We start from the raw sequence: 57671 nt of genomic DNA on the forward strand, positions 1-57671 counted from the left end.
ATTTGTTTGCGGTGACATAGCTTTGGTTTTTGTATGATCGATATCATTAATAGCCAGATATAACTGGTAATCATGATGTTCGACTTTGCCACAATATTCAGTGCCTCTATCGGTTAGAATACGTAGCATGGGAAGCTCGTACTGTTCGAAGTACGGCAGTACTTTGTCGTTGAGTATGTCAGCCGCAGTAATTGGCGTTTTCGTGGTGTAGAGCTTAGCGAACGCTACTTTGCTGTATGTATCAACGAAGGTTTGTTGGTAGATACGCCCAACGCCTTTGAGATTACCCACGTAAAATGTATCTTGAGAGCCTAGATAACCTGGGTGAGCCGTTTCAATTTCACCACACGCTTCGTCATCATGTTTTTTCTTTTCAAGCGCAGCTACTTGAGCGTCGGTGAGAATAATACCTTCGTTAGCAACTTTATTTTCTAGTGCCTTGAGACGCTTTTTGAAGTTCTCTAGGTCATGACGTAGCCATATTGAACGAACACCGCTGCCAGAAACGAATACGCCTTGTTTTCTGAGTTCATTACTCGTTCTGTGTTGGCCATGAGCTGGATAATCGACAGCGTATTTAATGACGGCTTGTTCAGTTGCTTCATCAACTCTATTTTTTAAGTTTGGCGCTCTACGACTTTTATCAATTAACGCATCAAGTCCACCGTCTTCGACGAGTTCTTGATATCGATAAAATGTATCACGGGATACGCCCATCACTTTGCAGGCTCTTGATACGTTGCCAAGTTCTTCTGCAAGATTAAGTAAACCCGCTTTGTGTTTAATAATTGGATTGTTAGTATATAGCATGAGAGTTACCTCTTATATGTTTTGATTTAAAGATTCGACACCTTTTATCAAAACGGGTAACTCTCACTTTTTCAAGTTGATGTGTCAGATCTTGTCTGAACTAATACAGGTTATATGCTTCGGTGTCAGAAAGTCGACTCGCTTGGTCATGATCGAGTACGCCTTTACTAATTGCAATTTTTTTCAGTTTCTCAGCATCCATACCTGCACCATCATCTTTGATGGTTAGCAAAATATGGTCGCCCTCTTGAGACGCTGATAAAGTAACATTACCTGTTCTAGACTTACCTGCAGCTTCACGAACAGCGGGCATTTCAATACCATGGTCAACTGAGTTTCTAACTAAATGCACAAGCGGATCGGCAAGTGCTTCAACTAAGTTTTTATCTAGATCGGTTTCTTCACCAATAAGTTTTAAATCAATATCTTTATTTAAGCTACGTGCTAAGTCGCGTACAACGCGAGGGAAGCGACCAAATACTTTCTTAATTGGTTGCATTCGCGTTTGCATAACCGCACCTTGAATATCCGCAGTCACTACATCTAAGTTAGAGATTGCTTTACCCATCGCTTCACTGTCTGAGTTAGTCGCTAAACTAACCAAACGATTTCGTACAAGAACTAACTCACCAACCATATTCATAATTTGATCGAGTCGTTTTGTATCTACGCGAACGGTGGTTTCTGCTGCTGGTGGCGCTGATTTTTTTGGAGCTGCTGCTGGTGGTGCTTTAGCTGCTGGCTTCTCTGGCGCTATTTCAACTGGTTTTGGAGTAGGAGCTTTAGCTGGCGCAGCTTTTTTTACTGGTTCACTCACTTGTTTAGCTGGCGGTGAAACAGGTTCAGGTTGTTTTGCAGTTGGCGCACTTTCTATCGATTTAGGAGCAGTACCTTTACCATGAAGTTCATCAAGAAGCGCTTCAAATTCGTCATCACTAATTTCATCATCTGATGAATTAACTGCATTAGCCGCTGGTGTAGCTGGTTCTACAGGTGTTTTATTGGCATTATTTTGTTCAGGTTTGCTAGTAACTTCCCCAAAACTGCCAACACCATGTAACTCATCTAATAAGCTGTCAAATTCATCATCAGTAATATCACCATTAAAATCACTACTACTTGCTACTGGTTTTTCAACTGCAGGACCTTGTCCTTTACCGTGCAGCTCATCAAGTAAGCTTTCAAATTCGTCTTCAGTGATTTCATCTATTTCAGCATCGCTAACCGAAGGCGCTCCGCTAAATAGTTCATCAAATGCAAACGGATCTTCATCATCAGCTACTGGTGTATCCACCACTTCATTATGAGGTTGTTCAACCTCTATTTGTGAAGAGGCTTCATTGGCTTCGGTTTCTGTTGGAGGTAGACCTAAGATATGAAGAGTATGAAGTAATTCAGGATCTGCAGGTTCAGGCTTGTCTCTGTTTTGGATAGTCGCAAACATCTCATTAATGGTGTCTAGTGCTTGTAAAATAACATCCATTAACTCTGAGTTGACTGTTCGCACGCCTTGACGTAGTAAATCAAATACGTTTTCAGCACCGTGACAAGCATCAACAAGTTCTGTCATAGCTAAAAAGCCTGCACCACCTTTTACAGTGTGAAAACCTCTAAATATAGCGTTTAGTAACTCGGTATCTTCTGGATTATTTTCCAGCTCAACTAACTGTTCAGATAAAAGCTCTAGGATTTCTCCAGCCTCTACAAGAAAGTCTTGTAAAATATCTTCATCGACTTCAAACATGCAGTTACTCTCCTCTTAGAAGCCCAAACTTGATAAAAGATCATCAACTTCATCTTGATCAGATACAACATCATTACGCGATTTTTTATCAATAATAGGGCCTTCAGGACCTGCTAAAGTTTGTGTGGCAACTGGTTCTTTTATTTTTTGTTGTTCTACTTTATTCGCGGTGCTGTTACTGTCGTCTTGTTCAGCAAACGCAGTTAAAAGATGAAGTAAACTTTCTTCTACTTCCCTAACAAGTTCAATAACACGGCGAATAACTTGACCTGTTAAGTCTTGATAGTCTTGAGCCATTAATACATTTGTCATTAAGTTTTGAAGCTCATCAGTCTTATGGTGAGAGTTGTTCATAAACTTATCGATGCTATGGCAAAGTTGCTTAAACTCACCAAGCTCAATCTCGCGGCTCATTAAACGATCCCATGTCGGTTTGATATGAGATATTTCGTCCGCTAACTGTTGGGCTATAGGTAAACTGGCCTCCACTGCATCCATTGTTTTATTAGCCGCATTTTCTGTCATTTCTATAACATAATTAAGCCGCTTTTTAGCATCTGGAATCGCATCTGTCGTTATATCAGTTAAGCGAGTATCAAGCTCAAAACTTTTAAGGGCTTCGTGCAGTTGACGAGTCAACTTCCCAACTTCAGCAAACAATTCAGACTGCTCTTTAGATGCAGCCTCTAAAATCAACTGATTTGCTTTGTCTTGCTCATCATTTTCTAAAAAAACAACGAGCTGACGAGCTTGTTCTAACGTTATTTGAGGCGCAGCTGGTGCTGGCATAAGCCTCTCCCCCATCATTAGCCTAAGCGTTCAAATACTTTTTCTAATTTAGTTTTTAATGTTCCAGCCGTAAATGGCTTAACAATATAACCATTCACGCCAGCTTGCGCTGCAGCTATTATTTGTTCTTTTTTAGCTTCTGCCGTTACCATTAATACAGGGATATGTTTTAACTTCTCGTCTGCACGTATTGCTCTTAAAAGATCAATACCCTGCATTCCAGGCATATTCCAATCCGTAACTACAAAATCAAACACTTGATTTTGCAACATAGGCAAAGCTGTAGACCCATCATCAGCTTCTTGAACGTTAGTGAAACCTAAGTCACGTAACAGGTTTTTTATAATGCGTCTCATCGTTGAAAAATCATCAACTACAAGAATTTTCATGTTTTTATCCAAAACATCCCCCAGTGAGGTATTAACCTTTGTTTACTTACTACTAATTTATCCAGTCATTGATTTTAGCTTTAAGCTTAATCATCGCCTGACCATGTATCTGACTTACACGCGATTCACTTACATCGAGTATATGTCCTATTTCTTTTAAATTCATTTCATCGTTATAGTACAAAGAAAGCACCATTGCATCACGCTCTGGTAATGACTTAATTGCACTTAGCAAAGACTCATTAAACCTATCATTTTTAACATTATTAAAAGGTTTATCTTGTGCTAAATCTTGGCCTACGGGAGTAATAACATCCTCATCTACACCAAGGTCTTCAATGCCTAATATTTTACTCGTATTCGCATCATTTAAAATATGATGGTACTCATTGAGCGAAATTTCAAGTTTTTCAGCAACTTCTGTATCCGTTGGTTCGCGATTCAGACTACTTTCGAGCTCAGTAATTGCTTCTGCAACTTGCCTGTTTTTACGGTGAACTGAACGAGGAGCCCAATCACCACGGCGCATTTCATCAAGCATAGCACCGCGAATACGAATACCGGCAAAAGTTTCAAAGCTTGCGCCTTTTGTTGCGTCAAAGTTTTTCGAAGCTTCTATTAAACCTATCATTCCTGATTGAATTAAATCATCAAGTTGAACGCTAGGTGGTAATCGAGCAATTAGATGACATGCCACTTTTTTAACAAGTGATGCATGCTTCTCAACAATCACATTTAAATTTTGTGTTGATTGATATCCCATAGCTCTATTCACCAGTGTTGTCATAATTAACCGTTTACTAGTTTCTCAATGAAAAACTCTAAATGCCCAGATGGTTGGTTGGGTATTGGCCATTTAACTGCTTTTGTTGCCAGCGTTTTAAACGCAAGAGCGGCTGGCGAATTTGGAAAGAGCTCTACTATTACTTTTTGACGACGTGTTGCTTTGCGCATATTTTCATCATAAGGAACCGTTGCTACTAGCTCCATTGATACATCTAAAAAGCGGTCGGTAACTTTAGATAGCTTTGCAAACAATTCAGTGCCTTCACGCATACTGCGAACCATATTGGCAACAATTTTAAATTTATAAACGCCGTGCTCACGACTTAATACTTTAATAAGTGCGTAAGCGTCGGTGATTGATGTCGGCTCATCGCATACCACAACCATTACATCTTGCGCTGCACGCGAGAAGCTCAGTACCATGTCTGAAATACCAGCAGCTGTATCTACAATTAAAATATCAAATTCGGTATTCAATTCGCTAAACGCACGAATTAGCCCAGCATGCTCAGATGGTGATAATTCAACCATACTTTGCGAACCCGATGTAGCGGGTACAATTTTAATTCCTGCAGGGCCTTCAACTAAAATTTCATCAAGCTCACATTCACCAGACAACACATGTGACAAGTTACGCTCTACACGTAAACCAAGCATCACATCACAGTTTGCTAAACCCAAGTCAGCATCCAGCACTAATACTCGATTACCTTGCTGCCCAAGTGCAATAGCTGTATTTAGAGAAACATTTGTTTTCCCTACTCCACCTTTACCACCGGTTACAGCGATAACTTTTACGCCGTTGTTATTGTTTTGACTCATTTTGCGCAGGCCGCTTGCTTGATCTAATACTGTGTTAATCATACATCCCTACTGTGCTTGGCGCCACTGATTGGTGCCTTGAATGTTGTTCTTTTGTTCTTTTTAAATATAATTGCTCAGCCTTTTTAACTAGTTTCTCAGCATTTGCAACACGAATATCCTCTGGTACTCGTTGACCATTAGTAAGATACCCTATTGGAAGGCGATTTTGAATCGCAATACTAATAATCTCACCCAAACTTAATGATTCGTCTAACTTAGTGAAAATACAGCCACTTAACTGTACTTTTTTAAAGTGGCGTACAGTTTCTTGCAATACATTAATCTGTGCTGTCGCGCTAAGTACTAAGTAGCTGCGAATATCTACACGTTGGTTACGCATTAACGTGTTTAATTGCTCAGTTAAACGTAAATCTCGCTGGCTCATACCTGCTGTGTCAATTAATACTAGACGTTTATTTCGTAAATGATATAAAACTTCAGCTAATTCATTAGCATCTTTAACTTGCTTCACACCACAACCAATAATACGACCATATGTTGCAAGTTGTTCATAAGCACCAATTCTGTATGTATCAGTGGTTATTAACGCCACTTTATCGGCGCCATATTTTTGTGCGCCTAGAGCTGCAAGCTTAGCAACAGTCGTTGTTTTACCCACACCTGTTGGACCCACTAACGCATATACACCACCTTGGCGAAGTATTTCATTATTGGTTGTTTGCATTTGATCTTCGACCATAGTTAACAATGCTTTCCAACCTTGCTTACGAGACACATCATCAGGTACAAAACATGCCATTTGCTGTGCTACTTCTTTATCAATACCCATACCGACTAAACGGTCAACCATACAAGCGCGTGTTGGATCGCGACGCGCCATATCTTGTTGCATCAAGCCTGATACTTGGTGTTCTAATAATTGACGAATTGCGTTCATTTCTTCACGCATTGTTGTCATTTCTTCGCTTTCATTATTAGGTGCTTGTTGGCGAGTGGTTACTGGGCTATCTAAATCATCAAAGTCGCGGTCTAAATCAAAACCTAAGCTATCCGCTTGAGTTTGTGGACGAACTGGCGCAGCAGCTTTAGGAGCAAACATATTTTTAGTACGCTGCCCCATATCAGGTTCTTGATAGTTATCAGTAGTATCAATACCCGATTGTGAAAACATTGATGCAAGCTCAGGAGAACGAGGACGCGGTGATTGACGCTCTAATAATGCTTGTAGGCTGTCAGCAACTTTTGCTTGAGGCTCAGGCTTGGCACGCTGTGGCTCTGGTTTTACAAAATTATGCATGCTTTGTTGTGGCGCCTGAGTACGCGGCTCTGCAGGGCGTTGTGGTTGCGCTGCTACTTTAGGGGCTGCTTTGTCATAATCAACTGCCGCTACAATTTCTACACCGTTAGCCAGTTTTTTATTTGACATAATAACCGCATCAACACCTAACTCATCTTTAACTTCTTTAAGTGCTGTGCGCATATCTTTAGCAAAAAAACGTTTAATTTTCATGATTCAACCCCTGTTAAAATCTTATTGTTGGCCTACCGAGCTTACAATTTTGATCTGTCTTTCGTCTGGTACCTCTTGATAAGACATCACTCTCAATCCTGGAATGGTGTACTTAACAAAACGAGATAACACAGTGCGTAACATTCCTGACGTTAGCAATATAGAAGGTTCGCCGGCCATTTCTTGATTTTGATGCGCTTGTGTCAATGACACTTGAAGTCGCTCTGCAAGTCCTGGCTCAATACCGGCACCTTCATCGCCTGCATTTTGTAATGACTGATGCAACATCTGTTCCAACTCAGGCGCCAAGGTTATGACAGGGATTTCTGATGACATTCCCACCGCATCTTGAACAATTAATCTACGCAGTGAAATACGCACTGCAGCCGTTAATACATCAGGGTCTTGACTACGTGGGCCATACTCAACAAGGGTTTGAACAATTGAGCGCATATCGCGAATAGCCACGCCTTCATTTAATAAATTTTGTAGTACTTTTACAATAGCAGTTAATGGCAATACATCAGGTACTAGTCCTTCCACTAAGCGAGGATGGCTTTTAGCAAGCATATCAAGTAGGTTTTGAACTTCTTCATGCCCTAGTAATAACGCTGCACTGTTAGTTAATAACTGGCTAATATGAGTGGCAACTACCGTGGCTGAATCTACAACGGTATAACCTAGTGATTGTGCTTCATCTTTTTGATCTGGCTTGATCCATACTGCATCAAGGCCAAACGCAGGATCTTTTGTTTCAACCCCTTTAATTGGACCAAATACTTGTCCTGGGTTAATCGCTAGCTCGTCGCCATGCTTAAGCTCGCTTTCACCGGTTGAAACCCCCATTAGTGTTATTCTGTAAGCGTTAGGGTCAAGCTCTAAGTTGTCGCGTATATGTACCGGCGGCACTAAAAAACCAAGCTCTTGAGAAAGCTTTTTACGCACCCCCTTAATACGATTAAGTAGCTCACCACCTTGTGATTGGTCCACTAACGGAATTAATCTATAACCGACTTCTAAGCCAATTACATCAACCTGCTGAACGTCATCCCAGCCTAGTTCTTTTTGTTCTTGTTTATTAGCAACACCCGTTGCAACGCTTCCGCCATTAGCGGCCTCTTCAGCTTCTGCCGCAGCAGCTTTTAATTTACTTTGCTGTGTGTAGTAAGCTAAGTAACCCAGTAACGCACCTAAACTTAAAAAAGCAATATGCGGCATACCAGGCACTAAGCCCATGATGATCAAAATACCAGATGCAATAAAGAGTGACTTTTCGTTGCCTAGTTGTTTCTTAAATTGGTCCCCCATATTGAGCGACTCATTTTGGCGTGTTACAACAATCGCGGTACCAATTGAAAGCAGTAAAGAAGGGAGTTGAGCAACTAAGCCATCGCCAATGGTAAGTAATGTATATACTTCCATTGCATTGCCAAAACTCAAATTGTGCTGGATCATACCTACAAATAAACCACCAACAATATTGATGATTAGTATAACAATACCTGCAATCGCATCGCCTTTTACAAATTTACTCGCACCATCCATTGAGCCGTAAAAATCAGCTTCGCGAGTTACTTCCTCACGGCGGTCACGCGCTTGTTCTGCGCTGATAAAGCCTGCGTTCAAATCGGCGTCAATTGCCATTTGTTTACCCGGCATTGCATCAAGGGTGAAACGCGCAGATACCTCAGAAATACGACCAGCACCTTTAGTAATTACTACAAAGTTAATAATGATCAGGATTAAAAACACAACCAAACCAACAGCGTAGTTACCACCAATAACAACTGAGCCAAACGCTTCAATTACTTTACCGGCAGAATCACCACCATTATGGCCTTCAAGTAATACAACTCGAGTACTGGCAACGTTAAGTGCTAAGCGCATAATTGTAGCGATTAGTAATACAGAGGGGAAAATACCAAATTCAACTGGCTTCATCGTGTAAACAGTTACAAGTAAAACCACTAACGCGAGAGCAATATTAAACGAGAAAAGGATATCGAGTAAAAATGGCGGTAGTGGTAAAATCACCATTCCCAAGGCAGCAAGCACAAGCAAAGGAGTACCTACTCCTTTGGCATAGTCTTTTTTGTCTCTGTTAAGTTGTTGTAATACCGCTTTAAAACTCATAATTCTACAATTTCAAAAAATTGACACTACGTAGAATTTGCAATAACTATTCCAAGTTACTCAGTTAACGGTTTAATACTTGTAGGCATCGGGGATTGGCAGCTTTTTATTGAGCTTAGTTGGACGTTTTCCGCGCCCTTTATTAAAGCGTTTAAGCTGAAATACATACGCTAAAACTTGCGCTACTGCGGTAAATAGCTGATCGGGTATTTGCTCTCCTACTTCAGCCGTATGATAAAGCGCTCGGGTCAACATGGGGGATTCTAATATAGGTACTTCATTCCCTATTGCTACTTTTCGAATTTGCATCGCCATTTCATCAATGCCTTTAGCAAGTACTATAGGCGCACCTGCGCGCTCCGTGTCGTATTTTAATGCTACAGAGTAGTGAGTTGGGTTGGTAACAATAACATCAGCGTCAGGAACATCTTGCATCATGCGGTTTTGCGACATTTGCCTTTGTGTTTGCCTAATGCGCGCTTTTATTTGCGGGTCACCTTCAGAGTTTTTATACTCATCTTTGATTTCTTGCATTGTCATTTTAAGTTGTTTGTTATGGTTGTAACTTTGAAATGGCGCATCAATGGCGGCAATAACAATTAAAGTGCACGAAAGGCCTAAAAACATCCACCCTAAAATTTCTAAGGCATGAATAATATTACCCGGTGCACTTTCTAAACTTAAATGCAGTATTTCATCAAAATAAGTATTAATTAAAAACACAGCAAAACTTGCAACCAAACCAAATTTTAAGAGTGACTTTACAAGCTCAATAGCCGCTTGTGGACCAAACATCCGCTTAAAGCCCTTCATTGGCGACATTTTACTTGCTTTAGGTGCAGCAGCTTCCCAGCTAAAATTAAAACCACCGAGTAACGTATTACCAATAAATGCAGCCAAAACGATAATTAACACAAACATAGCCATAGGAAACATCAACGCGTCTGCAACCTCTCCCCACACGGCAAACATTTTAGTGGTATCAAAGGCTTCGTTGCGGTTTAAGCTAAGGGTTCGGCCCATTACATTGTATAAACCTTTACCAATTTCAGGACCATACATCAAAAGCGATATAGCCGAAAAAATAAGTACAAACATGGTACCTAGCTCTTTTGAGCGTGCTATTTGGCCTTTCTTTTTAGATTCTTCAAGCTTTTTGGATGTCGGTTCTTCTGTTTTTTCTTGTCCTGAGTCTTCAGACATGACTTTCTCCTAAGGTGAGCAACCAACTAAAGTACACATTAGCTCAACCATTTTTAACCATTGAAACTCAAACTGAGTAACAAAGTTACCTAGTGTCGCCCAAATAATAATAAGTCCCGCTACCAAGGTAAACGGAAAACCAATAGAGAAAATATTTAATTGCGGCGCTGCACGCGTCATAATCCCAAACGACATATTAATAACGAGCATTGCGGTAAGCGGTGCAAGTGAGAGTACCAGTGCGGTAGTAAACATCCAGCCGCCCCAGGTCACTATGTCCCAGTAATGATCTACAGACCACCATGTGCCATCAATAGGTAGCACTTGAAAGCTATGTACCACCATTTGAATCATCATTAAATGGCCGTTAAAAGCAAAAAATAACAAGGTAGCCAAAATAAGGAAAAACTGCCCAACCGCTGGGACGCTTGCGCCATTAGAGGGGTCAATAACTGAAGCAAAACCCAAACCGGTTTGCATCGCAAGTATTTGCCCTGCTAACACAAAGGTATTTAATAAAAGTATAGATGCAAAACCAATAGCAACACCAATCAGCATTTGTTGAATAACGACTAAAATCATCTCAAACGAAAATAAATTAGTGAATGTAGCGGGCGGCAGAACAGGAACAACAAGAAAAGTTACAACAACTGATAACCCCATTTTTATACGCGTAGGGACATTTTTAGCACCTAAACCAGCCATAATCATAATCATTGAGCTAATGCGTACCAGGGGCAGCAAAAAATCGCTCAACCATTGAATAACGACTGCAAAGGGGTATTCCACGTTTAACCTGCAATTTCAGGAATAAGTAATACTAGGCGAGTAAAAAAATCCATCAGTTCTTGAGTAAGCCAGTGCCCACCTACAATAAGCGCACTAATGGTAATTAATAAACGAGGTAAAAAGCTCAACGTTTGTTCATTGATTGATGTTGCCGCCTGAAATACAGCAACCACTAAACCAATAATTAAGCCTGGGACTACGATTGCAGACACCAATTTAATAACTAAAAACAGCGCGTCACTTAGAATATCAACAAAAATTTCCGGTTCCATGTTGTACTCCTATTGTTGGGTCATGTTAATGCTTTGCATACTAAGTCCCTAAACCAAAGCTTTTAGCTAGAGTCCCCATCACTAAGCTCCAACCATCAACAAGTACAAACAGCATAATTTTAAACGGTAAGGACACTATCATGGGGGAAAGCATCATCATACCCATCGCCATTAATACCGAAGCGACCACTAAATCAACAATTAAAAATGGGATAAAAAACATAAACCCAATTATAAATGCCGTTTGCAGTTCGCTGGTTACAAAGGCCGGTATTAACACTATTAATGGCGTATCTTGTGGCGAATTTAGCTGATCGTAACCAGCAATTTTAGCGAACGTTTCTAAATCTTTTAAACGCACCTGTGAAAGCATAAATGCTTTCATTGGCTCTTTAGCAAGCTCTAAAGCCTCTACTGATGTAACCTGCTCATTTAAGTAAGGCTCTATAGCTCGCTCGTTTACCTGCTGATAAATAGGCGCCATTATAAAAATACTTAAAAAAAGTGACATACCTAATAACACTTGGTTTGACGGTGTTTGCTGTAAGCCAATTGCTTGGCGCAAAATGGCGAGTACAACAATAATTCGTGTAAAAGAGGTCATCATAATTATGGCGGCCGGTATAAAACTCAGCGCCGTCATAATTGCTAAAACTTGTAACGTTACTGAGTAATCTTGCGTGCCATCAGCGTTTGTTGTAATAGTAAGGGCATCAATTCCTTCTGCACTTACATTTGGTACAAACACCATGGCAAAAATAATAAGCAGCCACTTTGTCATAGGTTTAATTCTTTTTATTTTGGTTTGATTGCGGGTTTAAAAGTTTACCAAATCGTTTAGCGAGTTCAGGCAGTTCTTTTTCACTTAATGGGGTTTCTAACTTGTGTAAATAATTAATACTGTGGGGAGTTACACCAAGCAAATGCTGAGCATTATCTATCTCAACAACCATTAAACGCTCGCGAGAACCTAAAGGTAGACTTCTAACTACTTTAAACTCATCACTATTTGCTAAATTAGGGTTAAGCTTTTTAACAAAAAATGCCAGTACAATAATCAGTACTAGCACCATTACAAGCGACAGCACCATAGAGAGTATATCCCCAGTTGGTGTTGCCACATCTGCTTTTGAAAAAACGGTAGTCGTTAAAGCAACTAATAAGCTCATCGTAATTTTTTGATCCGCTCTACTTGGCTTATCACGTCAGTTAAGCGAATACCAAATTTGTCGTTTACTACAACTACTTCACCATGAGCGATTAAAGTACCATTAACTAGCACGTCTAGCGGCTCACCCGCAACACGGTCAAGCTCAACAACAGAGCCTTGATTAAGTTGCAGTAGGTTACGAATATTGATTTTAGAGCGCCCTACTTCCATTGAAATAGTAACGGGAATATCTAAAATAGTGTCGAGTTTTCGTTTTTCATCACCACTCATTTCGTGTTTTGAATCACTTAACTCATCAAGCTCTGCAACATGTGCTTCGCCACTATCATCTGGACCTTCGGCTTCTGCTAATGCTGCTGCCCATTCATCCATTGTGTCTTGATCATCGCTCATACTTTTAACCTTTTAATCAATTACCAGTCTAAGTCTACACCGTCAGAGAGGTGTAAATCATCTTCTAGTTCTGCTAATTCTGCATCTGAGTCAATTTTCTTGCCGCCTTTGGTAAATACATGCAGCTCAGATTTAACTGAATCAGGTCGTTTAATTTTTTCACTAATTTGAAGCGCAACATTATCGCGAGAGCGACCCATTTTGGCTCTAAATGTAGGGAGTTCCTCAACAAATACGGTTATATGCTCAGGCATTTCAACCGGAATAATATCACCTGCTTTTAATTCCATAATTTGCTTTAAGGTCAAATCAACTTCAAGTAACTGAGTCGACATATCAACCTCAACATCCATTATTTCATCGCGAAGTGCTTTGCTCCAACGTAAGTCGGTATCCTCTGTATCAGATTGAACACCCGCATCTAAAAGCTCTCGGATTGGCTCAAGCATCGAATACGGAAGTGCAATATGGAAATCGCCGCCACCGCCATCAAGCTCAATATGAAAAGAGCTAATAACCACAACCTCTGTTGGACTTACAATATTCGCCATAGCTGGGTTTACTTCTGAATCGAGATATTCAAACGATACATCCATAACCGGTGCCCATGCTTCTTTATAATCTTCAAAGATTATTTTAAGGAGCATTTGTACAATTCGGCGCTCTGTTGGGGTGAACTCTCGGCCCTCTATTTTTGCATGATAACGCCCGTCACCACCAAAAAAGTTATCTACCAAAATAAACACAAGTCGTGCTTCCATGGTAATCAGGCCTGTGCCTTTTAAAGGCCTAAAACGGACCATATTTAAACTAGTTGGAACAAATAAAGTATGAATATACTCGCCAAACTTAATCATTTGCACGCCGTTAATAGACACCTCTGCGGTGCGACGCATCATGTTAAATAGGCTAATTCTCATATGACGAGCAAAGCGTTCGTTAACAATTTCCAGCGTCGGCATACGACCACGTACGATCCGATCTTGCGAAGAAAAATCGTACTGAAGCGTACTTCCCCCGCCATCTTCACCTTCGTGTATATCTTCCTCTTCAACGTCATCAACACCATGTAATAGCGCATCAATTTCGTCTTGGGATAATAAATCGCTCACGCTAACCCCTTATTGCATCACAAAGCCGGTAAACAATACCCGCTCAATTACTTTGCTGCCTTCAACATCATTTAAAGCCGCTTGGACTTTTTCAAGTGCAGAAAAACGAAGTGTTTCTTTACCCGTACTCGTACTTAACTCATCAGCAGTTGTAGTAGAAAACACACTCAATAGCGTACCTTCTATCAGTGGAATGTGTTTTTTGGCTGTTTCTTCATTTACTTCACCACGCACTAATAACTGCACTTTAATTTGTACAATTCTATCGCGACTTGAACCTGGCACATTAAATACAAATGGGCGTGGCATAGCCACATATAAAGCACTACCAATTTCAGCTGAATCAGTAGGCTCAGCTGAAGCTGCATCTGTTGATATTGCAGTCTCTTCATCTAAGCTTTCAACTGACGCACCCGAACCTGACATAAAGAAGTAACCCGCTGCACCACCTACAATAACTAGTACAGCTAATATGATTATTATTAGTTTCTTTTTACTTTTACCGGTTTCTTCGATTTCTAAACTTGCTTCTTCAGCCATCATGATTCCTTTAATCGCAAAGGTACTTGCTTGTTTTAACTATTATAATAGCAGTACTTAGGCATAGTAATCTATTGATGATGAAGTTTGTTGTCGAGAACTTTGTGCTGTGTTATTTGCTTGCTCGTCGTTTTCATCATTAACTGACTTATTATTAGCCAAATTACCTTGGGCTCCACTCTCACTTTGCTCAGCTGTTTCATCACCTGATTGCCCATAAGAAATAGTGCTTTCACCAAGCTCTAGCCCTTGTTGCGCTAACATTTCACGTAAGCGCGGCATTGATTGCTCAAGCGCTTCTTTGGCTTGCTGGTTTTGTACAACAAAGTTTATATGTGCTTGTTCTGCATCGCTACGAATACGTATTTGCATGCTTCCCATTTCTGGAGGATCGAGGCGAATTTCTGCTTCTTTATTATTAATGCTCAACATTGAGCTAACGCGCTCTTGCAGTAATTTAGCTGCATCACTTTTAACAATATTAATTGCCTGCATTACACCTGGATCAATACTTACTTGCTTAACTTGTGATGTACTTTGTAATTGTTGAGTTTGTATTATTTGGGTATCAAGTAAGCTCTGCTCGTAACTTAATGAGTCGTATTGGCTTAATGTGCTCGTTTGCTGAGTATTTAAAGCGGCTGTAATTTGCGTAAATACTTGTGTTACGCGTGCAGGAGTTTGTTCTGCCGTTATTTTTCTAAGCCCATCTTTTTGTAACTCTTCAAGTGATTTTAATAAATCATCACGCTTAGTTGGGGTTATTGCGGCTTTATTAATATCCGAGCCTTCGTTTGTAGATGCCTTTAAGCTTAACTTTTGTGGATTATATACTGTATTAGGAGTCTCTGACGCCACAAACGTTTTTGAGTCTGATTTAGCGGTATCAGCAAGTCCTATTTCAATAGAAGCTTTTAACTCATTAACTGTTTGCTTAAGCACTGACAACTGCTCGCCTTTAGGCTGCTCTGTTTTAATATATGCGTTTAATTGCGTTAATAAACTTTGTTTATCAGCTGTATTAAGTGAATTTATTTCTGCGCTAAAAGAGTGTTTTGTTACCGTGCTTTGCGCTTTTTCGTTATCAGTAATAAATTGTGCAAGCATTTGCTTAAGATTTGAAGTACTACTAGCTGCGCTATTTGTTGAATCAGCGTTCTCTAATACCTTAACTTGCGCGTTAAGTTGTGAGCGTTGCTCAGGCGTTAAACTAGCAATAACGCTATTAGCTTTAATTAAGCTCGCATCTTTCGTCATTAGAGTATCTATTGCTACACCTTTTTCACTCTCAGATGTCTGTGAACTTGCTTGTGTCGTTTGTGATTCAGTTAAAGGAGGTGGCGATACAGATGGAGCTTCTGTAAGTATTGCTGTTGGCAGCACTATATTCTTTGCACTTTTACTGACAGGTTTATCTTGAGCTAATTGATCCTTTATATCCATTGAAACTAATTCAGTGTCATCAACTATAGGGCCTAGACTGTCATCGGGCTTTTTATTTATAGAATTTAATGGGCTTTCAATAGCTTTGGCAACATCACTTTTACGATGCTTGCCTTCATTTAATGGTAAAGAGTTCAAAGGTAGTGAGCTTAAGTTATCGCTTTTTGAATCAGTTAATTTAGCCGTTTTGTAGTCTACATTAGTGGCAATTGGATTTTGCACTACACTCGCTGTATTCGCTTCTTTAGCCGATACTTCATCACTTGTATTAGCAGATAAAATTACTGAGGTGGTTTCTAACTCTGCATCTTCTGATTCTATATTTTTAGTTGCATCGAACGGCTTAGTAATCGAGGTGCTCATTGCTTGTGCTGAATTAATTTGATCAAGCATCTCAACAGATACAAAAGTAACTTCGTCTGGTGTTATTTCATCTAGCTTTACGCTCAGATTTTCATTTCCTTCTGGCTGTTTATGCTTAGGTATGGCAATCGAGTTTTCGGCATCGGGATTTTTATTGCCCTTAAGCAAAGGCCCCATAGAGTTATGCGCTTCGTTTAGCTGGCTTAAAAATTCCTCGCCTAAATTTCCTTCGCCATTAGCTAAGCTATTGTCTTTAAAAGCTAACAGTGAATCTTTTTCAGAAGAAACTAAAAACGAAATGTTATTCATCGCCATAAATCACCTAATACCATTACGGCAATATGCCACCGCATACCGCCAAAAGTTAAATACCACTAAGTAACAAAGCAATTAACGTGCCTGAATTACAAAGCTTTCCGACGTTGAAAAAACTGATTAGCTGAAAACTCATCTAACATTTTCTGCTCGTTTTTAGCCATTAACGCATTTGCTTTGAGTTTTTGATTCTCGATTAATTTGGCAACTGCTTTAGCTTTAATTTGCTGCTTAAGCCATAGCGTTTTACGTTGAGTAACAACTTGCTTAGCTGTATTTACTGTACTTGCTTGTTGGCGAATTGCCTCTTCAATTTTAGCTATAAAAGCATGGTACTGACCAAACCCTGCACTAGATAAACCCGACTTACCTTTTAGGTGTAACTGTTGAGAATATTCAAGTCTAAAGTTATTTAAACCTTGCAGCTTTTGTTGATTTGCTTGCAAATTTTGATTGGCTTGTAAGTAACTCATGCGCAAATTTTCTTCTTTATCATTTTCAATTTTGAGCAATAAATCGAGTTTATTTTTAGCCATTATGCTTGTCCTAGTAACTGAGCAAGACCTTGCAGACCATCATCGTAACTAATGACATCTCGCATACCTTGTTGTAAAAATGCATTTACTCTTGGCATCATATTTATGGCTTGGTCGAGCATTTGATCGGTCCCTTTTTGATAAGCACCTAAAGTAATCATATCTTTGTTTTGTTGATACATTGAATAAACTTGCTTAAGTACACGGGCTTGTTGCATGTGTGGTTCAGAAACGACTTGAGGCATAACACGCGAAATCGATTTTTCTATATCTATGGCGGGATAGTGCCCGCTGTCGGCTAAATCACGCGATAATACAATGTGGCCATCTAATATAGCTCGCGCTGCATCAGCAATAGGGTCTTGCATATCATCGCCTTCACTCAACACCGTAAAAAAGGCGGTAATTGAACCTTGCCCTTCACCGCCATTACCAGCACGCTCCACCAGCGCAGGTAATTTAGCAAACACCGAAGGCGGATAACCCTTTGTAGCTGGCGGCTCGCCAACAGCAAGTGCAATTTCACGTTGCGCCATTGCATAACGCGTTACCGAATCGAGTAACAATAATACGTTTAAACCCTGATCTCTAAAATACTCTGCAATAGTTACGGCGCTCTCACAGCCTTTTAAACGCATAAGTGGTGATGAATCAGCAGGCGCTGCGACAACAACTGAACGTTTGCGCCCCTCTACACCAAGTATTTCTTCAATAAATTCTTTTACTTCGCGGCCACGCTCCCCCACTAAGCCAACAACAATGACATCGGCTTCGCTACCTCGGGTCATCATACCCAGTAGTACTGATTTACCTACACCAGAGCCTGCAAACAAGCCCATACGCTGGCCTTGTCCTACTGTGATAACCGAGTTAATAGCACGCACACCTACATCCATAGGCTTAGTGATTGGTCTTCTTGAAAGCGGGTTTATAGTATTTTGCGCAAACTTTAAATGATGCTCAGCATTAATTTTACCAAGGCCATCTAGCGGTCGCCCTAAACCATCAACCACGCGCCCTAGTAAACTCATCCCTACAGGTAAACCTAAGTTATTAACTTGAGGAATTACACGCGCACCAGGAAGTACACCAGAGATATGATCATTAGGCATTAAATACAAAGTTTGATCGTTAAAACCGACTATTTCAGCGTCTACAAAGCCGTTCATAGTTTCTATTTTACATTGGCTACCAACGGGAGCACGTAAACCTCTAGCCTCAAGGGTAAGGCCAACAACACGCGTTAAAATACCTGCCACAGCAGGCGCTGGGGTTTTAATATGTTGTTGATATTGAGATAAGCGTTCGCTTAAAGGTGCACGTTGAGTTGACATAACACGCCAATAAAATAGTTAGATACCACTATTATGCAAAAAACTATCCAACGTTTCTTTGACACGTGTTTTAAGGGTCATATCGAGTGATGATTGCGCTGTTTTAACTTCACAGCCACCGCGCTCAAGAGTGGGCTCTGCCATTAATTGCCAGTTATTATCAATAATGGTTTGTTCGCCGTAACTCTCTCTTATGAGCTCTAAATCTTCGGGGTTTAAATGAATTCGTACTTTTTCTTGCTCGGCATTAAGAGAATCTATACTTTGCTTTAACGTATGTAAAATCACATCTGGCGATGTTTTTACTTCTTGATAAATAACAGCTTCCGCTAACATGCTAGCAAGTTGTACTAATTGCTTTTCAGCTTGTTCATCTACTTTATCTAGCGGTGCAGTAAGTCCCTCTAAAATAGTTTTTAAACTTGTTAACTGCTCTTCAATTAATGGTTTTACGTCATCAAGGCCTTTTGTTTTACCTTGTTCTAAGCCTTCTTTGTAGCCTGCCTCTTTGCCTTCGCCAACGCCTTTTTCAAAACCGTCTATGTAGCCTTGCTCATGACCTTGCTTAAGGCCCTCTTCGTAGGCGTCTTGCCTGATGCGTTCAAGCTCAACCATAGTAAGCGCAGGCAATTCTGGTTCTTGTGGCTCATCAATTGGCATTTCTTCAGCTAATTCTTTTTTATACAGATCACTAAGCGGTGTGCCGTAAGCCGTAGAGCGATTGCCAAAGCTGCTCTCATCTGGTGCTACATCCGGAATAGCCCAGTTTTTTAATAATTCATCTGCTTCTTCAGCCCGAAGTGTGCGTCCTTTGAGTTTGCTCATGGTTTACAGGAACTCCTCGCCACCGCCGCCGCCCAGCTGAATTTCACCTGAGTCAGATAAACGACGCGCTGTTGATAAAATCTCTTTTTGCGCCGCTTCTACTTCGCTTATACGTACCGGTGCCATAGCTTCTAAATCATCAGCAAGCATTTCGGCTGCACGCTTAGACATATTGCCCAGTATTTTGTCTTTAAGCGCATCGTCGGTGCCCTTAATTGCTTTCATTAATACGTCTTGTTGTACTTCTCGCAGGATTGCTTGAATACCACGGTCTTCAACATCCATTAAGTTTTCAAACACAAACATTAAGTCTTGAATTTGCTGCGACATCTCTTCGTCATGTTCACGAATAGAGTCCATTAACTGCCCTTCTACATTGGTATCTAGGTAGTTCATAATATCTGCAGCTGCTTTTAAGCCACCCATTTTAGCGGCTTGTGCACCTGCTTGGCCGGCAAATTGTTTTTCCATAATTTCGTTTAGCTCTTGCAGTGCTGCTGGCTGAACTTCTTCAAGGTTTGCAATACGCATTGTTAAATCTAAACGCACTTTTTCAGGGAACTGAGCAATAATCTCAGCTGACTGTTCTGGCTCTAAATACGATAATACAATGGTTTGAATTTGCGGATGCTCATTACGAATAATGTTTGCTACCTGCTTAGAGTCCATCCATTTTAATGAATCCAAGCCTTTAGCACCTGAGCCCATAACAATTTGGTCAATAAGGCTAGCGGCTTTGTCTTCACCAAGTGCTGCTGTAAGCGCTTTTTTAATAAAGTCTTCTGACTGAAAACCAATGGTACTAAAACTTTGAATTTGTTCTATAAACAAGTTGTGTACAGCGCTAATTTTAGCTTGAGATAAATCCTGTAGCCCAGCCATCGCCATACCCACTTTTTGCACCTGTTTAGGTTCTAAGTGTTTAAGGATTTGCGCGGCATCTTCTTCTGATAAACTCAAAAGTAATATAGCGGCTTTATCTACCCCATCTAGCTTATCAACATCAAAGGCTGGCGGGAGTTGTTTTTGTTCTTGATCAGTCATCTTCTGTTAACCACGCTTTCACTACTTGTGATGATAGTTCTGGTTCGTTAGCTACAAGGGCACGAATTGCTTTGAGTAAATCTTCGTCGCCATGTAAATCCGGTAACTGCAGTGTACCATCACTTGAGAAACCAACCGAAGCAGAATCAAAGTCTTTATTTAGCATATCAAGTGTATTGTCGCCAATGTCTACGCCTGAACTTAATGCATCTTCGTCGTATTCTTCTAGTGTATCGTCTGGGTAAATTAAGCGCTTAAGCATTGGTTTTACTACTGCCATTATCAATACAATGATAACTAAGGCTCCTAGTACAAGGCGGGCTATTTTCATAAACCAGTCTTGTTCCCACAGTGGCACTTCTATTGCTAAATTTGTTGCTTCACGTACAAACGGCACTGTTACTACTTCAAGTGCATCACCACGTTGCATATCAAAACCTACACCACCTTGTAGTAAGCGACGAATATTTGACAATGCCTCTACCGAGCGCGGGGCCATAGTTGTTTCGCCGTTTTCTCCCACTTTAGGGACGTAGTCAACAGCAACTGACACACTTATTCTGCGTATTACACCACTTTGCTGGCGCTTGTGAGAAATTGTTGTATCGAGTTCATAATTACGTGTTGCTTCTTTGTGGCTACGTGTTGGTGACGTAGCTGTGCCTGCGCCACCCTGCCCCGCAACCTCAGGAATGTTTGAGTTTAGCGGTGGTTGATTTGTAAGCGCACCAGGAATACCAACAGCTAAACCACCAATGTTATTTTCTTCAAATGTGGTTTCGCTTCTAACCGCTGGTAGGTCTGGGTTATAACGCTTTTGAGTTTCCTCAACTGAGCTAAAGTCCATGCTCAAATCAACTTGAGCTGTATAGTTTGCAAGCCCAACAACCGGTATTAAAATACTGTCTATTTTTTCTAGATACTCTTGTTCGCGCTTACGTTCTAAATCGTATTCTTTACGAGAGCGTGCTGCTAATGAGCTTTGCGAACCTGAATTTAATAATCGACCATTTTGGTCAGTAACTGTAACACGTGCAGGCTCTAAGCCTTGTACTGCTGAAGCAATCATATCAACAACAGAGTCTACTTCTTCACGGTCAAGTGAGCGGCCACGTTTAAGTGTTAATACAACAGTAGCGGATGGTTTTTTCTCTCTGCGGGCAAATACGTTTTCTTTAGGGATGGCTAACAATACTTTGGCGCGAGTAATGTTATTTAGCTCTTCAATGGTGCGTGCTAATTGCTGTTCACGACCATGTTTTAAACGTTCACGCTCCAAGCGTTGGCTTACACCAAAGCCCATATCTTGCATAATTATGTCAGAGCCAGATGCAGGGCCTTGCTCTAACCCTTCGCGGGTCATTAGCAATTTAATGTTTTGGTATTCGCTTTCATCAACCGATACAACATTGCCATCTAGTTGGTATTCAATTTTTTGCGCATCTAAAAAGTCTAATGTTTGAATAAGCTCTTCTGTTTGCATTTTGCCTAACGGGCGCATATCTGGCTGACGAGCCCAAATAATAATAAAAATCGCGATAGCTAAACAAATAGCCAATGCTATAACCAATGTTACTTGGCGCAATACATCAACACCATTTAAAGCACTTAAGTAGCCTGACTTTTGTTCTTGTTGATCATCACCACCACTTTGGTCAATACCGCCACCAGCAAGTGCTAGGTCTGTAGATTGGTTAGATTGCGCCACAATAATTCTCCACTACCTAATTAAACAGGCATGTTCATGATTTCTTTATAAGCTTCAACAAGTTTATTACGAACCTGTACCGTAGCCTCAAAAGCAACTGACGATTTTTGAGAAGCAATCATCGCCTCAGCAAGGGATACACTTCGATCCCCCATCTCAACTGCTGTTACTTTTTGCGCGGCATCTTGTTGTAATCCGTGCACTGAATTTATTGCATCACTTAGCATGTCGCCAAATTGTGCTGTAGAAGTAGACTGCACCTGAGTTGGCAGTTTATTAGTTTGATTATTACGGCCGGCTTCTAAAGCCATTGATTGCATTTCTTGAAATACAGCACTGTTTTGAATTTTCATAATTTATCTCTGACACGCAGTGAACTCTTATAAGTAATAAAGCACAAAGCATGCCAAATAATTAATCATTAAAATACAATAGGTTAACTTTAATTTGTGTGAGTCAGAGTTTTGACAACCCTAAGCTCGCAGCGCAAACTTAGGGTTTATAGGAGGTTATGCAGGGAGTGAAATACCTAAATCGCGCATTTGCGCTAGTTTATAACGTAAAGTGCGTGGGCTTATGCCCAACGTTTCGGCAACGTCTTTACGCTTACCTTGGCAACGTGCAAGGGTTTCTAAAATAATGCGATGCTCTTTGTCTTTAAGCTCATCTTTATAGCTACCGGTATCCGCCGCTAGTAAACCTTGCTTAGGCTCATCCTCAGCATGCGATTTTTCATCATAATATGCAGAGCTTAGCGTGCTTTTATCAACGCCTTTATCTGCGTGAGCTAATTCTGTTGGCGATACTGTTTGCGCTGGTGCCAATGATGGCTCCATAACAAAGTTATTAGATACTAAGTTTTCGATAAAAATAGCATGCTCGTTTATTGTATCGCCACTTCGCAGTATAAGTGCACGCTGTATAACATTATCAAGCTCGCGCACATTACCAGGCCACGCGTGAGCCAGTAACTTTTGCTCGGCAGCTTTATCTAAATACGCCATAGGCTCCTTGCTTTTACTTATATGGCGCTCAATTAAATGCTTAGCCAATACAATAATATCGCCAGGGCGTTGGCACAATGGACGCCACATTAGTGGAAAAACATTAAGCCTGTAATATAAATCTTCTCTAAACTGATTTTCAGACACGGCTTCTTTTAAATCACGATTACTGGTTGCCAAAATACGTACATCGAGCTGGATTGTTTTACGACCCCCTAAGCGCTCTACTTCACGCTCTTGCAGTACGCGTAAAAGTTTAGCTTGTAGCCCTAAGTCCATTTCAGTAATTTCATCAAGTAAAATAGTGCCGCCTTGTGCTTGCTCAAACTTACCCGGACATGCTTGAATCGCCCCCGTAAAAGCCCCTTTTTCGTAACCAAATAACGTGGCTTCGAGCATATTTTCAGGAATAGCCGCGCAGTTAATCGCTACAAATGGCTCATTACATCGGCTCGACTTATCATGAATATAACGCGCAAGTACTTCCTTACCTGAACCACTTGGGCCAAGTACCATTACACTTGCATCAGAGCGTGCTACTTTACTTGCAAGCTCCAATAATTGAATACTAGTTGGATCAGCAACAACGGGGCCGTCGGTTTCTTTTGCTTTTTCAGGCAAATAACGGCTCACCATATTTAACAGCACTTCAGGTGCAAATGGTTTTGCCATGTAGTCAATTGCACCTAGGCGCATGGCCTCTACCGCATCGTCAATTGTGGCATACGCCGTCATCATCAATACAGGTAAATCAGGGTGGTTTAATTTAATACTGCGTAGTAAATCCAATCCACTCATTGCGCCCATTTGCACGTCGCTTACAACAAGCGAAAATTGATCTTTTTTAAGCAGTAACATTGCTTGCTCAGCACTGCTCGCTGCAACACATTCAATACCCGACATTTCAAGGGTATCTATTAAGGCTTCACGAAGCCCTGCGTCATCTTCGACAACTAAAATAGTGTTACTCATAATGACCCCTCTAATTTAGATGTTGCCTTAATAGGCAATAACAAGCTAAAGCAGGCACCACCCTGCGTATTATTAGTCACATCAACACGGCCTTGGTGCGCACTAGCCACCGAACTCACTACAGCAAGCCCTAAACCTGTGCCCTGACTTTTTGTAGTAAAAAATGGTTCAAAAATTTTATCGCTTTGGCTTAAATCAACACCTGGGCCATTGTCGCTCACACTAATACGAACCATATCTAAATCTTTTAAATCTCTTTGTGCGCTAATTTTTACTTTTGCGCCGCCGCCAATAACTTGAATACTATTGTGCACTAGATTTTGAATAGCACTGGCCAATGCCGTTTTATTACCGACTATTTGTATATCTGGCTCTGGTAAGCTTACATCCAATTCACTTTCATTAAGTGCGACCATCGCATCAGCACCTGCTTTAACTTCAGTTAAAAGCTGCTGCATTGAAACTTGCTCAACAACTTGCTGATCGCCACTTTTAGCAAATAACAGCATGTCGTTTACTTGAGTTTCTAAATCTTTTAAACGCGACATTAACTTTGTTTGAAAATTATCACGAGATGCTTCAGGTAAGCGCTTTGACCCTAAATTAGCAGCGTACAGCATAGCGGCTGAGAGCGGTGTGCGTACTTGGTGCGCTAATGATGCAACCATTTTGCCCAGCGCGCTTAATCGCTGCATATGTGCAACACGTTTTTGTAAGCGACGGGTTTCGGTTAAATCCGTCATTAAAATAAGTTGCCCAGGCTCTGGTGCTAAAGCGGTAATATCAAGCTTTATTAGGCGCCCGTCCTTTAAAGACACTTCATGGCCATCATCTTGATGTGGCCTAAAAGAGCGCTGAATAACATTAAACCAGCGTTCGCCTTCAAGTGGCTCGCCAAGCATATCAATCGCTATTTGATTCGCTTTTGCAATCAACCCTTTGCCATCAAGTACAACCACACCTGCTGGCATGGTATCAACCAAGTGCGAAAGCCAACTTGCTTGCTTGCGCAGATCGCTTAATTCACCAATGTACTCCTCTTGAAGTAAACATGGGTTATACTGATTTGCAGAAAAAAACTGTGGTTTTAGCACGCTAGCAAGGGCCATAATCAAATCTCGAATTGATGTAGATACATGTCTAAATGCACGATTTATACCAATATTTATTTACATATTTATCATTAAGTTACATCAATAATTTGAGCGACATAAAAATGACGCACACAAAAAGGAATAATAATGAGTGAGCAAATAAAGTGCCGTTGCCCGTGGCTCGACACCACTAAACCCGACTACGTTATTTACCATGATGAAGAATGGGGCGTCCCTCTTTATGATGATACAAAGCTGTTTGAATTTATCACCCTTGAATCAGCGCAAGCCGGCTTAAGCTGGTACACAATTTTAAAAAAGCGCAGCGGTTATAAAAAAGCATTTGCTAATTTTGATGTAGATAAAGTGGCACAATTCACACAAGATGACATTGAGAGATTAATGCTTGATGAGGGTATTGTGCGCAATCGCTTAAAAATTGCGGCAACTGTTAACAACGCAAAGTGCTTTATAGAAATACAAAAAGAATTTGGAAGTTTTAGTAACTACCAATGGCAGTTTGTCGATAATAAACCGATTATAAGTAATTTAAATAACGCTGAGGACTACCCAGCAATTACAGAGGCATCAACTGCATTTGCTAAAGATTTAAAAAAACGGGGTTTTAAGTTTTTAGGCCCTACAACGGTTTACGCTCATATGCAGGCCTGCGGTATGGTTAACGATCACAGTAATGATTGTTTTAGAAAAGAAGAAATTATTAAGACTTTTAGTGAGTAAGCGATTTATAACCATAAAAGTGATTAGTTCAAAAAGAGGTTAAGAGATGCTGCGCTTTAGAGAAGTGACGCGTAAGTTGACTATGGCTTTTCATTTACCCTCGTTTTTCTCTTTGTGAAATAACGTTTTATTTAAATGATTAAAAGCTACGCTTTTCACGCGAGCAAAATCTACGTCTACAACAAAAGTAAAAACCGTGTAGGTGCGAATTTACTTCGCGCTCTTGCTAATATTTTTAAGTAAAGCGCGGTATAAAACCGCACCTACAAAACGAGGGATTATTTATCTAATGAGTTTGGCCAATTTATAACTAAACACTGACAGCTGCTTTTAAACCTTAATCTCGTGAAAGATTATACTTTTTCATTTTCTCAACGAGTGTTGTTCTGCGAACCCCTAATATCTCTGCAGCACGTGCTACAACGTAATCATAGCGCTCTAACGCTTGGGTTATTAAGCTAATTTCAAGCTCTGCTAAATAATCTTTAAGTTCAATACCATCATCAGGTAATAACCCACTACCCGTTTGGCTAAACTCAGCGTCAGGCTCACTTTCGTAATCACTAAAGCCTGTACTAAATATGTCGTTAAAGGCGTCTTTTTCCATTAACTCTTCAGGGTATTCTGGCTCGTAGGCTTCAACTTCAATGTAACGATATTTGTTAGGTAAATCAGGAATATCGACCACTTTGTCAGGGAACATAATAACCATACGCTCCACCAAATTAGCAAGCTCACGAATATTACCAGGCCAAGCATGTTCTTTTAAGCTCTCAACTGCGCGCTCTGTAAACTTAGCGGTAGAACCAGTCTGGTCGTTAACACGGCGCATTAACTCTTTTAAAAGCAGCGGAATATCATCAGCTCGTTCACTCAGCGATGGGTTTTCGATAGGGAATACATTTAAACGGTAATATAAATCTTCCCTAAAACTACCCTCTTCAATCATTGTTTCAAGATTACGATGCGTGGCCGCAATAACGCGTACATCAGCCTGAATAGCCTTTGTACCACCAACACGTTCATAGCTGCGTTCTTGCAATACTCGCAGCAACTTAACTTGCATTTGCAGTGGCATATCGCCTATTTCATCTAAAAATAGCGTCCCACCTTGAGCTAGTTCAAAGCGCCCTTTACGAGCCGATATAGCACCAGTAAACGCGCCTTTTTCGTGGCCAAAGAGTTCACTTTCGAGCAGTTCAGCCGGAATAGCACCACAGTTAACAGGTACAAACGGTCCATTAATACGCTTTGAAAGCAAGTGTACATTACGGGCAACCACTTCTTTACCTGTGCCTGACTCGCCTAAAATTAAAACATTAGCATCGGTTTTTGCCACTTGTTCAATTAAAAAGCGAACATCTTTTACGGCCTCTGTTTCACCAACAAGTCCATCAAAAATTTTATGTGGTTTACTATGCTTATGCTCATTAGGCAGCATGCGCTGATACTGCTGGCAATCGTGAAGTAACTGCGTTGTCACTTCGTGATTAAATGGCTCGCAAATAAGCCCCACTACATTAGCGATACTTAATAGTGGTTTTAGCGTTTCGCCAATTAATAAAAACGGTAATGTTGGATAGCGTTTAATTAAGCTTTCGTGGTCCAGTGATTGCAACGCTCCTAAAATAATCATGCATTCTTGCTGCTGAAATTTTTTGCATTCTTGTTCAAAGCAGTCTTCGCTTAATAGTTGGACAGCTTCACCAATAAAGCCAAGTGAAGCATTTAATCCTATTGCGCGGTTGTTATTATTATCTAAAATCAAGATCATATTTAGCGAGCCGTACTTTCACTAATTTGTATAATTAGTTAAATTGTAAGCCAGTTCAGCATGGATGCAAGTGATAGCGGCAGTTTTTTGACATAAACGCCAAAAAACAGACGGGCTAGTTAAGTCAATCATACTTAACAGTTAATCATTAAGTATGGGTTATAGTTTTAACTTAGTTATTACCTAGCTATAACTTAGCTCTAAAAATTAATTTACTCGGCTATAAAAATGCTATTGTTAGTAAATAAACTCAATTATAAATTTAAGTTGAAGTTACAAATGCCGATATATAAATAAGTGAAAATGCTTGGCATTAATATTGCTTTATTCTTGTAAAAATATAAAAGCTTTATTAAATTTTCATATCAGTTTTATATAGAGTTTTTTATATTAGCTTTCACATAATTTTATTGTTTTAAATTTTAGGATCTTCCCATGGCTCATGTCTCAGTAAAAAAATACGGTCAAGTTCGTGCCAGTAGTATTGCCGAAATGGCTCCTTACGAACAAATAAACCTTATATTCAGTAATATTATCGGTCGCTTAGCAGCAACAAAAGGGTTTATTGAGCGCAAAGAAATAGCAAAAAAAGGTGAAAATATTTCAGCCTGTGTTTTATTATTTGGTGCACTGCAAGACGCACTTAATTTAGACGTAGAGCAAGACCCTAGTATTTCTAATAATTTATTGGCGCTTTACGATTACTGCCAACGCCGTTTAACGCAAGCGAACATAAACAACGATATTGAAGCAATTGTGGAAGTATCAAGTATTGTTAAAGAAATTAAAGAAGGTTGGGATAACATCCCGCTAGATCAACGCAGCCCTGCAGTTTAATTTAAATTATGGAATCGTCAACATCTTCAGAGCCACCAACAAACTACTCTGAGCTCATAAAAACGTTGCTTAGTAAAATTGAAGTGTTAGTAAATGATAATAATGCAGACGAAGCTCAGCCTCTTTTAGGCACTTTAAATACTGAACTAAAGCAATGGTGCGAAAGTAGCGAAGGTCCAAGCGCAGAGCAATTAGAATTAATTCAGCTTCGTATAAATACTATTTTAGTTAAAGCGAATAGTGCAAAAAACGAATCATCAAAAGCTATTATTAAACATAAAAAATCAGGAAAGGCGATTAAAGCTTATAAAGCAAGTCGTTAAAATCTACTCAAATAGAAAACATAAAAAAACCGTTTTAAATAACGGTTTTTTATGTTTTCTTAGTTTAGCTATTAATTTAATATCATATTTATCTACTAAGAGTTATCTCGTACTACGCCTGGCATATTCTCTAATTGTGCTTGAACGTAACTGCTGGTGTTATTGAGGCTGGCGACAAGTAAATCCATCGCATTGTATTGAGCGTATAATCGAGAGGATAGTGATTCCATTTTACTGGCAAGGCTCACGCGCTGATCATCTATGTCATCGAGTTGATTTGTTTTACTATCAATCCGGTTTTGGATAATACCATCGGAGTCTGTATAAAAGCTTAACTTTTCGTCAAACGATTGTGCAAAGCCATCATCGTCGTCACCTACAAAAAACTGCTGCACTAAATTTACATCTGCATCTATTTGCTCATCTAGTGTTTCTGTATTTAGGGTTAAAACACCGTAGCGATCTGTTTCAACACCTAATTGCGAAAGCGATAGTGAGTTGCCATTACCTAAATCAACGGGATTTGTTATTTCGCTACGAAGCTTCGACATAACACCACGAAGTAGTGAGTCACCAGCCATAACGCCTGCGCCACCTTCGCCGGAAGCACCCAAGTTATTACTCAACTCTAATAGTTCGTTGTAACTTGTAATAAAGCTATTTAAACCTGTTTTAATATTATTATTGTTTTCGGTAACCGATATATCGCTTAAGTCGTCGTCAGTGGCATGCAACTTTTTAGCGGTAATATCCACGCCATCAATCACATTAGTAAATTCATTCGTATTACTTGATACAGTTAACGTACCATCAATTGTTATTTGCGCATTTTGTGCAGCATTAACTTGCGTTAAATTAGTTGTATGATTAGCAGGGTCTGCGTCTGATACATCATAAGCTAGTCGAGATAACCCGCCTGTATCAGTGTTATTACCATCACCGTCTTGTACTGTAATTGTTATAGCGTTGTCTTCACCGGTTTCTTTACTTGTGAGCACTAAATGCTGACCAGTATCACTAGTTACTATAGTGGCAATAACAGAGTCATTGCTATCACTGCCAGTAAAAGGGCCGTTATTAATTTGATCGCGTAAATCTTCTAATGTATTTGTAGCCGATAAAACAGTAGAGAAACTATTTGCACCAGAACCTATCGTAATTACGCCAGCTCCAATTGCCTCGTCTGCTGCAAATGCGGGGGAAGATAATTTATGAGCCTGTGCTAGTGCATCCACTTTTACGTTGTAGCTACCAGGCTGCGCCTCTTTATCTGAGCTAATAGATATAAAACTATCACTGCCTGATGTATTGCGTTGCTGATAATTATCATTATCACCTAGTGCTTCCATTGAGGTTTGTACTTTTTCGAGCGCAGCCTTAAGTGCACCAACAGCAGAAATATCAGTTGTTAATTTACCTTCTGTAGTATTTAAACGAGCTTCAGCAGGGGCTTGCTCAGCATTAACTAGCGCATCAACAATATCTGATACTGCTAACCCAGAACCTAAACCAGTAAATGAAATCGCCATGCTACACCTCTTAAATACTTAAAAACTAACTTAACTCTTAATAATTAACACTTGAAAGTGAATATTTTGAGCTGATTACTAAGCTGTTTGATCAATTAAAATTCCAGCAGATTCAGACAATTTAGAAACCAAGCTTAATACTTCCTCAGAAGGATACTGCTTAATAACTTCGCCGCTGTCTTTATCAAGCACTTTAATCACATCGCGACCTGAATCTTCATCGACCTTGAATTGCAAACTGCGATTCATTTCGCCCATAAAATCTTGCAATTGTTGCGCCATTTGTTCGAGCTGTTCACGCTCTAACGGCTGAGTTGTTACATCTTGGTTATTTTTTTCGTATTGATTTTGCTGTAATCGTTGTTGATTTTGAGTATCAGCTTGCTTTACATCGTCAACGGCACGTTCAGTTAGCGAACTAGCCGCTTGACCGACTACTTTATCTTCACCCGCTAGCGGGGTTGGTAATGTAACTTCTGCATTGGAATTAATAGTATTCATAACAGATTCCTATTTTTCACTTAATTAAATCAACAATAGCTCAATTAAAACCCTTAAACCACAAAAGGAGATAGCTAAAGCCACCTCCTTTTTTGTGAAACTAATACTGACTTTATGTACTAGCTAACCATTAAGCTATTACTTTAACTTATTAACCTAATAAGCTAAGTGCTGCTTGTGGTAACTGATTCGCTTGCGACAAGATTGAAGTACCTGCTTGTTGCAAGATTTGATTTTTAGTCATTTGCGCTGTTTCTGTTGCAAAATCTGTATCTTGAATACGGCTACGTGACGCAGACACGTTCTCTTGAATATTTGCTAAGTTACTAATAGTATGATCAAAACGGTTTTGGATTGCACCTAAATCGGCACGTTGATCGTCTATCATCGCTATTGCATTATCTATTATAGCTAGAGCATCTTGAGAACCTGCTTGTGTACCAATATTTACTGTATCAACAGAAATAACTGAGCTAGCAACTTCAGTATCTGTTGCTGCTAGTAACGCATCTGAAGCTTCTGCTTTAAACGAAGTAGATGAATTTAATTGAATAGCGCCATATATACGAGCACTGTCATCAGTCGCGCCAATAGCGCCACTAGTTAATGTAATTGGTGCTTGTGTCGAGTCTGTTCCATCATAACCTTGAGCAGTTATATCTAGTGTTGTTGAAGCGTCAGCAGTAGCATTGGTAGAATCATTTTGAGCATTGAAGTTCAAAATTTCTATATCTTCGCCTGTATCGCTTGTGATTATAAACTCATTATTCTCAATTTTTGCAGATACACCATGGTCTGTTGTTCCAGCATTAATTGCTTCAACCAATGCCAAGCGATCTCCATCAGCAGTACCCGTAGCTGTAGCGGTTACTGTCTCAGTATTTAAATCAAAACTATAGCTACCGAATGTATGGTTTGCTGAGTCAGCATCTGAAGTGTCTGAACTAGGAATAGTTCCTAGCTCTAAAGTCGCTTGAGTTTTCGCCTGAGCAGAAACACCTGTAGTATCGGCTGCAGCGTTAATAGCTTTAGCTGCATCGCTTGCACTTGAGCCTGCTGCTATGGCAACTTCAACAGCATCTCCACCTCGCCCTGTGATAGTGTATGTTTGATCAGTAATATCATGAGCTCCGCTTAAATCAGCTGCCTGAGCAGATGCTGAACCATACCCTGTTGTAGAGCTTTGTAGATTAACTTGGTTAGAGCCTATATCTTCAGCCGCAACACTCGAAAGTGATAAGTTGATAGTTTCATTTGCATTAGCACCCACTTGAAATGCTTTACTACCAAAACCACCATTTAGTAACTGCTGACCACCAAACGAAGTTGTATCTGCAATACGTGTCAACTCAGACTGTAAAGCTGATACTTCTTTTTGCAATGAAGCGCGCGCATCTGCTGAGTTTGAGCCATTCGCTGATTGCAGTGCTAGCTCACGCATACGTTGTAAAATACTTGTAGACTCTTGCATCGCACCTTCGGCAGTTTGTGCCATAGAAATACCATCGTTAGCATTACGTTGTGCTACACCTAAACCGTTTATTTGTGATGTTAAACGGTTTGAAATTTGCAGGCCTGCTGCATCATCTTTCGCGCTATTAATACGCATACCTGATGATAAACGTTCCATTGAAGTCGCTAAGTCTGAACCTGATTGCGATAGGTTACGTTGAGCGTTTAATGAAGATACATTTGTGTTTACTGAAATCATAATAAAACTCCTGATTACTTTCGTAATGTTGCTATTTTAATTTAACCAAGAGCTGTCACAAATGTATGCTCAGCTCCGTACTGATTAAGTTAACGGCAGGAGATAAATTATCTTTAGAAGTATTTTAGAAATAAATTAGTTTATTTACTTAAAAAAAGCTAACTGACTGTTTTAAATGATTAGTTATTCTAAATGGATTAAAAATACGATTTGAATATTATGCTTTTAGTGATTTTAACAACCTAAAAACAAAAAACGCACTTAATTTGAAGTGCGTTTATAAAGCCTCTTATTCGTTACACTAATAATTAACCACCTAACAAGCTAATTGCTGCTTGTGGTATTTGGTTTGCTTGTGAAAGTATTGACGTACCTGCTTGTTGTAATATTTGATTTTTAGTCATTTGAGCCGTTTCTGTAGCAAAATCTGTGTCTTGGATACGGCTACGAGATGCAGATACATTTTCATGGATATTTGCAAGATTGCTAATCGTATGACTAAATCTATTTTGGGCTGCACCTAAATCAGCACGTTGGTCATCTATCATCGCTATTGCATTATCTATAATAGCTAGAGCATCTTGAGAACCTGCTTGTGTAGCAATATCAATTGTATCAACAGAAATAACTGAGCTAGCAAGTTCACTATTATCAATTTCAGCTAATAAGACACTAGATGCTTCAGCTTTAAATGATGTAGATGAATTTAATTGAATAGCACCATAAATACGAGCTGTATCATCAGTCGTTCCATCACCACTAGTTATTGTAATAGGTGTTAATTCATCAGTCCCGTCATAGCCCTGTGTTGTTACTTTTAATGTAGTTGATGCATTTGTATCTGGTCCGCCATCAACACCATTTTTAGCATTAAAGTTTTCAATGTTAATATCTTCGCCAGTATCACTACTAAGTATAAACTCATTGTTTTCAATTTTTGCAGATACTCCGTGATCAGATGTACCCGCATTAATTGCTTCTACCATTGCATCGCGGTCTAGAGTTGGATCGTTTTGACTTACAAAAGAAACAGGCTGACCGTTTAGTTCGAACGAGTAACTACCATAAGAAGGACTCGCAGGATCAGTAGCTGTGTCTGATGTTGGAAGCGATCCTAATTCTAATTTAGCTTGAGTTCTGGCTTGCGCGGTCACGCCTGTACTGTCTGAAACCGCATTAATAGCTTTTGCAGCATCCTTTGCACTCGACCCTGCTGTTATAGCAATCTCAACAGCATCTCCACCTCGTCCTGTAATAGTATATGTTTGAGCATCAATATCGTGTGGAACGTCTGTTGTTAAATCCTGCCCAACATCCGACGCAGCGCCATAACCTGTTGCAGAGCTTTGCAAATTAATCTGACTTGAGCCAATATCTTCTGCCGCTACACTTGAAAGTGACAAATTAATAGTTTCATTAGCATTAGCACCTACCTGAAACGCTTTAGAGCCATAGGTACCATTTAGAAGTTGCTGACCACCAAAAGAAGTTGTTTCGGCAATACGAGTTAATTCTGATTGTAATGCAGAGACTTCTTTTTGTAATGCAGCTCTTGCGTCAGCAGAATTGGAGCCATTGGCAGATTGTAAAGCAAGCTCACGCATACGTTGTAAAATATTAGTAGACTCTTGCATAGCACCTTCGGCTGTTTGCGCCATTGAAATACCATCATTAGCATTTCGCTGAGCAACGGCTAGGCCATTAATTTGTGACGTCAATCTGTTTGAAATTTGTAGACCTGCGGCATCATCTTTTGCGCTATTGATACGCATACCTGATGATAAACGCTCCATCGAAGTTGCTAAGCCTTCACCTGATTTATTAAGGTTACGTTGTGCGTTTAGTGACGACACATTAGTATTTACTGTTAATGCCATTTTACCATCTCCTAGGTTTAAACAGAGTGTGGTTCAACACGATTTAACAGGAACCACTGTTCGATAATTTCTTATAATAAGAAAAGCATTTACTGTGCCAACTTTAATTTATTTTTAAGTTGTTGTTTTTAATTGAAAATATATAATTCATTGACTTGTAAATAAAGAGTGAAGTTATTTAGAAAGGAGGGTGACATTTTTTTGCCGCAATTATGTAGCAAGTTTTTGCCGCGATTTTGTAGATAGTTATTGCCGCTTTAAAGTAGGTAAAGCGGCAAGCTATTTCTGCTTATAATCTGCTTATAAGTAATCGAATAATGAAAGGTTAGTTAAACGGCCAAAAGTTGCTTGCGATGCTTGCAGTGCCGTTTCTTGTTTGGTTAGTTCGCTAATAGCTTCTGCCATATCAACTTCAACTAAGTTAGAGCGATTACTTTTATTTTGAATATCGAGTGCTAAGTTTGAATCACTTACTCTTTCAAGTGCATTCATACGCCCACCTAAACTTGCTTGGGTAAACACGACTTGCTCACTGGCGTTTTGTAATTGCACTAAGCCATCAGCAAGTACTTGCTGAAAGTCATCACCTTCAAGTGTGCCATCGTTAAGGCCGGTAATAAGTGCTTGTAGTGTATTAAGTACGTTTTCTTTATGTGGTTTTTCAAGGCTAAAATCGAGTTGGCCAGGCGCACTACCCTCAAATTGAATTTTCATACCTGCAAATTCAATTGTATCATCTGTAACTTCACCAGTTTGAGGCGGGGTAAGCGACACGCCATCTTGTAAAATTTCATATGTATCTGGATCGTTTGTTGTCGCACCAGCGGTTGTAACTACACTAAAAGTATTTGCTGTAGATGAAACTGGAGTCGTTGGATCAGCATTGTATTGAGCTTGATGGAACTTATCGAACTCGGCTTGGCCATCAACATAAACAGTGCCTTTAGTAATATTATTTGCAGGTGTTGTTGTTGGTATGTCTGCTTTATTATCGAGTACATTTAGTCTGGCATCTGTTTTTTCAAACGTATCAAAGCCGTTATCACTCGCCTTAATTGATACACCTTCAGCTATAGTTATTTGGTGCTGACCCTGGTCGCCATTATAGGTGTACTCACCCGCTGCAGAATCAAACTGATACGGCTGCGTGCTGTCTTGGTATCCTGAAAATATGAATTTTCCATCTTCTGATCGGGTGTTCATTAAGTTAGCTAACGTTTGTTGAATGCCGCTAAGTTCTGATGCAAACGTCTTTAAATCGTCTTTAGTGTACGCACCATTACCCGCCTGAATAGTGAGCTCTTGCGCTTGTTGAATATTACTATTTATGCTTTGTAATACGCTTTCTTCTGTTTCTAGGCGGCCATTTAGCTGATCGATATTTTTAGTGTATTGCTCATTCGTTTGTATTTTATTTGAATACAGCATAGCTTGCGAAATAGCAGCTGGCGCTTCTGAGGTGGTTAAATACTTTTCACCTGTTGTTACTCGCTCTTGAGCATTTGCAACACCTTGTTGGTTGTCGAGTATTTTATTTATGTTGTTTTGGTACATTAAATTATTTGATAAACGCATAATTACCTCGCCGCATTTAATAAGGTGTCAAAAATTTCTTGAGCTGCTGCTAAAACTTGTGCTGATGCTGAATATGATTGTTGAAAACGCAGTAAATTTGCGGCCTCTTCATCAAGGTTTACACCCGATAACGACTCGTACCATGCCTCAGATTGCTGTGCTAGAGCATCAAATGCAGCCCCACTTGTGATTGCTTGGCCAGTTATAACACCTATATCACTCACTAATCCTGAATAAGCTTGGTTGAACGTTTTATGGTTATCGGCCGTTGCTGTTGTTTCTACATTTAAACGGACTAACTCGCCATTCTGTAAGTCAGCTAATTTTAAACCATTGCGGTTATCGTCAAAGCCGCCTTCGTTAAACTCAAGTGTAAAGGTGTCGCCTGTTGCTGGTGTGCCTTCTATATCAAAGTCAAAACCATATGAATCATAAGGGGCACCAAGACCTGCTAAAACGTTTTTACCTGGGGGCGCTATAGTTACTGCCACATCAGTGCCACTACCATCGCTAATTAAATAATCATTGGTACCTGTAGCTTTAACAATTTTAATATCACCATTAGCAAGTACTGGTGGATTAACTGGTATAGGCGGTGTAGTGAGAGGTGTTTCTAAAGTAAATCCACCTGAAATAACGCTACTAACTGTACCCACTGAAATAGTTGCAGTACCTGTATTATCTATACTGTTAGATGTACGGATAGGTGAAGCTAATGCTAAATCTTCTGCGCGCCCTGTTGCAAGCGTGATGCTAGAAGCCGAGTCGGAATTAAGTTTAATTTGAAACTGATCTCCCACGTTACCTGTTTTGGTTGTATCTATATTTAATTGTAGTCCGAAGGAGTCTTTTACCGTTGCTAACACTTCTGATGTTGTAGCTGTTGCCGCTTGATAAGGGACTGCATTTCGAATATCGTCTGCATTTATGATCCCATCAGCTGGGATATCTGCAACTGATGGATCACCTAGCGGCTCGCCTTTATTATCTACTGGTTGAATAGAAACCGATGTCGCACTGGTATAAGTAATAATAAAGTCACTAGCAGGAAGTTCACTGCCTTTACCGGGCTCTACAGTTGCAGTCATACCAGCATCACCAGTATTCGCTTGATACGCATAAGCGCCAACGGTAGGTATATTAAAAATATTACCCCCTAGCTGGCCCGTTGCATCCATACCCAATTTGTTTTGCTCGTTAAATGCGTCGGCTATCGCTAAGCCCATTTGACCAATTTGGTTTTGCGCAGGGACTAATATGTCATCTCTAAAAGCAAGTAAGCCGCCAATTTTGCCTTTAAGCTTACTTACATCAACTTCAAGCGGCACTGCTTTGCCACCATTAACGTCAAGCGTGAATTCTTTAAAATTAGGATCAGGATCCCCCGTCATCGAAAATAAGTTAAATGCGCCATTTTGCATAACAACCGCTTCGCCTGTGCCCATAAAAACGAGTTTTTCGCCATTTGGACCATCAAGCGTTTCTATGTCTATTAGCTCAGATAAGTCGCGTATTGCTTTATCGCGTTCGTTATAGGTAGAGCTCGCATCTGCGGCGTTATTAGTGCCATTAACTGCTGCAATATTTTGATTTAGCGTGCTAATACTTTGAATGAGTGAGTTTGCTTCATCTGAAAATATTTCGAGCTGCTCGTTTACTATACTTTTTTGATCAAGCACGATGCCCGAAAGCCTATCCATTTGATCAATTAAGCTTTGCGCATCTGTCATTACTAATGAGCGAGCAACAGTAGATGAGGGCTGATTTAGCGCTTCTTGCACATTATTAAATAAAGAGTTAATACCAGTCGAAAGGTTGTTCGACTCTTCAGAAAAAATAGTATCAACTCGATTAGCCTCAGTAATAAACTGATCGAAAAACGATTTATTAGAGGTGTCACGATTTAGCTGCGACTGAGCAAACTCGTTTAGTAATCGGTATGTTTCGCCTCGCCCTACTTGGTTGTCAACCATAGTAGTAAACTCTGTACGCTCACGCACATAGCCTTCGGTATTTACATTGGCGATATTTTTACTTGTCGTTTGCAGTAGCTCCGAGCTTGATCTAACCCCAGAACTGGCAATGTTTAATAAATTAAACGACATGTTACTCTACTCCTTGGCGGATCACGTTTGCCGCAATGTCTTTTAGCTGACTGCTATTGAGCACTTTTTTTATTTTGCTGGCGTAATTTGGATCGGTTGCATAACCTGCTTTTTGTAATGAATCTAAAAAGTCGTTTGGTTTAGCTGTATTTTGTAATGCTTCTTTGTAGCGTGGGTTTTGCGTTAAAAAATCAACGAAGTCGTTCACGCTGTCTTTAATTGAGTCGTAGGCTCTAAAGCTGGCTTGTTTTTTAACGGGTGTACCTTGCTCAAACTCAAGCGTTATTTTGCTTGCTTTATCGCCTTCCCAGCTTTTATCTGACTTAATATTAAATAAGTTATTTGAGCTGCCACCGTCACTTTTGTTAATAATGTGCTTACCCCAACCGGTTTCAAGTGCCGCTTGTGCAACCATTACCGCTGGGTTTAAACCAATTTTTTGCGCTGCAGTTTTAGCGTGTTCCCACACTGAACTTACAAACTCTTCTGCATTTTTAAATGTTGGGCTATCAGCTTTAGCCTCTGAAGTATCGACTTTAGGCTCAGCAATATCGGCTTTAGTACTCTTAACGATAAGATCGGGTTGCTTATTTTTTTGCTCATGAGGAAGAGCAGAACCGACTTGCGTATCGCTAAAAATATCGTTGGTTGTTCTAAGCACCGAGCCTGGCATAAAGTTTTTAGACTCAGGCGATAACTGCTGAACTATTAAATCGGCAAGGCCTAACGAGCCATTTGATGAAAGCTCTGTTGAAAGTTGCTGATCGTGCATTTCTTCAAAAAACTTTACGCCACTTGAATTAAATGGGCTGTCTTTGTCTTCAAACGCTTCGTTAGCTTTGCGCATTCCTTTGAGCAACATTTGCGTAAAAATAGCTTCAAATTGTGCGGCCGCTTTTTTGAGCGCAGCTTTAGAGGCATCAGTTGATGCATCGCCACTCGTTAAGGCTTCTTTACGAAGTGAATCTAAGTTGCCTAAATCAAAAAAGTTTTGTTTATCGAGATGATTAGTTTCCATCGGCTTTTTGACACAAAATGAATAATGCAGTTAAAAATGCAAAAATTGAGCCACTACCGATAAAACAAGGAAGATAAAAATAATAAACTTAAGTTGCTGTAAATAAAAAGCCCTAATTTCACAAATATAGGGCTTAAGTAATACGTTATTTATTGGCTTGCTTTTTTAAATAACAACCAACTGTCCGTTAATTGCGCCGGCTTCTTTTAGCGCTTCTAAAATAGCCATTAAGTCACCAGGCGCTGCGCCTACTTCGTTAATTGCGCGAACTAAATCGTCAAGGCTTACGCCTGGATTAAATACAAAGGCACGAGAGTCGTCTTGGTTTACATCAATAATACTTTGCTGCGTGACAACTGTATCACCGTTTGCTAGCGGATTTGGTTGTGACACGTTTTGTTGTTCTGCAATTGTTACTGTTAAGCCACCGTGAGTTATAGCCGCAGGCTGAAGCTTAACGTTTTTGCCAATCACAATTGTACCCGTGCGCGAGTTAACTATAATTTTAGCGGCCATGTCAGCTGGCTTAAATTCTAAATTTTCGAGTGTTGATAAGTACGATACACGCTGGGATGCATCGCGTGGTGCTATAACACGAATAGAAACAGAATCTATTGCTTGTGCGCTATTTGGGCCAACTAAGTCATTAATTGTTTTTTCTAGGCGTTTTGCCGTTGTAAAGTCTGGGCGGTTTAAATTAAAAGTAATGTAATCGCCTTGCATAAATGGGCTTTCCACGGCGCGCTCAACTGTAGCGCCATTTGGTATACGACCAACTGTAGGCGTGTTAATTACAACTCTACTGCCATCAAGACCTTGTGCGCCTAAGCCACCGACAATTAAACTACCTTGTGCAATTGCATACACGTTACCGTCTACACCTTTTAAAAAAGTTTGTAGTAAAGTACCGCCACGTAAGCTGCCTGCACTACCAATAGAAGAAACCGTAATATCTATTGTTTGCCCGGGCTTTCTAAATGCAGGTAATTCTGCATGTACAGCAACAGCGGCAACATTTTTAATTTTAGGACTTTGAGTTGAAGGTAGCGTAATACCAAAGCTGTTCAACATGCCTCTAAAACTTTGTTGTGTGTATGAGTTTTGCTCGCCGGTGCCCGGTAAACCAACCACTAAGCCATAACCGACTAATTGGTTGGAGCGTACGCCTTCAACCATAGACACATCTTTTATGCGCTCAGCACTGGCAGTAAACTGCCAACCTAATAACACAACTAAACATAAAGCTTTAAGGCTATTCATGTTGTTACCCTCTAAAATGGAAACAGCGAACTGCTAAAGAAACGTGTAAGCCAACCAGGACTTTGCGCCTCTTGCGTTTGCCCTTTACCTGAGTATTGAATACGTGCATTAGCGATACGATTTGATTCAACCGTATTATCGGCGCTTACGTCTTGAGGGCGTACTAGCCCTTCTAAACGAATAAACTCTTCGCCAGTATTAAGCGTTAGCCATTTTTCGCCGCGTATAACTAAGTTACCGTTAGGTAAAACGCGCATAACATTAACCGAAATATCGCCTACTAAGCTGTTTGACTGGTTTGATTTTGAATCACCCGTAAACGACGAATCACTACCAATACCAAACTGAATGCTATCGCCACCTATGTTTACTGGTAGACCACCTAACCCAATAACGGGATCTAAGCTTGCGTCAGTTTCTTTGTCTGTTTCTGTTTTAGCGGCTTTTGTTGCTTGAGTAGACTCTTGCAATTTAACCGTAATTATATCGCCAGTACGTAGCGCTTTTTTATCAGAATATAAGTCGTTTGATGTATGAGTATTAAACAGTGAACCTGTGGCTACCAGCGGCTCTAAAATAGGCTCGGGGTACATAGGTGCATAGTAAGGGTCGTCCTGCACTACCTCACTATTTTGCGTAGACATACAGCCACTTAAAAATAATGTGCCCGCTGCAAATAAAATAATATTACGCATAATTCCCCCTATTCTATTAAAGCTGTTGATTGATATAACTCATCATTTCGTCAACGGCCGAAATTACTTTTGAGTTCATTTCGTAAATACGCTGAGTTTCTATTAGATTTACCAGCTCTTCAGTCACATTTACGTTTGAAGTTTCGAGTGAGCCTTGAATAATACTACCTAACCCTTCAACACCAGGATTACCTTGTACCGGCGCACCACTTACAGCGGTTTCGGTATAAAGGTTTTGACCAATTGGCTCAAGGCCCGATGGATTAATAAAGTCACTAATAGTCAGCTGACCAATTACAACGTTATCGGCTTGGCCTGCAACACGTACAGATACTTCGCCGTCTTGCGACACCGTAATTGATTGCGCGTCATCAGGTACATTCATTTCTGGCTGAATAACGTAACCTGCGCCCGATGTTACAATTCGTCCATCGCCATCGGTAGTAAACTGACCATTGCGCGAGTAAGCAATATTGCCATCTGGTTGCAGTACTTCAAAAAAACCTTCGCCAGAAATCATCCAATCTAGTGAGTTTTCGGTGGTCAACATGTTGCCTTGCGTAAACTCTTTTTGGTTAGCTACAACTTTAGCACCCGCACCTAACATTAAGCCCGACGGCATTTCGGTATCTTGCGATGAACGACCACCCGGTTGATTAATATTTTGATAAAGTAAATCTTCAAATATAGCGCGGCTTTTTTTGTAACCTACGGTACTCGCATTCGCTAAATTATTTGAGATAACCGATATATCGGTTTGTTGAGCGTCTAGCCCAGTTTTACTGATCCACAATGCTGGATTCATAATCGTGTCCTCATTTTAAAGTTAAACTATGCGTAATAACTGATCTTGACGCTCGTCAATTTCTTCAGCTGTTTTCATTAATTTCACTTGTAATTCAAATTGGCGCTGGTGGCTTATCATGTCGACCATTTCGTGAACAGGGTTCACATTCGACATTTCAAGCGAACCACTTAAAACTTTTACATTGGCAGAGGTATCTACTGTTACATTTGCTTTTGGTCTAAATAAACCATCGTTACCTTTTTCGAGCTGTGAGCTATTTGCTTCTACCACTCTAAGCGTGTCGATTTCTTCTAAAAAGTTAGCGGGAGCGCCTTGTGGTCGAACTTGAATAGCGCCATCTTGGCTAAACCCTATTTTTTCGACTGGGACGGGTAAAATAACAGGTCCCCCTTCGCCAATAACTTGACGACCATGGCTGGTTACGAGCATGCCTTGAGCAGTAACGTTTAACGTACCCACTTTTGTGTAAGCTTCATTACCGGAGGCATCTTGCACAGCAAGCCATGCGTTATCGCTCATTGCGATATCTAAGTCTCGCCCGGTTTGAACAATGCCACCCGATACCATGTTTGAACCCGGACGCTCTTGCATTGAAAATACACGTGTAGGCAAACCTTCGCCAAACGCTTGCATAGAACGCGCCTGGGCAAAGTCGGCTTTAAATCCTGTTGTATTTGCATTCGCCAAATTATTGGCTTTAAGCGCAAGCCCTTGTAGGCTTTGCTTAGCGCCAGAGGCCGCAATGTAGACCATTTTGTCCATAGTATCGACTCACATAAAAAATCTCTGAACTTATAAATGCAAAATAGGTGCCAGATTAAATTTGACGCAACATTGAGAGGTTTTTAGAAGGGCTTACAAAGAGGACTTACAAAAAAGGCTGCAAAAGTGCAGCCTAATATATTTAATGGGGTTTAGCTTATCGAATCTGCAAAATACTTTGCTGAATAGTTGAGTTAACTTCAAGCGCACGTGAGTTTGCTTGGTAATTACGCTGTGCAGTAATTAAGTCTACAAGTTCAGTGGTTAAATTAGTATTTGATTGCTCAAGTGCTGATGAGTTGATCGATCCTAAAGTACCCGATCCCGGCTCACCTGCAATAGGCTCACCCGATGTTAAGCTTTTTTTCCACGCAGTATCGCCAACTTGCTGCAACCCCTGTGAGTTTGAAAAGCGTACCATAGCAACTTGGCCTAAAAATGATGTATCACCATTGCTATATGAGGCTACAATTTTACCATCTGTACCAATGTCAATTCCGGCTAAACGACCAACAGTAGCACCATCTTGCTCAAGCGCTTTTACTTCAAAATTACTAGCGTATTGAGTAGGCACTTTATTTGCGGTACCAGTTTCATCACGCCAATTAACTTCGATATCTGCAGGAAAGCTTGCACCATTCGTTAATAAATCAGAAAGGCCTGCTGTACCGGAGGCTGCATCACCTCCAATTATCGAAATAGGATTAAAAGTATTCGCTACATTATTTACGACTGGATCACCTGTTGTTGACGGTACGCCACTCGAGTCAAAGCCTAGGGTTGTTAAAGGTACATAAGGCGTAGTCCCATCTTGAAGCACGCCATTTTCTCCAAAACTGTCACCATCAAGGGTAGTATAAACATCCCACTTATTTGCGTCAGTCGCAGTTGCGGTGTCATCACGTTTCACAAAAAACAACTGTAAAACATGTGGCTCACCTAGTGAGTCATAAACTGTAGTAGATGTAGAACTATTGTAAGTAGCACTTTCATCTGGATTAAATGGGAGCGTTGGGGACTCGACTCGCGAATCTAAATTAAATGAGCTATACACACTTGTTGTTGCGCGTGGTGAACCTGAAGAGTCAGGTATTTGCAAGGCGGATGAAGTACTTAAGCTTACTGACGTTGTATTACCTGTTGCTTCGTCAACGGGGAAACCTTGTAAAAAATTACCTTTAGCATCAACTATGAAATTATCTTGGTTTAACTTAAATGCACCTGCACGTGTATATGTTAAATCTTGCGAAGATAAATCGTCTGTCATCGCAAAATAACCTTCACCAGTGATTGCTAAATCAAGTGAGTTATTTGTAAATTGTAGTGAGCCTTGATGAAACTGTTGTGCAACCATTGTCGCTTGTACACCATCACCATTTTTAGTCTTACCAGAGCTAAATACAGATGAAGCGTAAACATCGGCAAACTCAGCGCGCGACTCTTTAAAACCTGTTGTATTTACGTTTGCAATATTATTTGCAGTTACGTCTAAATCTTTTTGTGCGGCAGCTAGGCCGGTTAATGCAATATTGAAGCTCATAATTCACCTCTAACCTGTTAATCTGTGGCCTGCTGGCAGGCAAGAAATATTAAATTTGTTACGCGATTTCTGCAATGTCGGTTAACCTAACCGCACCTTCTTTAGTGTTCACAATGATGCCGCTTGAACCGTTAATGTTTACACTTTCAATATTTTTGAAAGTTGCAATAGGCAAGCTAGAAAACTGGCCATTGGTGCTACCTTGTGCCGATAATGTGTATTCCCCTTCAGGTAAACGCTCACCGCTTTCATTATTACCATCCCAAGCGAAGCGAACAGCGCCCGCAGGCTGAGAACCCATATCAATTGTTCTCACTAGCTGTCCTGAAGCATCAGTTACACTAAGTGTTAAGCTTTCAACTGCACTTTCAGCAACGATAGACCCTTTAGCATCACCTGATTCATTTAAATCAACAGTATTTGACTCTAGTAAAGCCTGCTTGCCAACAAGCGTTGAAGCTTGCAGGGCTGAGTTTGATGTCATCGAAGTAGCCAACGTATCAAAATTTGAATTCAAATCACTGATACCTTGCGCCATCGTAAAGCTAGTCATTTGAGCAATCATTTGATCGTTATCCGCAGGGTTACTGGGATCTTGATACGATAATTGCTGAGTTAACAAAGAAAAAAAGTCTTCTTGCGTTAACGCATCACTCTCATTGTCGCTGGTCGCTACTTGCGATTCTTGCCAACGCAAAGAGTCTAAATAGGATGAAGATGTACTAATATCGTTACTCATAACCTACCCTCGGTTACCGCTGCCCTAGCAACAGTGTTTTACTTAGCATTTGCTTAGCTGCATCAGCAACTTGCACGTTTGTTTGGTAAGAACGAGAGGCAGAAATCATATTTGCCATCTCCTCTACAACATTAACGTTGGGTTTATAGATATAGCCATTTTCATCCGCACTTGGATGGTTTGGGTTATATTCAATTTGTAATGGTGCATCGCTTTCAACAATGCCCAAAACTTTAACACCAACTGCGGAGCCCTGCTGGTTACTTACTGATGCTGAAGCCTTTGTTAGCTCAGCCGCAAATACAGGTTGGCGCGCTCGGTACGTTTTGTCTTGAGATGAACTAATGGTATTAGCATTAGAAATATTACTAGCTGTCGTATTTAAGCGAACGTTTTGTGCGCTCATACCCGAACCTGCAATATCGAAAACATTATATAAACTCATAATTTTTATCCTTGACTACCGAGAGCTTTATTCAGGCCTTTAAATTTGCCGCTTAAGAACTGCAAGCTGGCCTGATACTCCATAGCATTCTGTGTATACAAGTTTCGTTCCACTTGTATATCAACCGAGTTACCATCACCAGTATCTGATTGATTTGGCAAACGAAATGATTCTGAACTGCCCATACTATGAGTACCTCCACCAATGTGTTTATCATTAGTTCTTACCATAGTATTGCCGCTTTGCTGGGTTGACCTTGCCGCTTTTAAAGCAGAGGCAAAATCAATATCTTTTGCTTTATAGCCAGGCGTATCAGCGTTAGCTATATTAGTTGCAATTAATTCTGCTCGCTGTGAACGGATCAACATGGCTTGCGGATGCACACCTAATGCTTTATCAAAACTGATAGCCATAACCTTCTCCAAAAAATTGACTTACCCATTAATAAAGCAAAAAATAAGCCATTAATATTAGGGCATGCTATATTTTTATAAGACTATGTATCTAAATAGAAAAACGACGCTAGGTGCGTCGTTTTAGGGAAGGGAGTTAGCTTAATTACTTCTTTTGGTAAATAATACCAGGGTTGCACCTAACCATATCAAACTCAGTACTTAGGCCAGTTAGGGACTCTGACGCGCCTAAAAATAGGTAACCGTTTGGATTTAACGCTTGTGCAAACTGGTTAATAATTTTAGCTTTTATTTCAGGCGCAAAATAAATTAGTACATTTCGGCAAAAAATAATATCAAACTTGCCCATTAACGCGTAAGAATCGAGCAGATTTAAATGCCTAAAACTAACTTGTTTTTTTATTGTATCGTTTACTTGTGCCATACCGTTGCCGCTGTCTTTAAAAAACTTTTTACGACGCTCTGCAGATAACCCTCTGGCGAGTGCCAGCGCGTCATACTCTGCATTTTTACACATATCAAGCATGGTATTAGATATGTCGGTACCAATAATTTGTGCCCCCATACGAAGCACACCTGGTTGCTTAGCACTAAATTCAGCAACCGACATAGCTATTGAATAAGGTTCTTGGCCTGACGAACTGGCAGCAGACCAAATTTTTAAAGGTCTTCTTAAATCTTTAAATTCAGGGAAAAGCTTGTTTTGGAGCAACTCAAATGGGTATTGATCTCTAAACCACAAAGTTTCGTTGGTGGTCATTGCATCAACAACAGCGGCTCTTAATTGCCGCTCGTGAGGCCCGAGAGTTTTACTAACCAATTCCGATAAAGATCCCACATTAAATCGAGTCATTAACGGAGCAAGTCGGCTTTTAACTAAATACTGTTTATTTTCACCTAAAACAATGCCGCATTGCTGCTCTAAAAACGAACGAAACTGGTCGTATTCACTTTGCTGCAAATCTTTATTATTCAAGTTAGTAGCACCTATTTTTGTTAATCACAATGAACCCACTTTTTAACCGCTGTTGCTAATTCATCTGGGTTAAATTTAGCAATAAAGTCATCTGCCCCTACTTTTTCAATCATCGCTTGGTTAAAAACACCACTCAAAGAGGTATGCAAAATAACATGCAAAGGTGCAAGTTTGGGATCTGCTTTTATTTCAGCTGTTAAGGTATAGCCGTCCATTTCTGGCATTTCAACGTCTGAGATAAGTAATGCTACTCGCTCTGTAATATCATTTTTACAATCAAGCTCTGCTATTTCTTTAAGCCTAATTAAAGCTTCCTTACCATTTTTAGCAAGCTCTGTTTGAACACCTAGCGGCTCTAAGGCTCGTTTAACTTGATTACGCGCAACAGCAGAGTCATCTGCAATAAATACGATACGTTCGCCTAAATCTCTTTGAATATCGCCACTTTGTGCAACTTCAGCACTTACTTCTGTGTTTACTGGACAAATTTCGTTGAGAATTTTTTCTACATCGAGAATCTCGACTAATTCATTTTCGATTTCGGTCACTGCTGTTAAATATGAATAACGTCCGGCGCCTGATGGCGGTGGCATTATTTTTTCCCAATTCATATTTACAATACGTTCAACTCCGCCCACTAAAAACCCTTGCACAGAGCGGTTGTATTCAGCAATGATTATAAAGCTGTCTTTAATGTTGTCGATTGGGCGCCCACCTACAGCCATTGATAAATCAATAACCGAAATGGTTTGACCACGAATATGTGCAACACCACGAATATACGGATTAGATTTTGGCATGCTTGTTAGTGGAGGGCATTGCAGCACTTCTCTCACTTTGAATACATTAATACCAAAACGCTGACGCCCTCTGAGCTTAAATAAAAGTAATTCTAGGCGGTTCTGCCCAACCAACTGTGTGCGTTGGTTTACTGAGTCTAAAATGCCTGCCATTCAAATCTCCTAAAGAAAACAAATAATACGGAACGATAATTGCTTTCTATTTATAAAGCTACATAACATCGCGGGTGCGTCTACTTTTTGACGCAAAATATTTATACCCTGTTTGAAACCATAAGCATAGTCGAAACATTATGAGTTTGTTAAAAAAAATCAGAAGATACAGTGTTTTTTATTTTGTTACTAGCTTGTGCTTTGTATTCCCTTTGCAAGCTAAAGTGTTTAGTAAAGATTTATTACAAGACATGGCCGTTGCTTACATAGCTAAGCAAATTGGTACATTACAAAATACTAATACTCAATTAAGTGCTCTGCCTTTAGACAGTCGCATTCCTGATCGTGTCTGTAATACAGAGCTTGAATTATCAACATCCGATGAGCCACCATTTAACCGCCAAGTAACCTTACAAGCCAAGTGCAATGATGCTCAAACGTGGGCTCAATACGTTCATGTTAGAGTTGTTGAAATGGCCCCAGTTGTTGTTGCTACTGCTAATTTAACCCGCGGTGAAGTAATAACTAAATCGCATTTAAGTATTGAAATGAAACCAACTCACTTTGTACGAATACAGTACTTAGATGATCCCACAATGCTAATAGGTAGTAGAAGTAAACGAAATATTAGAAGTGGTATGCCAGTATTACTAAACCAAATTTGCATGGTGTGTAAAGGTGACTCTGTTAATATTTACGCAAACCTGAGGGGTCTTAGAATTAAAACCACAGGTATTGCTTTAGAAGACGGTACTTTGGGCGAACAGATACAAATAAAAAACAAAAAATCAGGTAAAGTTTTAAATGCGCGAGTAGATGGTGTAGAGTCTGTTCAGGTGAATATTTAATTTAGATTTATACTAAAGTATCCTACGTATATGCCGATAACATGGCATAAGTTGGGTAATATACGGGTTTATTATTATGGTTAATCAAGTTAATGGCAGTAATCAACAAGCTAATGCGTTAACAAATGCAAAGCAGCAACAAGTTGATTTAAAAAAAGATAACGCAAATACACAAGCTGCTCAGGCCCCTTCGCCTAAAGCTGCAAGTGATTCTGTAAGTTTAACGCCGCAAGCGCAGCAATTAAAAACGCTTCAAGATAAAGCACAGCAATCGCCTGGCTTTGACAGCGATAAAGTTGCTGAGCTAAAAAAAGCAATAACTGAAGGTAAATACCAAGTGGACAGTGAAAAGCTTGCTAAAAACTTAGCTGATTTTGAGTTTAACGTGTATGGCTGATCATAATAGTTTAATTAGCGTAAAGCTAAACCAACAAGTAAGTTGTTTAGACTCTTTACACACGCTATTAAACGATGAGCTTACTGCTATTGCCTCACGACGTGGTGCTGGTTTAAAAGAAATTGCCCAACAAAAAATGTCTTTTTTAACTAAGCTAAGCACTCTAGATAAAGAGCTAAGTAAGCTCATTGCCAGTAACGATACACAAAGCCCTGAAATATCTGAGCTAATTAGCCAAGTTAAAACTCAACTTGCACAATGCCAAAAACAAAATAATGTTAATGCTCATGCTGCCCGTCAAGCGCAACTTAGTGTTAAACAATTAAAAGAGATATTAATTGGCGCACCAACGTCAATGACCTACGACCAAGCCGGTAAATCTGTAAATACCGAGAGTAAATTGGTTCGTAATTTAAAAGCGTAAGCCCAAAATTTTACATTAAAAAAGCCTTATTGATAAATCAATAAGGCTTTTTTAATGTCCTTGTCTCGTCCTGAAATGTGTTTACACATTTAGGATTTATTATGACCAAGTCAAATAATACACCGCTCAAACGAACACAACGAGATTATTCATTAGGCTTTAAATTACAAGTTGTTCACGCTGTAGAAAAAGGCGATATGACTTATAAACAAGCCCAAAAAATTTATGGCATACAAGGTCGTTCTACCGTGCTTACTTGGTTAAGAAAACACGGTAAGATGGATTGGACTCAATCACCTAAGATAACTATGCCTACATCACCTAAAGCCAAAGAAAGTCCCGCTCAAAAAATCAAACGCCTCGAACGAGAGCTTGAAGATGAGCATTTACGTAACCTGTTACTCAATGAAGTGGTTAATATTCTTGACGCTGAGCATGGGACAAGCCTTCGAAAAAAGTATATTGCCAAGGAGCAAGAAGCCTTCAAAAGCAAAAAATAGTTAGCTTAGAACGTGCTTGCAAGCTGCTTGGTATAACGAGACAAGCGATATATCAACGAGAGAGCAGAGCTAAATTGCGTGCGATTGAACTCGCACCCGTTAAAGCGATGGTATTGGAAATACGACGCTTTATGCCGCGTTTAGGTCGAGACGCTTTCTTTAGTTACCTGAAAAATGAACATTTATTGGTTAAGCCTAAGCGTAGTTATACAAAAACTACGTTTAGTAAACATTGGATGAAAAAGCATCCTAACTTACTTAAAGATAGGCAGCCATCGAAGCCAGAAGAGGTATTTGTAAGTGTGTCTCGTCCTGAAATGTGTTTACACATTTAGGATTTATTATGACCAAGTCAAATAATATCAATTTGCTTAATAATGTAAGCCCCCTTAAAAAATAATTAAGAGGGCTTTATTGATATTAAATATCCGTTTGATTATTACTACTTTCAATTAAGTATTTAATCATCTCTTCCGATTGATTTTGTACATCAACCGCAGGTGCTGCTGCATCAATGCTTCCCCCACTTTGAGCTGGAGTATAAGCAATTGCAGAGCCTTCATCCTCAACCAGTGTATTTAGCGCTATAAGCTGCTCTGCATCTTCGTTAATGATTACGTCATTAATGTTAAGTGGCTCCGCCGAACTCACTTGCACCGTTTGCTCAGGTGTTGATAGACCACTCAAGTTACCTAAATCAATCGTTTCAGTGCTTAATACGTTGTTGCTTGAAACTTCATTAGGGGTTGTATCGCCTAAAGCCGACTCTTCGCTAAATGGTTCTGCAATACTATCCCATAAACCGAATGTACTTTCAGCTGTACTCAAATTATTTTCATCTGAAACTAACTCGGAGTTATATCCTTGGTCAATAACATTGTTGTATAAATCTTTAACTAAGTAGTTACCGGCTTCATCAATGGTGATAAAACGATAGTCGCTCCAAGAACCTAAATCGAGTACAGACAATAAGTAACTCCACTCACCATTAGCATTCGATTGAACCTCTGTAGAACTTTCTAATACATTAAGGTTAATATTTAGCACATCAAGACCAAGCAAGTTATTCCCCACTACGTATACACTACTACCCTCTTCTACGGTACCAAAAGCCGTCAGACCTAAGCCTAGCAATCCAGAATAGTAGTAAACCTGAAAACTTATTGGCGTAGTATCAACAACCAATCCAGATAAACCACCACTTGAAGTAACATTTCCAGATTCATCGGTAGCGGTCGCGGTTACAGTATATACGCCATCAAGTAAGTCTGTATCCGGTGATACGCTCCATACACCCGACTCACTAGCGGACACTCCCTTGGTAACGACATTACCGCTTTCATCGATAAAGCTTACAATGATATCTTCATTAGCTCCTGCAATCCCTGTAATCTTAGGCGTGCTATCCCCCGTTAATTCTAAACCAGAATTAACTATGATGCCTGAATCAACTATGCTACTTATTGATAGCTCGCCGCTATTACCAGCGTTATCAACTACGCTTACATCAACACTGTAGTTCCCTTCATTAAGAGGTTGTGAGGCTGTAACGCTCCACGATCCGTCTTGGTTAACTGTTGTTGAAACATTATGTGTTTCACCTAGTGCGTCAGTAAACATCACCATAACAGCAGCTCCCGCAAAACTACCGGTTACCGAGCCTGTGATAGTAGGTGTGGTATCTTGACCAACTGCGATAGCATCTATAAGTACAATAGGTGCTGTGTAATCAGTGCTTGAAACCATTGTATCGCTTGATGAGTTTCCTGCAGTATCACTCACTGTCGCAGTAGCGCTAAAACGGCCTTCACTAAGCGGCGTAACAGCTATTACTGACCATGTTCCGTTAGCTCTAACTTGAGCAGTTAAAGTTTGTGAATCATTGCTTGCATCAGTAAGTACAACGCTTATGGTTGTGCCTGCAGCGGCATCACTTGTACCTGTAATCTCAGGTAGTAGGCTATTAGTTACTGATAACTGGTCAACTTTAATTGTTGGTGCTGTAAAATCAATTAATCCAACAAGACTTGTAGAGCTTGAAAGCCCTAAGTTCTCAACTGTAGCGCTTACAGTAAAGGCACCTTCAGCTAATGGCGTTGTAGGTATTAGAGTCCATTCACCTGCAATGGCTGTGGTGTTATATGTCGTTGCTGTACCGCTACTATCGGTGATAACTACTTGTACGTCACCGGCTAATACATCGGTGGTACCTGTGATAGTTGGTGTTGTATCGCTTGTATCTACAATTTGATTAATTAACAAACCAGGTAAGGTTGTACTAATAGTGCCTGTTTGTGTTGCCTTTGCCTCATTCCCGGCATTATCTATGCTAATAGCCTCAACGGTAATTTCTCCTTCAGGTAATAAAGGAGCAATGACAGACCAAGTACCATCTCCCAGAACAGTAGCAATAACTGTTTGTACTGCGCCTGATGAGTCAGTGATATTCACAGTAATTGAACTACCTGCGTCTTCATCACTATTACCTGAAATGGTAGGTGTTAGTGTATTAAGTACACCAATTACCTCAACTCCTAGCTCTGGAGGTAAAGTGTCTATGGTTACTAGCTCAGTGACCGACTCGCCTAAATTGCCTGCAGCATCAGTAATACTCGCATACACACCATATACACCATCTAATAAGCTAGTAGTTTCTAAAGACCACTTGCCATCGCTACCAATTAAGGTATTAAATACCGTTTTTTCACCATTACTACCAATAACAGTTACATCAATGTCTGTACCTTCAGGCTCTTCAGAACTACCTGAAATAGTTAATATATCGGTATTGCTAATAGCCAATGGCAAAATACTTACCACTGGCACTAGTGAATCAACTACGAACTCGAGAGTATCAGTTACTACGTTTCCTGCATCATCGGTAATACTCACATTAGCAACGTGTTGCCCTTCAGATAATGCATCAACTTCAAGTGAAAATAACCCAGCTGCATTAACCGTAGTTGTTAGCACTGAGCCACCATCAAGTTGTATTTCAACTACACCGTTAATTAAATCACTGGTACCTTGAATAATCGGAGTGGAGTCTGATGTTGTGCCAATAACACCTAAGATTAGTGTTGGCGATATTGTATCCACCACATCCGTAAGTAGCTGCGTCGTAGTAATGCCTACTTCACTTAACACATTAACAGTGACTTTAAACACTCCTTCAGCCAATGATTGAGGAACTTGTACAGCCCATGAATTATCTGCCTGCACTATGGCAACCAAATCTTGTGCTATGTTATCGCTATCTACCACTCTAACTAGCACTTCAGTGCCTGGTGCTTGGTCGGTCGTACCGCTAATTATTGGCAAATCTCCATCACCAGTTACAAAGTCAACAACTGCGGTAAGTAATGGCGTTGAGGCATCTACATCTGCAGTCGTTATAGTAGTGGTGTTACCCGCTTCATCGGTTGCAGTGGCTTCAACAACGGATAGGCCAATAATATTAACTGCCAGGCCTAATAACACCCAATCGCCATTGGCATCGGTGGTTACATCGTATGTTAAGTTAGCCAAATCACCTGCTAATTCTAAATTAACAGTGACTGTTTTACCTTCACCTAAATCAGAGGTGCCAGATAAAGATACAAGCTGCCCCAACAAGAACGAAGGCACAATAGTAAGCTCTGGCCCTACTGTATCTACTTCGCCACCCGTTTTACTATCAACAGAGGTATTTCCTGCGCTATCAGTAATCGTTGCCGTAACACTGTAAACACCTTCTGCTAATTCGTTGTCTGCAGCGGCTTGCCAGTCTCCATTAGCATCCGTTTGCACGGTAATTTGATGAGAAACTCCAGCAGAATCAGTAAAGGTAACAATAACGTTTGTATTTGCCTCGTTAGACGTACCTGTAATCAATGGAGTGCTATCTTGAGTTAGTATTAATGAACTTTGATCAATACTAATTTCGGGAGCAATTGTATCAATGGTTGCTGTATTTGTTGCGCCCCCGGTATTACCCGCGCTGTCAGTAACAAATACTTCAACTGAATAATCTCCTTGTGATAGAGAGCTAGTTGCCTCTACAGACCATACACCACCCGTTTGAACTGTTGTATTTACAGTATGCTTATTCCCGAGTGCATCGGTAAATATCACAGCAACTGCATTACCTACCATGGCACCTGTCACGCTCCCTGAAATACTTGGAGTTAGATCGGTACTTCCAACAATATCGTTAATAGTCACAACAGGTGCTGTTATATCAACTTCCCCTGTAATACTTGTGTTTACAGGATTACCTGCAGTATCTGTTGTTGAAGCTAAAACCGTGTAAGTGCCCTCGCTCAACTCTGTACTTGCAGCGACTGACCATGTGCCATTTGCACCAACAGTAGCATTAACCGTTTGCTCGACACCTAAGCTATCTGTAATTAAAATAGCGACTATGGCGCCTTGTGGAGCTGTAGTTGTGCCTGAAATTGTTGGCGTTGTATCATTTGAAATTGTAAGCGGTGTAATATTAAGGGCTGGTGGAGTTAAATCGATAACACCGCTACCTGTTGTATTACTCGTTAAGCCTCCTTCAGTTACACTTGCCGAAACAGTAAATTCACCTTCAGGTAGAATATCTGTCGCATCAACACTCCAGATCCCACCTACCACAGTTGTAGTTACAGTATGTGAAACGTTATTAACGTCAGTTATGACAACCGTGATTTCTGTATTATCTGCCGCACTACTTGTACCTGATATTGCTGGTGTTTGATCGTTTGTATCAACAATTGTATTAATATTAATTGTAGGCGCATTGGTATTTAACATTGCGGTACTATTTGCAACTGATTCATTCCCTGCGGCATCAGTAACACTTGCAGAAACTGTAACTTCACCATCAGTCAGTGCATCTGTAATATCTACAGTCCAAGCACCACCTGCACCAACAACAGTTGTGTAAGTCTCGGTACTATCTCCATCGGTCACAGTTACTGTAATACTCGTGTTTTCAGGTTCATTGGATGTGCCTGAAACAGTTGGCGTGCTGTCATTAATTGTACCTAATGCGTTTATAGTAATACTTGGTGCTTGAGTATCAATAAAGCTCGAGCCTGTATCCACTCCTTGATTGCCAGCATCATCGGTAATACTTACCTCTACATCATAATTACCATCAGGCAAACTTGGCGCTGTAACTTGCCAATCGCCGTTAGCATCAACTATTGCGGTTAAAGTATGTATATCACCGTTGCTATCTGTAATGACTATATCGACCACCGTATCCTGTGGTTCAGTTGAAGTACCATTTATAACTGGTGTCTCAGTGTTAAATACAGTTATGTCATTAAGTACAATAACAGGTACTTGGGTATCAATTGTTAAATCAATAGTCGTGCTGCTGGTATTATTAGCGTCATCGGTAATACTTACTTGCGCCGTATAATCACCATCAACAAGTGCTACGGGGACATCTACTTGCCAATTGCCATCAGTACCCACTGTTGCTGTTAGTGTTTGACCACCAATAATAATGCTTACATCTGCACCTATCTCATTACTCGTACCTGAAATTGTAGGGGTTGTATCTATTGTCGCGTTAACTTCGTTCACAATTAATGTAGGAGCAACGCTATCTATTTCACCTTGAGCTTCCTGCGTTGTTAAATTACCAACACTGTCTCTAACCTCTGCAACAACAGTGTATTGACCTTGCGCTAGCTCTGCAGGTACAGCAACAGACCAGTCGCCACCGGCTTGAACTGTCGCAGTAAACGCTTGGCTTTCTCCTTCATTATCAGTCACGGTTATATTAATTACAGTGCCTTGCCCCATATCGGTGGTGCCGCTAATTACTGGCGTACTGTCATTAGATAAAGCATCAACACTAACGGTTAGTTCTGGCGCTACGTTATCAAAATCAAGTGTATTGATTGTTCTTACATTACCGGCGGCATCCGTTGCACTGGCAGTCACATAGGCAAGGTTTAGTAATGGTACTGTTATGTTTGCAAGCCCCCACGTACCATCAGGATTTGTTGTCGCTGTATAAGTTGCACCAACTAATCCCCCAACTAGGTACTCTGTAATAGTGATTACAGAGCCTCCCGGTAAATCAGAATCCCCCGAAAGAGAAACTAAATTACCTAATAAAAACGATGGAATAATTTCAAGATCCGGAGCGGTTATATCCACTTCGCCAGTGTCTGTACCTGTGCCGGTGTTGCCCGCCGCATCAGTGATGCTGGCGCTGACGCTGTAATTACCTTCGGCTAAATCAGTCGTTGGTGCCGCACTCCAGTTACCATTGGCATCGGTTTGTACATCAATGCTTTGAGTGGCATTTGCTGCATCTGTAAACGTCACCGTGATGGTGCTGTTAGGTGCATCACTAGTGCCTGTCACTGTAGGCGTGCTGTCGTTTGTTAATACTGGCGCATCTACACTCACACTTGGTGCTGTGGTATCAATGGTGCCGTTGCCGGTAATATCGGTGCTGTTTCCTGCCACATCGCTAATACTTGCTTCGATGCTATATGGTCCTTCTGCCAAGGCAGTCGGTACTTCTATAGAGAAGTTGCCATCGGCATCCACCGTGGTGGTGAACGTTTGTGTATTGCCTTGATCGTCCACCACGGTGAAGCTAATAACCGTGCCCTCAACGGCATCACTTGTGCCACTGAGTGTCGGAGTAATATCGTTGCTTGAGCCTGGGCTGGTAAGTACAAGTGTCGGTGCAGTGGTATCTATTTCACCAGTGCCTGTGGCGATGGTGTCGTTGCCTGCCACATCTTCAACACTCGCGCTAATGGTGTATGCACCTTCTGCGAGTGCTATCGGTACAGGGGTTGACCACGTGCCATTGGCTAGTACGGTGGCGCTCATTGTTTGCGCTGCGCCGCTGCTGTCGGTGACAACAATGGTTACTTCACTGCCTTGCGGTGCATCGCTGGTACCTGCAATCGTTGGCGTGGTGTCGTTGCCTACACCGTTGTCGGTAATAACAAGGCTCGGACCAGTAAGGTCTATCTGACCTGTCTCGGTGGCGCTGCCGATATTACCTAGGCCATCGTCTACCTGTGCAGTGACAGTATATTCGCCTTCGGCTAAATCAGTTGGTGCATCGACACTCCATACGCCACCCGTTACGGTTGTATCAACAGTCGTAATATTCCCTGCACTGTCTTCAAACGTTAAGCTAATGGTGGTGTTATCTGCCGCATCGCTTGTACCATTAATGGTTGGGGTGGTGTCGTTGGTGTCAACCAGTGCATTAATACTAATGCTTGGGGCCGTGGTGTTGAGTGTTGCGGTTTCACTTAATGTAGTGGTATTACCGGCGTTATCACTAACGCTTGCTTCGATAGTGAGTGGACCATCAGTTAACGCGTTCGGTACATCTGCTGACCAACTGCCATCGGCTTGTACTGTCGCGGTGAACGTTTCTGTATTATCTGCATCCGTGACGTTAATCGTTATAACCGTGCCTGCTGGCGCGTTCGATGTCCCGCTAATTGTTGGGGTGCTGTTATTCGTGGCGCCGACTGTGTCTAACGTCAGTGTCGGCGCTAAGGTATCTAAGTTGCCTGTTTGTGTCGCACCGCCGGTGTTGCCTGCATCATCGGTGATACTGGCTTGCACGGTGTAGCTTCCATCTGGTAATTCAGGGCTGGTTGCTTGCCAATCACCGTTTGCATCCACGGTGGCGGTGATGGGGTGTTCATCACCGTTACTGTCGGTAATAACAATGTTTACAACCGTGCCTTCAGGCTCCGTTGAGGTACCACTGACAACAGGGGTGCTGTCGTTGCCAAGGCCCAGTGCATCAACGGTGACGATTGGCGTAATAGTATCCACATTACCACTG

49 protein-coding genes and 2 pseudogenes (1 of these 51 only partly in view) are annotated in these 57671 nt (G+C 40.5%); 7 read left to right on the top strand and 44 right to left on the bottom strand.

The annotated features are described in order from the left end of the window. The 25 genes and pseudogenes from QT16_RS00910 to QT16_RS01030 all read right to left on the bottom strand — a co-directional run. Positions 1-810 (bottom strand): IS481 family transposase (locus QT16_RS00910; protein ID WP_039485981.1); only part of this gene is annotated, 810 nt, incomplete at its 3' end. A 106-nt stretch (positions 811-916) separates the two neighbouring features. Then, a pseudogene (locus tag QT16_RS00915) lies at positions 917-2554 on the bottom strand (chemotaxis protein CheA); the annotation flags it as partial. Between the two features lie 15 nt (positions 2555-2569). Continuing rightward, a complete protein-coding gene (locus tag QT16_RS00920) occupies positions 2570-3343 on the bottom strand; it encodes a protein phosphatase CheZ (protein WP_039485986.1) in 774 nt (257 codons plus the stop codon). Positions 3344-3360: 17 nt separating this feature from the next. After that, the gene (cheY, locus tag QT16_RS00925) at positions 3361-3744 is read right to left on the bottom strand and encodes a chemotaxis response regulator CheY (protein ID WP_004588308.1); all 384 of its coding nucleotides are present in this window, start codon (positions 3742-3744) and stop codon (positions 3361-3363) included. 40 nt (positions 3745-3784) lie between these two features. After that, the gene (locus QT16_RS00930; RefSeq protein ID WP_039484603.1) at positions 3785-4495 is read right to left on the bottom strand and encodes an RNA polymerase sigma factor FliA; all 711 of its coding nucleotides are present in this window, start codon (positions 4493-4495) and stop codon (positions 3785-3787) included. 26 nt (positions 4496-4521) lie between these two features. Next, positions 4522-5382 (bottom strand): MinD/ParA family ATP-binding protein, encoded by an 861-nt coding sequence (locus QT16_RS00935; protein ID WP_002959312.1) that lies wholly within the window; start codon positions 5380-5382, stop codon positions 4522-4524. Further along, positions 5375-6853 carry a flagellar biosynthesis GTPase FlhF gene (flhF, locus tag QT16_RS00940; RefSeq protein ID WP_039484607.1) on the bottom strand — a complete coding sequence of 493 codons (1479 nt, stop codon included), beginning with the start codon at positions 6851-6853 and terminating at the stop codon, positions 5375-5377. The genes QT16_RS00935 and flhF overlap by 8 nt, the downstream gene beginning before the upstream one ends. Positions 6854-6874: 21 nt before the next feature. Beyond that, positions 6875-8986 carry a flagellar biosynthesis protein FlhA gene (flhA, locus tag QT16_RS00945; RefSeq protein ID WP_039484610.1) on the bottom strand — a complete coding sequence of 704 codons (2112 nt, stop codon included), beginning with the start codon at positions 8984-8986 and terminating at the stop codon, positions 6875-6877. Positions 8987-9058: 72 nt separating this feature from the next. Further along, positions 9059-10189, bottom strand: a complete 1131-nt coding sequence (flhB, locus tag QT16_RS00950) for a flagellar biosynthesis protein FlhB (RefSeq protein ID WP_024596365.1) — start codon at positions 10187-10189, stop codon at positions 9059-9061. A gap of 9 nt (positions 10190-10198) precedes the next feature. Further along, a complete protein-coding gene (fliR, locus tag QT16_RS00955; RefSeq protein ID WP_024596364.1) occupies positions 10199-10978 on the bottom strand; it encodes a flagellar biosynthetic protein FliR in 780 nt (259 codons plus the stop codon). A 2-nt stretch (positions 10979-10980) separates the two neighbouring features. Further along, positions 10981-11250, bottom strand: coding sequence for a flagellar biosynthesis protein FliQ (gene fliQ / locus QT16_RS00960; protein WP_002959325.1), 270 nt, complete (start codon positions 11248-11250; stop codon positions 10981-10983). 40 nt (positions 11251-11290) lie between these two features. After that, a complete protein-coding gene (gene fliP / locus QT16_RS00965) occupies positions 11291-12031 on the bottom strand; it encodes a flagellar type III secretion system pore protein FliP (protein WP_002959327.1) in 741 nt (246 codons plus the stop codon). Between the two features lie 4 nt (positions 12032-12035). Further along, on the bottom strand, positions 12036-12419 hold the full coding sequence (gene fliO / locus QT16_RS00970; RefSeq protein WP_002959331.1) for a flagellar biosynthetic protein FliO: 384 nt from the start codon (positions 12417-12419) through the stop codon (positions 12036-12038). Continuing rightward, the gene (gene fliN, locus QT16_RS00975) at positions 12416-12814 is read right to left on the bottom strand and encodes a flagellar motor switch protein FliN (RefSeq protein WP_002959332.1); all 399 of its coding nucleotides are present in this window, start codon (positions 12812-12814) and stop codon (positions 12416-12418) included. The genes fliO and fliN overlap by 4 nt, the downstream gene beginning before the upstream one ends. A gap of 20 nt (positions 12815-12834) precedes the next feature. After that, positions 12835-13926 (bottom strand): flagellar motor switch protein FliM, encoded by a 1092-nt coding sequence (gene fliM, locus QT16_RS00980; protein ID WP_002959334.1) that lies wholly within the window; start codon positions 13924-13926, stop codon positions 12835-12837. A gap of 9 nt (positions 13927-13935) precedes the next feature. After that, positions 13936-14466 carry a flagellar basal body-associated protein FliL gene (gene fliL, locus QT16_RS00985; RefSeq protein WP_039484617.1) on the bottom strand — a complete coding sequence of 177 codons (531 nt, stop codon included), beginning with the start codon at positions 14464-14466 and terminating at the stop codon, positions 13936-13938. 57 nt (positions 14467-14523) lie between these two features. Next, the gene (locus QT16_RS00990; protein WP_052201220.1) at positions 14524-16587 is read right to left on the bottom strand and encodes a flagellar hook-length control protein FliK; all 2064 of its coding nucleotides are present in this window, start codon (positions 16585-16587) and stop codon (positions 14524-14526) included. An 89-nt stretch (positions 16588-16676) separates the two neighbouring features. Continuing rightward, positions 16677-17123, bottom strand: a complete 447-nt coding sequence (fliJ, locus tag QT16_RS00995; RefSeq protein ID WP_002959337.1) for a flagellar export protein FliJ — start codon at positions 17121-17123, stop codon at positions 16677-16679. Next, positions 17123-18457, bottom strand: coding sequence for a flagellar protein export ATPase FliI (gene fliI, locus QT16_RS01000; protein ID WP_002959338.1), 1335 nt, complete (start codon positions 18455-18457; stop codon positions 17123-17125). Before fliI ends, fliJ begins: the two co-directional genes overlap by 1 nt. A gap of 18 nt (positions 18458-18475) precedes the next feature. Then, positions 18476-19282 (bottom strand): flagellar assembly protein FliH, encoded by an 807-nt coding sequence (gene fliH / locus QT16_RS01005; RefSeq protein WP_039484622.1) that lies wholly within the window; start codon positions 19280-19282, stop codon positions 18476-18478. A 3-nt stretch (positions 19283-19285) separates the two neighbouring features. Continuing rightward, positions 19286-20326, bottom strand: a complete 1041-nt coding sequence (gene fliG, locus QT16_RS01010; protein ID WP_007581881.1) for a flagellar motor switch protein FliG — start codon at positions 20324-20326, stop codon at positions 19286-19288. After that, positions 20319-22034: a flagellar basal-body MS-ring/collar protein FliF gene (fliF, locus tag QT16_RS01015; protein ID WP_039484629.1), complete on the bottom strand. Its 1716-nt coding sequence runs from the start codon at positions 22032-22034 to the stop codon at positions 20319-20321. The genes fliG and fliF overlap by 8 nt, the downstream gene beginning before the upstream one ends. A 20-nt stretch (positions 22035-22054) precedes the next feature. Next, a complete protein-coding gene (fliE, locus tag QT16_RS01020; RefSeq protein ID WP_039484631.1) occupies positions 22055-22387 on the bottom strand; it encodes a flagellar hook-basal body complex protein FliE in 333 nt (110 codons plus the stop codon). 156 nt (positions 22388-22543) lie between these two features. Continuing rightward, positions 22544-24010 (bottom strand): sigma-54-dependent transcriptional regulator, encoded by a 1467-nt coding sequence (locus tag QT16_RS01025; protein ID WP_039484634.1) that lies wholly within the window; start codon positions 24008-24010, stop codon positions 22544-22546. Beyond that, positions 24007-25119, bottom strand: coding sequence for a sensor histidine kinase (locus QT16_RS01030; protein WP_007581877.1), 1113 nt, complete (start codon positions 25117-25119; stop codon positions 24007-24009). The genes QT16_RS01025 and QT16_RS01030 overlap by 4 nt, the downstream gene beginning before the upstream one ends. Positions 25120-25251: 132 nt before the next feature. On the opposite strand from QT16_RS01030, the gene QT16_RS01035 reads away from it, so the two are divergent. Then, positions 25252-25845, top strand: a complete 594-nt coding sequence (locus tag QT16_RS01035) for a DNA-3-methyladenine glycosylase I (protein ID WP_039484638.1) — start codon at positions 25252-25254, stop codon at positions 25843-25845. 337 nt (positions 25846-26182) lie between these two features. Here the strand turns inward: QT16_RS01035 and QT16_RS01040 are convergent, their stop codons facing one another. After that, positions 26183-27619 (bottom strand): sigma-54 dependent transcriptional regulator, encoded by a 1437-nt coding sequence (locus tag QT16_RS01040; protein ID WP_039484642.1) that lies wholly within the window; start codon positions 27617-27619, stop codon positions 26183-26185. Positions 27620-28054: 435 nt separating this feature from the next. Here QT16_RS01040 and fliS point away from each other — a divergent pair, with 435 nt between their 5' ends. Together fliS and QT16_RS01050 are read left to right on the top strand one after the other, a co-directional pair. Beyond that, positions 28055-28456: a flagellar export chaperone FliS gene (fliS, locus tag QT16_RS01045; protein ID WP_039484646.1), complete on the top strand. Its 402-nt coding sequence runs from the start codon at positions 28055-28057 to the stop codon at positions 28454-28456. 8 nt (positions 28457-28464) lie between these two features. Continuing rightward, the gene (locus QT16_RS01050; protein ID WP_039484650.1) at positions 28465-28779 is read left to right on the top strand and encodes a hypothetical protein; all 315 of its coding nucleotides are present in this window, start codon (positions 28465-28467) and stop codon (positions 28777-28779) included. Between the two features lie 95 nt (positions 28780-28874). Here QT16_RS01050 and fliD read toward each other — a convergent pair whose 3' ends face one another. From fliD to QT16_RS01135, 17 genes are all read right to left on the bottom strand, one after another. Beyond that, entirely contained in the window at positions 28875-30308 is a 1434-nt protein-coding gene (gene fliD, locus QT16_RS01055) for a flagellar filament capping protein FliD (protein ID WP_039484656.1), read from the bottom strand. Between the two features lie 78 nt (positions 30309-30386). Further along, complete coding sequence (locus tag QT16_RS01060; protein ID WP_039484659.1) at positions 30387-30809, bottom strand: flagellar protein FlaG; 423 nt, start codon at positions 30807-30809, stop codon at positions 30387-30389. 151 nt (positions 30810-30960) lie between these two features. Next, positions 30961-32523, bottom strand: coding sequence for a flagellin (locus tag QT16_RS01065; protein ID WP_039484662.1), 1563 nt, complete (start codon positions 32521-32523; stop codon positions 30961-30963). 305 nt (positions 32524-32828) lie between these two features. Further along, a complete protein-coding gene (locus tag QT16_RS01070; RefSeq protein WP_039484665.1) occupies positions 32829-34397 on the bottom strand; it encodes a flagellin in 1569 nt (522 codons plus the stop codon). A gap of 300 nt (positions 34398-34697) precedes the next feature. Continuing rightward, positions 34698-35972, bottom strand: a complete 1275-nt coding sequence (gene flgL / locus QT16_RS01075; RefSeq protein ID WP_039484669.1) for a flagellar hook-associated protein FlgL — start codon at positions 35970-35972, stop codon at positions 34698-34700. A 2-nt stretch (positions 35973-35974) separates the two neighbouring features. Then, positions 35975-38077 (bottom strand): flagellar hook-associated protein FlgK, encoded by a 2103-nt coding sequence (gene flgK, locus QT16_RS01080; protein WP_039484671.1) that lies wholly within the window; start codon positions 38075-38077, stop codon positions 35975-35977. A gap of 1 nt (position 38078) precedes the next feature. Further along, positions 38079-39095: a flagellar assembly peptidoglycan hydrolase FlgJ gene (gene flgJ / locus QT16_RS01085; protein ID WP_039484674.1), complete on the bottom strand. Its 1017-nt coding sequence runs from the start codon at positions 39093-39095 to the stop codon at positions 38079-38081. Positions 39096-39260: 165 nt separating this feature from the next. After that, positions 39261-40355: a flagellar basal body P-ring protein FlgI gene (locus tag QT16_RS01090; protein WP_039484677.1), complete on the bottom strand. Its 1095-nt coding sequence runs from the start codon at positions 40353-40355 to the stop codon at positions 39261-39263. Between the two features lie 11 nt (positions 40356-40366). After that, entirely contained in the window at positions 40367-41050 is a 684-nt protein-coding gene (gene flgH / locus QT16_RS01095; RefSeq protein ID WP_002959418.1) for a flagellar basal body L-ring protein FlgH, read from the bottom strand. Between the two features lie 16 nt (positions 41051-41066). Continuing rightward, complete coding sequence (gene flgG, locus QT16_RS01100) at positions 41067-41855, bottom strand: flagellar basal-body rod protein FlgG (protein ID WP_002959420.1); 789 nt, start codon at positions 41853-41855, stop codon at positions 41067-41069. A gap of 21 nt (positions 41856-41876) precedes the next feature. Next, a complete protein-coding gene (locus tag QT16_RS01105) occupies positions 41877-42620 on the bottom strand; it encodes a flagellar basal body rod protein FlgF (protein ID WP_007581863.1) in 744 nt (247 codons plus the stop codon). 157 nt (positions 42621-42777) lie between these two features. Then, on the bottom strand, positions 42778-44160 hold the full coding sequence (flgE, locus tag QT16_RS01110) for a flagellar hook protein FlgE (protein ID WP_039484682.1): 1383 nt from the start codon (positions 44158-44160) through the stop codon (positions 42778-42780). Positions 44161-44218: 58 nt separating this feature from the next. Continuing rightward, complete coding sequence (locus tag QT16_RS01115; protein ID WP_039484684.1) at positions 44219-44899, bottom strand: flagellar hook assembly protein FlgD; 681 nt, start codon at positions 44897-44899, stop codon at positions 44219-44221. A gap of 13 nt (positions 44900-44912) precedes the next feature. Continuing rightward, on the bottom strand, positions 44913-45344 hold the full coding sequence (gene flgC / locus QT16_RS01120) for a flagellar basal body rod protein FlgC (RefSeq protein ID WP_002959429.1): 432 nt from the start codon (positions 45342-45344) through the stop codon (positions 44913-44915). A gap of 5 nt (positions 45345-45349) precedes the next feature. After that, positions 45350-45757 (bottom strand): flagellar basal body rod protein FlgB, encoded by a 408-nt coding sequence (flgB, locus tag QT16_RS01125; RefSeq protein WP_002959431.1) that lies wholly within the window; start codon positions 45755-45757, stop codon positions 45350-45352. Between the two features lie 145 nt (positions 45758-45902). Continuing rightward, positions 45903-46733, bottom strand: coding sequence for a CheR family methyltransferase (locus QT16_RS01130; protein WP_039484688.1), 831 nt, complete (start codon positions 46731-46733; stop codon positions 45903-45905). 20 nt (positions 46734-46753) lie between these two features. Further along, complete coding sequence (locus QT16_RS01135) at positions 46754-47686, bottom strand: chemotaxis protein CheV (RefSeq protein WP_002959434.1); 933 nt, start codon at positions 47684-47686, stop codon at positions 46754-46756. A 140-nt stretch (positions 47687-47826) separates the two neighbouring features. On the opposite strand from QT16_RS01135, the gene flgA reads away from it, so the two are divergent. From flgA to QT16_RS20495, 4 genes and pseudogenes are all read left to right on the top strand, one after another. Further along, on the top strand, positions 47827-48534 hold the full coding sequence (gene flgA, locus QT16_RS01140; RefSeq protein ID WP_007581857.1) for a flagellar basal body P-ring formation chaperone FlgA: 708 nt from the start codon (positions 47827-47829) through the stop codon (positions 48532-48534). 76 nt (positions 48535-48610) lie between these two features. Continuing rightward, complete coding sequence (flgM, locus tag QT16_RS01145) at positions 48611-48931, top strand: flagellar biosynthesis anti-sigma factor FlgM (RefSeq protein WP_002959436.1); 321 nt, start codon at positions 48611-48613, stop codon at positions 48929-48931. Next, positions 48924-49355, top strand: a complete 432-nt coding sequence (gene flgN, locus QT16_RS01150; protein ID WP_039484691.1) for a flagellar protein FlgN — start codon at positions 48924-48926, stop codon at positions 49353-49355. Before flgM ends, flgN begins: the two co-directional genes overlap by 8 nt. Before the next feature lie 101 nt (positions 49356-49456). Then, a pseudogene (locus tag QT16_RS20495) lies at positions 49457-50157 on the top strand (transposase family protein); the annotation flags it as partial. A 118-nt stretch (positions 50158-50275) separates the two neighbouring features. On the opposite strand, the gene QT16_RS01165 reads toward QT16_RS20495, so the two are convergent. Next, a protein-coding gene (locus QT16_RS01165) for an Ig-like domain-containing protein (protein WP_039484693.1) crosses the window boundary here: on the bottom strand, positions 50276-57671 show its 3' portion. Its footprint extends 17831 nt past the window's final position; the window shows 7396 of its 25227 coding nt (coding positions 17832-25227); the start codon falls outside the window, past its right edge; it ends in the stop codon at positions 50276-50278.

Source organism: Pseudoalteromonas distincta, from assembly GCF_000814675.1.
GTDB lineage: Bacteria > Pseudomonadota > Gammaproteobacteria > Enterobacterales > Alteromonadaceae > Pseudoalteromonas > Pseudoalteromonas distincta.

What these genes read in the sequence shown, in the direction of transcription:
- QT16_RS00920 (WP_039485986.1), bottom strand. Translation starts at nt 3,343, where the DNA reads ATGCCAGCACCAGCTGCGCCTCAAATAACGTTAGAACAAGCTCGTCAG.
- QT16_RS00930 (WP_039484603.1), bottom strand. Translation starts at nt 4,495, where the DNA reads ATGGGATATCAATCAACACAAAATTTAAATGTGATTGTTGAGAAGCAT.
- QT16_RS00935 (WP_002959312.1), bottom strand. Translation starts at nt 5,382, where the DNA reads ATGATTAACACAGTATTAGATCAAGCAAGCGGCCTGCGCAAAATGAGT.
- flhF (WP_039484607.1), bottom strand. Translation starts at nt 6,853, where the DNA reads ATGAAAATTAAACGTTTTTTTGCTAAAGATATGCGCACAGCACTTAAA.
- flhA (WP_039484610.1), bottom strand. Translation starts at nt 8,986, where the DNA reads ATGAGTTTTAAAGCGGTATTACAACAACTTAACAGAGACAAAAAAGAC.
- flhB (WP_024596365.1), bottom strand. Translation starts at nt 10,189, where the DNA reads ATGTCTGAAGACTCAGGACAAGAAAAAACAGAAGAACCGACATCCAAA.
- fliQ (WP_002959325.1), bottom strand. Translation starts at nt 11,250, where the DNA reads ATGGAACCGGAAATTTTTGTTGATATTCTAAGTGACGCGCTGTTTTTA.
- fliP (WP_002959327.1), bottom strand. Translation starts at nt 12,031, where the DNA reads ATGACAAAGTGGCTGCTTATTATTTTTGCCATGGTGTTTGTACCAAAT.
- fliO (WP_002959331.1), bottom strand. Translation starts at nt 12,419, where the DNA reads ATGAGCTTATTAGTTGCTTTAACGACTACCGTTTTTTCAAAAGCAGAT.
- fliN (WP_002959332.1), bottom strand. Translation starts at nt 12,814, where the DNA reads ATGAGCGATGATCAAGACACAATGGATGAATGGGCAGCAGCATTAGCA.
- fliL (WP_039484617.1), bottom strand. Translation starts at nt 14,466, where the DNA reads ATGGCTGAAGAAGCAAGTTTAGAAATCGAAGAAACCGGTAAAAGTAAA.
- QT16_RS00990 (WP_052201220.1), bottom strand. Translation starts at nt 16,587, where the DNA reads ATGGCGATGAATAACATTTCGTTTTTAGTTTCTTCTGAAAAAGATTCA.
- fliJ (WP_002959337.1), bottom strand. Translation starts at nt 17,123, where the DNA reads ATGGCTAAAAATAAACTCGATTTATTGCTCAAAATTGAAAATGATAAA.
- fliI (WP_002959338.1), bottom strand. Translation starts at nt 18,457, where the DNA reads ATGTCAACTCAACGTGCACCTTTAAGCGAACGCTTATCTCAATATCAA.
- fliH (WP_039484622.1), bottom strand. Translation starts at nt 19,282, where the DNA reads ATGAGCAAACTCAAAGGACGCACACTTCGGGCTGAAGAAGCAGATGAA.
- fliG (WP_007581881.1), bottom strand. Translation starts at nt 20,326, where the DNA reads ATGACTGATCAAGAACAAAAACAACTCCCGCCAGCCTTTGATGTTGAT.
- fliE (WP_039484631.1), bottom strand. Translation starts at nt 22,387, where the DNA reads ATGAAAATTCAAAACAGTGCTGTATTTCAAGAAATGCAATCAATGGCT.
- QT16_RS01025 (WP_039484634.1), bottom strand. Translation starts at nt 24,010, where the DNA reads ATGAGTAACACTATTTTAGTTGTCGAAGATGACGCAGGGCTTCGTGAA.
- QT16_RS01030 (WP_007581877.1), bottom strand. Translation starts at nt 25,119, where the DNA reads ATGGCCCTTGCTAGCGTGCTAAAACCACAGTTTTTTTCTGCAAATCAG.
- QT16_RS01035 (WP_039484638.1), top strand. Translation starts at nt 25,252, where the DNA reads ATGAGTGAGCAAATAAAGTGCCGTTGCCCGTGGCTCGACACCACTAAA.
- QT16_RS01040 (WP_039484642.1), bottom strand. Translation starts at nt 27,619, where the DNA reads ATGATCTTGATTTTAGATAATAATAACAACCGCGCAATAGGATTAAAT.
- fliS (WP_039484646.1), top strand. Translation starts at nt 28,055, where the DNA reads ATGGCTCATGTCTCAGTAAAAAAATACGGTCAAGTTCGTGCCAGTAGT.
- QT16_RS01050 (WP_039484650.1), top strand. Translation starts at nt 28,465, where the DNA reads ATGGAATCGTCAACATCTTCAGAGCCACCAACAAACTACTCTGAGCTC.
- fliD (WP_039484656.1), bottom strand. Translation starts at nt 30,308, where the DNA reads ATGGCGATTTCATTTACTGGTTTAGGTTCTGGGTTAGCAGTATCAGAT.
- QT16_RS01060 (WP_039484659.1), bottom strand. Translation starts at nt 30,809, where the DNA reads ATGAATACTATTAATTCCAATGCAGAAGTTACATTACCAACCCCGCTA.
- QT16_RS01070 (WP_039484665.1), bottom strand. Translation starts at nt 34,397, where the DNA reads ATGGCATTAACAGTAAATACTAATGTGTCGTCACTAAACGCACAACGT.
- flgL (WP_039484669.1), bottom strand. Translation starts at nt 35,972, where the DNA reads ATGCGTTTATCAAATAATTTAATGTACCAAAACAACATAAATAAAATA.
- flgK (WP_039484671.1), bottom strand. Translation starts at nt 38,077, where the DNA reads ATGTCGTTTAATTTATTAAACATTGCCAGTTCTGGGGTTAGATCAAGC.
- flgJ (WP_039484674.1), bottom strand. Translation starts at nt 39,095, where the DNA reads ATGGAAACTAATCATCTCGATAAACAAAACTTTTTTGATTTAGGCAAC.
- QT16_RS01090 (WP_039484677.1), bottom strand. Translation starts at nt 40,355, where the DNA reads ATGAATAGCCTTAAAGCTTTATGTTTAGTTGTGTTATTAGGTTGGCAG.
- flgH (WP_002959418.1), bottom strand. Translation starts at nt 41,050, where the DNA reads ATGCGTAATATTATTTTATTTGCAGCGGGCACATTATTTTTAAGTGGC.
- flgG (WP_002959420.1), bottom strand. Translation starts at nt 41,855, where the DNA reads ATGAATCCAGCATTGTGGATCAGTAAAACTGGGCTAGACGCTCAACAA.
- QT16_RS01105 (WP_007581863.1), bottom strand. Translation starts at nt 42,620, where the DNA reads ATGGACAAAATGGTCTACATTGCGGCCTCTGGCGCTAAGCAAAGCCTA.
- flgE (WP_039484682.1), bottom strand. Translation starts at nt 44,160, where the DNA reads ATGAGCTTCAATATTGCATTAACCGGCCTAGCTGCCGCACAAAAAGAT.
- QT16_RS01115 (WP_039484684.1), bottom strand. Translation starts at nt 44,899, where the DNA reads ATGAGTAACGATATTAGTACATCTTCATCCTATTTAGACTCTTTGCGT.
- flgC (WP_002959429.1), bottom strand. Translation starts at nt 45,344, where the DNA reads ATGAGTTTATATAATGTTTTCGATATTGCAGGTTCGGGTATGAGCGCA.
- flgB (WP_002959431.1), bottom strand. Translation starts at nt 45,757, where the DNA reads ATGGCTATCAGTTTTGATAAAGCATTAGGTGTGCATCCGCAAGCCATG.
- QT16_RS01135 (WP_002959434.1), bottom strand. Translation starts at nt 47,686, where the DNA reads ATGGCAGGCATTTTAGACTCAGTAAACCAACGCACACAGTTGGTTGGG.
- flgA (WP_007581857.1), top strand. Translation starts at nt 47,827, where the DNA reads ATGAGTTTGTTAAAAAAAATCAGAAGATACAGTGTTTTTTATTTTGTT.
- flgM (WP_002959436.1), top strand. Translation starts at nt 48,611, where the DNA reads ATGGTTAATCAAGTTAATGGCAGTAATCAACAAGCTAATGCGTTAACA.
- flgN (WP_039484691.1), top strand. Translation starts at nt 48,924, where the DNA reads ATGGCTGATCATAATAGTTTAATTAGCGTAAAGCTAAACCAACAAGTA.